54 protein-coding genes and 1 tRNA gene (1 of these 55 running past the window's edge) are annotated in these 57092 nt (G+C 63.4%); 28 read left to right on the top strand and 27 right to left on the bottom strand.

The genetic code is table 11. The features are described 5' to 3' along the window. Positions 1-336, bottom strand: partial view of an N-acetyltransferase gene (locus C7I87_RS08430; protein WP_149903767.1) — the 5' portion only. Its footprint begins 174 nt before the window's first position; the window shows 336 of its 510 coding nt (coding positions 1-336); it begins with the start codon at positions 334-336; its stop codon lies beyond the left edge, outside the window. A 222-nt stretch (positions 337-558) separates the two neighbouring features. On the opposite strand from C7I87_RS08430, the gene C7I87_RS08425 reads away from it, so the two are divergent. The 4 genes from C7I87_RS08425 (at position 559) to C7I87_RS08410 (ending at position 5056) form a co-directional block, all read left to right on the top strand. Continuing rightward, a complete protein-coding gene (locus C7I87_RS08425; RefSeq protein ID WP_149903766.1) occupies positions 559-1605 on the top strand; it encodes a hypothetical protein in 1047 nt (348 codons plus the stop codon). A gap of 122 nt (positions 1606-1727) precedes the next feature. After that, the gene (locus tag C7I87_RS08420) at positions 1728-2279 is read left to right on the top strand and encodes a sigma-70 family RNA polymerase sigma factor (protein ID WP_149903765.1); all 552 of its coding nucleotides are present in this window, start codon (positions 1728-1730) and stop codon (positions 2277-2279) included. Position 2280: 1 nt separating this feature from the next. Next, positions 2281-2919 carry an NrsF family protein gene (locus C7I87_RS08415; RefSeq protein ID WP_149903764.1) on the top strand — a complete coding sequence of 213 codons (639 nt, stop codon included), beginning with the start codon at positions 2281-2283 and terminating at the stop codon, positions 2917-2919. Positions 2920-3136: 217 nt separating this feature from the next. After that, positions 3137-5056, top strand: a complete 1920-nt coding sequence (locus tag C7I87_RS08410; protein WP_246696229.1) for a PAS domain S-box protein — start codon at positions 3137-3139, stop codon at positions 5054-5056. 9 nt (positions 5057-5065) lie between these two features. Here C7I87_RS08410 and C7I87_RS08405 read toward each other — a convergent pair whose 3' ends face one another. From C7I87_RS08405 to C7I87_RS08375, 7 genes are all read right to left on the bottom strand, one after another. After that, complete coding sequence (locus C7I87_RS08405; protein ID WP_149903762.1) at positions 5066-5944, bottom strand: 3-hydroxybutyryl-CoA dehydrogenase; 879 nt, start codon at positions 5942-5944, stop codon at positions 5066-5068. Positions 5945-6154: 210 nt separating this feature from the next. Next, positions 6155-7084 (bottom strand): electron transfer flavoprotein subunit alpha/FixB family protein, encoded by a 930-nt coding sequence (locus C7I87_RS08400; RefSeq protein WP_149903761.1) that lies wholly within the window; start codon positions 7082-7084, stop codon positions 6155-6157. Positions 7085-7108: 24 nt separating this feature from the next. Next, entirely contained in the window at positions 7109-7858 is a 750-nt protein-coding gene (locus C7I87_RS08395) for an electron transfer flavoprotein subunit beta/FixA family protein (protein ID WP_149903760.1), read from the bottom strand. A gap of 234 nt (positions 7859-8092) precedes the next feature. Further along, on the bottom strand, positions 8093-8893 hold the full coding sequence (locus tag C7I87_RS08390; RefSeq protein WP_149903759.1) for a rhomboid family intramembrane serine protease: 801 nt from the start codon (positions 8891-8893) through the stop codon (positions 8093-8095). A 31-nt stretch (positions 8894-8924) separates the two neighbouring features. After that, a complete protein-coding gene (locus tag C7I87_RS08385) occupies positions 8925-9506 on the bottom strand; it encodes a cob(I)yrinic acid a,c-diamide adenosyltransferase (RefSeq protein WP_149903758.1) in 582 nt (193 codons plus the stop codon). Between the two features lie 19 nt (positions 9507-9525). Next, positions 9526-9717 carry a twin transmembrane helix small protein gene (locus C7I87_RS08380; protein ID WP_015315567.1) on the bottom strand — a complete coding sequence of 64 codons (192 nt, stop codon included), beginning with the start codon at positions 9715-9717 and terminating at the stop codon, positions 9526-9528. A 26-nt stretch (positions 9718-9743) separates the two neighbouring features. Next, positions 9744-10610: an SDR family oxidoreductase gene (locus tag C7I87_RS08375; RefSeq protein ID WP_149903757.1), complete on the bottom strand. Its 867-nt coding sequence runs from the start codon at positions 10608-10610 to the stop codon at positions 9744-9746. A 58-nt stretch (positions 10611-10668) separates the two neighbouring features. Here C7I87_RS08375 and C7I87_RS08370 point away from each other — a divergent pair, with 58 nt between their 5' ends. Then, a complete protein-coding gene (locus C7I87_RS08370; protein WP_149903756.1) occupies positions 10669-11520 on the top strand; it encodes a YihY/virulence factor BrkB family protein in 852 nt (283 codons plus the stop codon). On the opposite strand, the gene C7I87_RS08365 is transcribed toward C7I87_RS08370, so the two are convergent. Together C7I87_RS08365 and gluQRS are read right to left on the bottom strand one after the other, a co-directional pair. After that, positions 11490-12392, bottom strand: a complete 903-nt coding sequence (locus tag C7I87_RS08365; protein WP_149903755.1) for a DMT family transporter — start codon at positions 12390-12392, stop codon at positions 11490-11492. The two genes, C7I87_RS08370 and C7I87_RS08365, sit on opposite strands and share 31 nt — an antisense overlap. Positions 12393-12541: 149 nt before the next feature. Then, the gene (gluQRS, locus tag C7I87_RS08360; RefSeq protein ID WP_149903754.1) at positions 12542-13417 is read right to left on the bottom strand and encodes a tRNA glutamyl-Q(34) synthetase GluQRS; all 876 of its coding nucleotides are present in this window, start codon (positions 13415-13417) and stop codon (positions 12542-12544) included. Positions 13418-13492: 75 nt separating this feature from the next. Between gluQRS and C7I87_RS08355 the strand changes: the two genes are divergently transcribed. Further along, positions 13493-14134, top strand: coding sequence for a DNA-3-methyladenine glycosylase family protein (locus C7I87_RS08355; protein ID WP_149903753.1), 642 nt, complete (start codon positions 13493-13495; stop codon positions 14132-14134). A gap of 188 nt (positions 14135-14322) precedes the next feature. Then, a complete protein-coding gene (locus C7I87_RS08350; RefSeq protein WP_027143453.1) occupies positions 14323-14880 on the top strand; it encodes an HNH endonuclease in 558 nt (185 codons plus the stop codon). A gap of 151 nt (positions 14881-15031) precedes the next feature. Here C7I87_RS08350 and C7I87_RS08345 read toward each other — a convergent pair whose 3' ends face one another. Next, positions 15032-15547: a disulfide bond formation protein B gene (locus tag C7I87_RS08345; RefSeq protein ID WP_149903752.1), complete on the bottom strand. Its 516-nt coding sequence runs from the start codon at positions 15545-15547 to the stop codon at positions 15032-15034. A 78-nt stretch (positions 15548-15625) separates the two neighbouring features. Then, entirely contained in the window at positions 15626-16219 is a 594-nt protein-coding gene (locus tag C7I87_RS08340) for a YqaA family protein (protein WP_149903751.1), read from the bottom strand. A 229-nt stretch (positions 16220-16448) separates the two neighbouring features. Between C7I87_RS08340 and C7I87_RS08335 the strand changes: the two genes are divergently transcribed. Continuing rightward, positions 16449-16533, top strand: a tRNA-Leu gene (locus C7I87_RS08335). Positions 16534-16802: 269 nt separating this feature from the next. On the opposite strand, the gene C7I87_RS08330 is transcribed toward C7I87_RS08335, so the two are convergent. The 8 genes from C7I87_RS08330 to secA form a co-directional block, all read right to left on the bottom strand. After that, complete coding sequence (locus C7I87_RS08330) at positions 16803-17168, bottom strand: GtrA family protein (protein ID WP_149903750.1); 366 nt, start codon at positions 17166-17168, stop codon at positions 16803-16805. A 4-nt stretch (positions 17169-17172) separates the two neighbouring features. Further along, positions 17173-18123, bottom strand: a complete 951-nt coding sequence (locus tag C7I87_RS08325) for a WxcM-like domain-containing protein (RefSeq protein ID WP_210250624.1) — start codon at positions 18121-18123, stop codon at positions 17173-17175. Continuing rightward, a complete protein-coding gene (locus tag C7I87_RS08320) occupies positions 18120-19058 on the bottom strand; it encodes a glycosyltransferase family 2 protein (RefSeq protein WP_210250623.1) in 939 nt (312 codons plus the stop codon). Before C7I87_RS08320 ends, C7I87_RS08325 begins: the two co-directional genes overlap by 4 nt. Further along, positions 19055-20161, bottom strand: coding sequence for a DegT/DnrJ/EryC1/StrS family aminotransferase (locus C7I87_RS08315; protein ID WP_188393778.1), 1107 nt, complete (start codon positions 20159-20161; stop codon positions 19055-19057). The genes C7I87_RS08320 and C7I87_RS08315 overlap by 4 nt, the downstream gene beginning before the upstream one ends. A gap of 197 nt (positions 20162-20358) precedes the next feature. After that, positions 20359-21639 (bottom strand): GNAT family N-acetyltransferase, encoded by a 1281-nt coding sequence (locus C7I87_RS08310; protein WP_149903747.1) that lies wholly within the window; start codon positions 21637-21639, stop codon positions 20359-20361. Further along, positions 21639-23039, bottom strand: coding sequence for an oligosaccharide flippase family protein (locus C7I87_RS08305; protein WP_149903746.1), 1401 nt, complete (start codon positions 23037-23039; stop codon positions 21639-21641). Before C7I87_RS08305 ends, C7I87_RS08310 begins: the two co-directional genes overlap by 1 nt. A 316-nt stretch (positions 23040-23355) precedes the next feature. Then, positions 23356-24546, bottom strand: a complete 1191-nt coding sequence (locus tag C7I87_RS08300; protein WP_149903745.1) for an integrase core domain-containing protein — start codon at positions 24544-24546, stop codon at positions 23356-23358. Between the two features lie 126 nt (positions 24547-24672). Continuing rightward, the gene (gene secA / locus C7I87_RS08295) at positions 24673-27405 is read right to left on the bottom strand and encodes a preprotein translocase subunit SecA (protein WP_149903744.1); all 2733 of its coding nucleotides are present in this window, start codon (positions 27403-27405) and stop codon (positions 24673-24675) included. A 261-nt stretch (positions 27406-27666) separates the two neighbouring features. Here secA and C7I87_RS08290 point away from each other — a divergent pair, with 261 nt between their 5' ends. Then, entirely contained in the window at positions 27667-28593 is a 927-nt protein-coding gene (locus tag C7I87_RS08290; RefSeq protein WP_149903743.1) for a peptidylprolyl isomerase, read from the top strand. A 75-nt stretch (positions 28594-28668) separates the two neighbouring features. On the opposite strand, the gene C7I87_RS08285 is transcribed toward C7I87_RS08290, so the two are convergent. Next, complete coding sequence (locus C7I87_RS08285; protein WP_149903742.1) at positions 28669-29268, bottom strand: TetR/AcrR family transcriptional regulator; 600 nt, start codon at positions 29266-29268, stop codon at positions 28669-28671. A 309-nt stretch (positions 29269-29577) separates the two neighbouring features. Here C7I87_RS08285 and argJ point away from each other — a divergent pair, with 309 nt between their 5' ends. From argJ to C7I87_RS08260, 5 genes are all read left to right on the top strand, one after another. Continuing rightward, a complete protein-coding gene (gene argJ, locus C7I87_RS08280; RefSeq protein WP_149903741.1) occupies positions 29578-30819 on the top strand; it encodes a bifunctional glutamate N-acetyltransferase/amino-acid acetyltransferase ArgJ in 1242 nt (413 codons plus the stop codon). A 29-nt stretch (positions 30820-30848) separates the two neighbouring features. Continuing rightward, positions 30849-31601 (top strand): GNAT family N-acetyltransferase, encoded by a 753-nt coding sequence (locus tag C7I87_RS08275; RefSeq protein WP_149903804.1) that lies wholly within the window; start codon positions 30849-30851, stop codon positions 31599-31601. Beyond that, positions 31594-32016 carry a (deoxy)nucleoside triphosphate pyrophosphohydrolase gene (locus C7I87_RS08270; protein ID WP_149903740.1) on the top strand — a complete coding sequence of 141 codons (423 nt, stop codon included), beginning with the start codon at positions 31594-31596 and terminating at the stop codon, positions 32014-32016. The genes C7I87_RS08275 and C7I87_RS08270 overlap by 8 nt, the downstream gene beginning before the upstream one ends. Before the next feature lie 117 nt (positions 32017-32133). Beyond that, positions 32134-32448 (top strand): hypothetical protein, encoded by a 315-nt coding sequence (locus C7I87_RS08265; RefSeq protein ID WP_149903739.1) that lies wholly within the window; start codon positions 32134-32136, stop codon positions 32446-32448. 111 nt (positions 32449-32559) lie between these two features. Beyond that, positions 32560-32739 carry a Flp family type IVb pilin gene (locus tag C7I87_RS08260; RefSeq protein ID WP_140754212.1) on the top strand — a complete coding sequence of 60 codons (180 nt, stop codon included), beginning with the start codon at positions 32560-32562 and terminating at the stop codon, positions 32737-32739. Positions 32740-32759: 20 nt separating this feature from the next. Here C7I87_RS08260 and C7I87_RS08255 read toward each other — a convergent pair whose 3' ends face one another. Beyond that, on the bottom strand, positions 32760-33632 hold the full coding sequence (locus C7I87_RS08255; RefSeq protein WP_149903738.1) for a methyltransferase domain-containing protein: 873 nt from the start codon (positions 33630-33632) through the stop codon (positions 32760-32762). 64 nt (positions 33633-33696) lie between these two features. On the opposite strand from C7I87_RS08255, the gene C7I87_RS08250 reads away from it, so the two are divergent. Genes C7I87_RS08250 through C7I87_RS08235 form a run of 4 tightly spaced genes read left to right on the top strand, consistent with a single transcriptional unit; the run spans position 33697 to position 36097 of the window. Then, complete coding sequence (locus tag C7I87_RS08250) at positions 33697-34509, top strand: ComF family protein (RefSeq protein ID WP_149903737.1); 813 nt, start codon at positions 33697-33699, stop codon at positions 34507-34509. A 25-nt stretch (positions 34510-34534) separates the two neighbouring features. Further along, positions 34535-34804, top strand: a complete 270-nt coding sequence (grxC, locus tag C7I87_RS08245; protein ID WP_149903736.1) for a glutaredoxin 3 — start codon at positions 34535-34537, stop codon at positions 34802-34804. Between the two features lie 10 nt (positions 34805-34814). Next, complete coding sequence (locus tag C7I87_RS08240; RefSeq protein WP_149903735.1) at positions 34815-35675, top strand: carbon-nitrogen hydrolase family protein; 861 nt, start codon at positions 34815-34817, stop codon at positions 35673-35675. Beyond that, the gene (locus tag C7I87_RS08235; RefSeq protein WP_149903734.1) at positions 35672-36097 is read left to right on the top strand and encodes a DUF1178 family protein; all 426 of its coding nucleotides are present in this window, start codon (positions 35672-35674) and stop codon (positions 36095-36097) included. Before C7I87_RS08240 ends, C7I87_RS08235 begins: the two co-directional genes overlap by 4 nt. Positions 36098-36101: 4 nt before the next feature. Here the strand turns inward: C7I87_RS08235 and C7I87_RS08230 are convergent, their stop codons facing one another. Then, the gene (locus C7I87_RS08230) at positions 36102-36587 is read right to left on the bottom strand and encodes a MarR family winged helix-turn-helix transcriptional regulator (protein WP_149903733.1); all 486 of its coding nucleotides are present in this window, start codon (positions 36585-36587) and stop codon (positions 36102-36104) included. 101 nt (positions 36588-36688) lie between these two features. Between C7I87_RS08230 and C7I87_RS08225 the strand changes: the two genes are divergently transcribed. After that, a complete protein-coding gene (locus C7I87_RS08225; protein WP_149903732.1) occupies positions 36689-37579 on the top strand; it encodes a DMT family transporter in 891 nt (296 codons plus the stop codon). 45 nt (positions 37580-37624) lie between these two features. On the opposite strand, the gene ubiG is transcribed toward C7I87_RS08225, so the two are convergent. Together ubiG and C7I87_RS08215 are read right to left on the bottom strand one after the other, a co-directional pair. Continuing rightward, complete coding sequence (gene ubiG / locus C7I87_RS08220) at positions 37625-38374, bottom strand: bifunctional 2-polyprenyl-6-hydroxyphenol methylase/3-demethylubiquinol 3-O-methyltransferase UbiG (protein WP_149903731.1); 750 nt, start codon at positions 38372-38374, stop codon at positions 37625-37627. Between the two features lie 102 nt (positions 38375-38476). Further along, on the bottom strand, positions 38477-40318 hold the full coding sequence (locus C7I87_RS08215) for a CHASE3 domain-containing protein (protein ID WP_149903803.1): 1842 nt from the start codon (positions 40316-40318) through the stop codon (positions 38477-38479). Between the two features lie 242 nt (positions 40319-40560). On the opposite strand from C7I87_RS08215, the gene C7I87_RS08210 reads away from it, so the two are divergent. The 8 genes from C7I87_RS08210 (at position 40561) to C7I87_RS08175 (ending at position 52394) form a co-directional block, all read left to right on the top strand. Beyond that, entirely contained in the window at positions 40561-41814 is a 1254-nt protein-coding gene (locus C7I87_RS08210; protein WP_015315600.1) for an aspartate kinase, read from the top strand. An 81-nt stretch (positions 41815-41895) separates the two neighbouring features. Continuing rightward, positions 41896-44166, top strand: coding sequence for a phosphoenolpyruvate--protein phosphotransferase (ptsP, locus tag C7I87_RS08205; RefSeq protein ID WP_149903730.1), 2271 nt, complete (start codon positions 41896-41898; stop codon positions 44164-44166). 9 nt (positions 44167-44175) lie between these two features. Beyond that, positions 44176-45255 carry a peptide chain release factor 1 gene (gene prfA, locus C7I87_RS08200; RefSeq protein WP_149903729.1) on the top strand — a complete coding sequence of 360 codons (1080 nt, stop codon included), beginning with the start codon at positions 44176-44178 and terminating at the stop codon, positions 45253-45255. Then, positions 45248-46126: a peptide chain release factor N(5)-glutamine methyltransferase gene (gene prmC / locus C7I87_RS08195; RefSeq protein ID WP_149903728.1), complete on the top strand. Its 879-nt coding sequence runs from the start codon at positions 45248-45250 to the stop codon at positions 46124-46126. The genes prfA and prmC overlap by 8 nt, the downstream gene beginning before the upstream one ends. 300 nt (positions 46127-46426) lie before the next feature. Continuing rightward, positions 46427-47401, top strand: a complete 975-nt coding sequence (locus C7I87_RS08190) for a DUF4167 domain-containing protein (protein WP_149903727.1) — start codon at positions 46427-46429, stop codon at positions 47399-47401. A 220-nt stretch (positions 47402-47621) separates the two neighbouring features. Then, positions 47622-50228: an ATP-dependent chaperone ClpB gene (gene clpB / locus C7I87_RS08185; protein WP_149903726.1), complete on the top strand. Its 2607-nt coding sequence runs from the start codon at positions 47622-47624 to the stop codon at positions 50226-50228. Positions 50229-50362: 134 nt separating this feature from the next. After that, complete coding sequence (locus tag C7I87_RS08180; RefSeq protein ID WP_149903725.1) at positions 50363-50728, top strand: MmcQ/YjbR family DNA-binding protein; 366 nt, start codon at positions 50363-50365, stop codon at positions 50726-50728. 151 nt (positions 50729-50879) lie between these two features. Continuing rightward, positions 50880-52394, top strand: coding sequence for a L,D-transpeptidase family protein (locus C7I87_RS08175; RefSeq protein WP_149903724.1), 1515 nt, complete (start codon positions 50880-50882; stop codon positions 52392-52394). Here C7I87_RS08175 and C7I87_RS08170 read toward each other — a convergent pair. Beyond that, a complete protein-coding gene (locus tag C7I87_RS08170; RefSeq protein ID WP_149903723.1) occupies positions 52368-53000 on the bottom strand; it encodes a TMEM175 family protein in 633 nt (210 codons plus the stop codon). The genes C7I87_RS08175 and C7I87_RS08170 overlap by 27 nt on opposite strands. Before the next feature lie 152 nt (positions 53001-53152). Between C7I87_RS08170 and C7I87_RS08165 the strand changes: the two genes are divergently transcribed. Continuing rightward, positions 53153-54718 (top strand): MFS transporter, encoded by a 1566-nt coding sequence (locus C7I87_RS08165; protein WP_149903722.1) that lies wholly within the window; start codon positions 53153-53155, stop codon positions 54716-54718. Positions 54719-54721: 3 nt separating this feature from the next. Here the strand turns inward: C7I87_RS08165 and C7I87_RS08160 are convergent, their stop codons facing one another. After that, positions 54722-56692 carry a M23 family metallopeptidase gene (locus C7I87_RS08160; protein WP_188393777.1) on the bottom strand — a complete coding sequence of 657 codons (1971 nt, stop codon included), beginning with the start codon at positions 56690-56692 and terminating at the stop codon, positions 54722-54724. Positions 56693-57092 lie beyond the last annotated feature (400 nt).

Raw genomic sequence — 57092 nt, 5'->3', positions numbered from 1 at the left:
GTCGTCGATGGTCTGGCGAAACGCCAGATCCGGCCGAACCTTGTTGGGAAAATCGTCTTGGGATCCGGCGTAGGACGGGCAGCGTCCATCGCCGACCAGCCAGCGGGCGCCAACCCGATGGCCGTAGCCTATCAGTTGCGACAAGAGACGGCGTGCCATGTCGGTGCCGCGAAAATCGGGCCGCAAACCGAGGTTGTAAACGTAGAGCGACCGCGCCGGTCCGGTGCGGGCAAGCGAAGAATAGGCCGAGAAGGTCTTCGGGAACTTCTCCGTATCGTGAGGATCCTGGCTGGTCTCCACGAAGCAGATAGCACCGGCAACAAGGTTCCCAACCATGGCCAGGATCATTGTATGTCCAACTGAAAGCCGACGCCGGATCGTTTCTTCGCTGGCGCCAAGGCTCCCCCAAGTTGCGGTCTCCATCGCAACCATGTCTGGAATGTTGTGTTCGACGGGTTGACGAAATGCGACCGTTGTCATCGTGGAGTGCTGCTCACCAGTCTGCCATGAACTGAATTTTTACATTATCTGTTAGTGAGCACATAGGGGGCGTGTCTCGTGATTTTTTACATTTGCCATCGTTCACATGCCAATACCCTGGCAAGCCTGCTCCTCTATTTCCGGGCTGACCTGCAGGACTTTGTCCGCTTTGTCCCCTATGAAAATAGGGTCCATCTGCTCGCAATACCGAACGGCACAGCCATCTGGACCGATTTGGATCGCCTGAGTAAATTCGAGATAGAATCGAGCGCCGGTCTCAGCGAGCAAATGAAATTGCGGCAACCCGGTCTGCTCCAACTCAATCACCCGGGAGAGACACTGCAGCGGTTCGATCTGCTGCGTACGCTGTACGCCGACGGCACCAATGATTTCAACGTGTACCGACCCGAGGGCCTACCGGGGGAGATACGTTTTCCTGTCTTCCTGCGCGATGAGGCTGGCGCTACCTACAAGACTCCGCGGCTGTTGCGCTCGCCTGCCGAACTCCGCAACGAACTTTCCAATTTAAGCGCCTTGAGCTTTGTCCGTCCCATGGTGGTGGAATTTGGATCAAAGCCGTATCGCGACGGTTGTTACCGCAAATACGCGGCATATCGCATAGGTGACCACGGCTATGCACAGCACTGTTTTGCCAGTCACGATTGGTTCATAAAGGATCCAGGCAGGGCGATGACGGGAGAGCATCTGTCCGAGCACGCAGCCTACGTTCGCGACAACCCGCACGCGGCCGAGCTGGTGCCGATTTTCGAGAAGGCCAGGATTTCATACGGCCGAATTGATTACACCGTTGTCGACGGTCGCATCCAGGTGTTCGAGATCAACACCAACCCTACCGTGTTGAATTATCCGCCCACAGTTTTCGACACTTACGATTCGGTGCCCTACGCCAACATGCATGCAGATGCCTTGGCGCGGCTACCATATGCGCATGATCCCGTTTCTGATCCGGACATCGACAGGGCACATCTGGATATTCTGGGCCGCCTGCGAATCAAATATCGCCGAAGACGCGTGAAGCTGACGGTTCGCAAGGGCTTGAGCTTTTTCAAGGATGTCGTGCTGGCCGCAAAGGCATCGACCGATGTGGGAAAACGCAGGAGCTAAAGCGCTGGCGGCAGGCAACCGCCGCAAACTTTCGTGATTTGCCGGTACTTTGCCTTGGACATTATTTCGCCGGCCACGTAACAAATCAGTGCCGAGGCGCGAAGATCGGGGAGTGAACTCTTGTGAGCGGCAAGGACGAGGCCGAGCTTTCCCGGCTGATGCGGGCCGCGATCGCGGGAGATGAAAAGGCCTATGCCGACTTTCTTCACCGGATTGCCGCGCTGATCCGCGGCTTTGTCAGGCGCAAGATCGTGCACGGCGGGGTCGATCCCGAGGATGTCGTGCAGGAAACCTTGCTGGCCATTCATGTGAAACGACACACTTGGCGTCAGGACGCGCCGGTGTTGCCCTGGGTCTACGCGATTGCCCGTTTCAAGTTGATCGACGCGTTCCGGCGGCGTGGGCGGCGCATCGAGATCGATGTCGACGACATCGCCGAGACTTTTGCCGAGCCGGAGACCGACACGGTCAGCGAACGCGACATCAACCGGGCGCTCGACGGACTGCCGCCGGCGCAGCGTTCCGTGGTTTCGGCCGTGTCCGTGGAAGGACGCTCGATCGGCGAGACGGCGGCGAAGTTCGGCATCAGCGAGACGGCGGTGCGTGTGTCGCTGCACCGGGGGCTTACCGCTATAGCCAAGCGATTCGGACAAGGGCGGTTCGGACGGGAATGACATGAAGACCGACGATCTCATCAAGGCGCTCGACGCCGATGCCCGCAGCAAGGCGATGCCATTGCGCTCCGCCTGGTGGCTGGCGGCCGGTGTAGCCGTCGTCGTCGCGGCGGTTGTTTTCATGATGACTATCGGGCCACGCCCCGACTTCATGGCGGCCGCACACACGATACGCTTCCTGTCCAAGTTCGTTTTCACCATCGTGCTCGCCATCAGCGCCTTTGCCCTGATCAGAGCCCTGTCGACGCCGGGTGCGACGACAGGCCGGGCAATGGTGGCGATGATCATCGCGCCGCTGCTGGTCGCGGTTGCCGTGGTGCTGGAACTCTTCATGGTGCCGCAGGCGCTGTGGAGCACGCGCATGATCGGCTCGAACATGATGATCTGCATGAGCTTCATCCCGCTGATCGGCATCGGCCCGCTGGCCATCTTCCTGTGGATGCTACGCTATGGCGCGCCGACACGGCCGGTTCTTGCCGGCGCGGTCGCCGGGCTGCTTGCTGGCGGGCTGGCGGCGACCTTTTATGCCGCGCACTGCTTCGACGACTCGCCGCTTTTCGTTGCAACCTGGTACACGATCGCCATCGCCGCTCTTGCCTTGCTCGGTGCGCTCGGCGGGCGGTTTTTCGTGCGTTGGTAGCAGGATACCTGCGCCACACCCCGTGAATACCGATCCTTAATCATGCCGGCAATTGTTTGCCGGTTTCCCATGTCGCCGATGCTCCGGGCGCAACCTTTCCTTAAAATCGATCCTTCAAGGTTTTAACGGGGAAAAGCGATTGCCCACGGGGGTGGCATAAATCGTGAGATTACGAGGACTCATCAGGCCTCACGGACACGCGGCGCTGGCCTTGACTGTGGCCGGCCTTGCTGCGGCGGCGGCCTCTATCGTGCTGCCGAGGCTGGACCTTGGCGCCGAGGCGCTCGGGCTCTGCCTTCGGGTGTCGTTCGCATTGGCCGCCGGCGCGCTCCTGCTCGCCGCCCTGTTCATTACGCGCATCTCTGACGACCGGCGGCAGATCGCGGAAAGCGAGCAGCGGTTCCGCCGAGCCATGGAGGACTCGGCCATCGGCATCGCCATCGTCAGCCTCGACGGGCGTATTCTCCAGGCCAACCCAGCCTTCGCCGCCATGCTTGGCTACAGCCGCGAGGAAATCGAGGCGCTGACCTTCTTCCAGCTGACGCATCCCGACGATCTGCAGATCGGCCGGGAAACCATGGAAAGCATGAGAGCCGGCACCGTCAACGCCTTCCAATTCGAGAAGCGTTACCTGAAGAAGGATGGCACACCGATTTGGGCCCACCTCGCCGGATCGGTCATCCGGGACGAGAAAAGCGACCGGCCGCTCTATCTCGTCTCGCAAATCGAGGACATCGACGCGCGCAAGCAGGCCGAAGCGCGCATCGCCGAGGCGGAAACGCGCTGGAATTTCGCGCTCGCAGGCGCCGGGCAAGGTGTCTGGGATTTCGACATGCGCAAGGGCGGCACCACCTATTCCTCCACCTGGGTGAAGATGCTGGGCTACGGGGATGGCGAGCTCGATGGCGACCCCGATCGCTGGCTGACGATGATCCATCCGGACGACCGCGCCGCGGTCGCGGAGGCCGATCGCGCCCATCTCGACGGCAAGACGGAATTCTTCGAGGCCGAGTTCAGGATGCGCCACAAGGATGGCCGCTGGATCTGGATCCTGGACCGCGGCAAGGCCATCGAGCGCGATGCGGACGGACAGTTGATCAGGGCGATCGGCAGCTTGACCGATATCACCCGGCGCAAGCAGGCTGAAGAACGGCTCATCGTCTCGGCGGCGATGCTGGCCGACGAGAAGGAGCGGCTGAGGGTGACGCTGCAATCGATCGGCGATGCGGTCATCTGCACCGATGCCGCGAACCGCGTCACCTTCATGAACCCGGTGGCCGAAAAGCTGACCAGCGTTTCCAGCGACGAGGCGCTGGGCAAGACGCTGAGCCACGTCTACTGGGCGGTCGACGAGGAGACGGGCCACAGGATCGGCATGACGCGCCTCGTGACAGGCGAGGAGGCGCGCTCCGACCAGAACAGCCGCGCGGTCCTCATCCGGCACGACGACACACGCTGCAGCATCCGCCAGATCGTGTCGCCGATCATCAACGAGCGCAACGAATTCGGCGGACTGGTGATCGTCTTCCAGGATTTCACCGATGCGCGCGCGCTGCAGCGCCAGCTTGCCCATGCGGCGGCGCATGATGCGCTAACCGGCCTTGCCAACCGCTCGAGCTTCATCCGCGCCATGGAGGGATTGGTCGATCAGGCGCGCAAGGACGACGCGGCCGTTGGAGGCCGCCATCAGTTCATGTACATCGACCTTGACCATTTCAAGCTGGTCAACGACACGGGCGGTCACGCTGCCGGAGACGCCCTACTGAAGCGGGTTGCTGAGGCCGTGCGCGGCGTTCTTGGTCCTAAAGACATCGTCGCGCGCCTGGGTGGCGACGAATTCGCTGTTATCCTGAAGTCGGGTTCCACATCAGGCGCGAGGATCGCGGCGCGCTCCATCATCGATGCGATAGCGGGACTGAACTTCAGCTGGGATGGGCGGTCGCACGCGATCGGCGCCAGCATCGGGCTGACGGCGATCTGTGCCAATTGCGGCGAAGTCGACGAGATTATCGCAAGGGCAGACGCCGCCTGCTATGCGGCCAAGGCGGCCGGCCGCGGATGCGTTTCGGTGGCGCCGGACGGCAAGATCAGCGACGACAGGTCAGAACCAGCCGAGCCGCTCGCCGCGGCATCGTGAGCGGACGCGTCAGCGCGTCGGAACGGGATGCTCGCCGCGATAGTCGTAGAAGCCGCGTCCAGTCTTGCGGCCGAGCCAGCCGGCCTCGACATATTTGACCAGCAGCGGGCAGGGGCGGTATTTCGAGTCCGACAGGCCGTCATGCAGGACCTGCATGATCGACAGGCAGGTGTCGAGGCCGATGAAATCGGCAAGCTGCAGCGGTCCCATCGGATGGTTGGCGCCGAGCCGCATGGCGGTGTCGATGGCGTCGACCGAGCCGACGCCCTCATAGAGGGTGTAGATCGCCTCGTTGATCATCGGCAAAAGGATGCGGTTGACGATGAAGGCCGGGAAATCCTCCGACACCGTGATCGTCTTGTCGAGTTGCTTCACATAGGTCTTCGCCGCCTCGAAGGTCTGATCCTCGGTGGCAATGCCACGCACCAGCTCGACTAGCTTCATCAGCGGAACCGGGTTCATGAAGTGTATGCCGATGAACCGTTCCGGCCGGTCGGTCTGCGCGGCTAGCCGTGTGATCGAAATCGACGAGGTGTTGGTCGCCAGGATCGCTTCTGGGTTGAGCTGCGGGCAGAGCTGCGCATAAATCTTGCGCTTGACGGTTTCGTCCTCCGTCGCCGCCTCGATCACCAGATCGGCGCCGGCAAGATCGGCCATCGCCGGTGCCGACGCGATGCGCCCCATGGCCTGGTTACGGAGTTTCTCGTCGAGCTTGCCGGACCCCACCTGACGGGCCATGTTGCCGCTGATGGTGGCGATGCCCTTCTCGATACGATCGGGCGATATATCATAGATCAGCACCTTGTAGCCCGAAAGCGCGGAGACGTGGGCGATGCCGCCGCCCATCTGGCCCGCACCAATGATGCCGATCGTCTCGATCTTGCTCATTACCCAATCCCGTCCGGAGCGTTTTTCGCCAGAATCGCGAACCGCCCCAACTCTTTGTTTTCCAGCAATTCCCGGCGCAAAAACCCCTGCGCACTGCCGCTGGAATTGCTCTAAGCCTTTGTGGCCGCTTGTTGTGCGGTGCAAACTAAAAGGGCGGGGCGACTTCGTCTACCCCACCCCTAGCAATTTAATACGGTTTGCGCGGAAGCGTCAAAGCACCTTCTGCAACTCCGGCAGGATGACGAAGAGGTCGCCGACGAGGCCATAGTCGGCAACCTGGAAGATCGGTGCCTCCTCGTCCTTGTTGATGGCAACGATGACCTTGCTATCCTTCATGCCGGCAAGGTGCTGGATGGCGCCGGAGATGCCGACCGCGATGTAGAGGTCGGGGGCGACGACCTTGCCGGTCTGGCCAACCTGCCAGTCGTTCGGAGCGTAGCCGGCATCGACGGCGGCGCGGGATGCGCCGACGGCGGCGCCGAGCTTGTCGGCGACCGGCAGAATGACTTCCTGGAATTTTTCCGAGGAACCGAGCGCGCGGCCGCCCGAGATGATGATCTTGGCCGAGGTCAGCTCCGGACGATCGGTCTCCGACAGCTTGTTCTCGACGAAGGTGGAGAGGCCGGGATTGGCCGCCGCGTGAACCGTCTCGACCGAAGCCGAACCACCCTCCGGTGCCGCCTGGAAGGAAGCGGTGCGCACGGTGATCACCTTCTTGGCGTCGGTCGACTGGACCGTCTGGATGGCGTTGCCGGCATAGATCGGCCGCTTGAAGGTATCCGGCGAGACCACTTCGATGATCTCGGAGACCTGCGCCACATCGAGCAGGGCCGCGACGCGCGGCGCGATGTTCTTGCCCGCGGACGTCGCCGGCGCGATGATCGTGTCGTAACCGCCAGCCAGCGAGACGACCAGTGCCGCCGTCGGCTCGGCCAGGCGCTCGGCGAGTTCGTCGGCTTCGGCGAGCAGCACCTTGCCGACGCCCTTCAGTTTCGCGGCCGCATCGGCAGCAGCCTTGGCGCCCTTGCCGGCCACCAGCACATGAACGTCCGAACCGATCTGCAGGGCGGCCGAAAGCGCCTTGGCGGTCTGGTCGGAAAGGGTGGCGTTGTCGTGTTCGGCGATGAGGAGAATTGCCATTTTATCTGTTCCTTTCCCGATCGCTTACAAAACGCCGGCTTCGTTCTTGAGCTTGTCGACCAGTTCGGTGACGCTCTTGACCTTGACGCCCGCCTTGCGGCCGCTCGGCTCCTCGGTCTTGATGACTTTCAGACGCGGCTTGACGTCGGCGCCGTAGTCGGCCGGGCTCTTCTCGTCCAGCGGCTTCTTCTTGGCCTTCATGATGTTGGGCAACGAAGCATAGCGCGGCTGGTTGAGGCGAAGGTCGGCGGTGACGATCACCGGCATCTTCAGATCCACCGTCTGCAAGCCGCCGTCGACTTCGCGCGTTACCTTGGCATGGTCGCCCTCGAGCACGACCTTGGACGCGAAGGTGCCCTGCGCCCAGCCAAGCAGGGCCGCCAGCATCTGGCCGGTCTGGTTGGAATCGTCGTCGATCGCCTGCTTGCCGAGGATGACAAGGCCCGGCTTCTCCGCCTCGACCACGCCCTTCAACACCTTGGCGACACCGAGCGGCTCGGTCTGTTCGTCGGTCTTGACCAGGATGGCGCGGTCGGCGCCCATGGCGAGCGCGGTGCGCAGTGTTTCCTGCGCCTGCTGCGGGCCGATCGACACGACGATGATTTCTTCGGCCTTGCCGGCTTCCTTGATCCGGATCGCTTCCTCGACCGCGATCTCGTCGAACGGGTTCATCGCCATCTTGACGTTGGCGAGTTCCACCGCCGAACCATCGGTCTTCACGCGAACCTTCACATTCGCGTCCACAACCCGCTTCACGGGCACAAGGATCTTCATTTGCCTGTCACCTCTTCACGCTAGTTGGGCGCGCTATAGCAGCCTGCGCCCTTTATGAGTTGTCGAAAGCCGACATTCCTGACTGAATTCCGGCCAGACGGAATTCTGGCCGGATGGAAATTCTGGTCTTTGCCCGCCTTGGGCTGTTCCTTAACCGCCTTGGGCTGCGACGGAGACGTTTCCGTAATTGTGGCAACCCTTGACGTCAATACGCTGAAAGCGGCTCAAATCGGTTCAGTTTGGGCCAGAAGTATTTCCGCGGCCCCAGCGTGCCGTGGTGGCCGGCGCTTCGGGCGCCGCTGGTTCAGCGGCGGCAGGCGGCTGGTCGGGAGTGGGAACCACGGTATCCTCGTCAGCGGCGGCAAACAGCGGCACGCCGCGACTGCGCAAAACAAGCACCAGCACGGCGCCGGCAATGATGCCGCCGATATGGCAGGCCCAGGAGATCTGATCTTCACCGCCGGCCGCGAACATCACCACCTGAAACGCCACCCACAGAATGAGCGGGATGAAGGCTGGAATACGCAAAGGGATGCGGGCAAAGGCAAGTACCCAGACCTTCACCCTGGGATAGAGGATCAGGTAGGCGACGACCACGCCGGCAATGGCCCCCGAGGCGCCGATCAGCGGCACCTGCGAGTCCCAGGCGACGAGCCCCTGGAAGGCGGCTCCGGCGACGGCGCACAGGAGATAGAAGATCAGGTAGCGGATGTGGCCGAGCGCGTCCTCGACATTGTCGCCGAACACCCAAAGGAACAGCATGTTGCCGCCGAGATGAAAAATGTCGGCATGCAGGAAGGAGTAGGTGAGGTAGCTCAGGCTCTCGGGGATGATGACAAAGCGAGGGTCGAGCTCGGCCGTGTCGTGAACGACGGAGGGGATGAAGCCGAGGCCAAGCACGGCGGCATTGGTGAAGTTTTCGCCGCCGAGTGCGGTGGCGCAATAGACCACGGCGTTGGCAACGATCAGCCCGATCGTCACATATTGCAGCCTGATATGGCGCAGCCTGTTGGTGTCGTAAAGCGGGATGAACATCGGTCGTCGGCCCTCCCGCCTTTCGGTCCGTTCAGCGGTTCTTGCCGGGAACCCATAGCACGTCGGCATTTCCATTGTCATTGACCGCTCGGGCGGCGACAAACAGCAAATCCGAGACGCGGTTGATGTATTTCAGCCCGTCGCGGCTAACGTGTTCGGCTGGATCCTGCGCCAGGGCGACCATTAGCCGCTCGGCTCGCCTAGCCACTGTGCGGGCGACATGGAGGGCGGCCGCCGCCGGCGTGCCGCCGTTCAGCACGAAGGATTTGAGCGGCTGGAGGTCCTTGTTGAGGAGGTCGATGTCGTGCTCGACACGGTCTGTCTGGGCGGCAACGATGCGCAGCGGCTCGTAGCCAAGCGGCTTGCCATCATCAGGCACGGCGAGATCGGCGCCGAGGTCGAAAAGATCGTTCTGGATGCGGGCGAGCATGGCGTCGATCGCCGGATGGCTCTGTGCGGTGTGCACGCGAGCCACGCCGATACAGGCATTGGCTTCGTCGACCGTGCCATAGGCGTCCACCCTGAGATCGGATTTCAGTCGCCGCTCACCAGTGCCGAGCCCGGTGGTGCCGTCATCGCCGGTGCGGGTGTAAATCTTGTTGAGCTTGACCACATCGCCTCCCGAAAGGCCCTCACTTGCGGGTGAAATACACGGCCAGCAGGATCAGCGCCAGCGCCACGGCCTGCAGCAGAACGCGGGCTTGCATCAGCTTGTTGGAGGTCACACCGGAGCCGCCGCGCATCATGTTGATGAGGCCCCTGATCAGCACGACCACTACTGCGGCCATGACCAGAATGGCAAGGATATTGAAGGCAGTGGCCATTTTTTCGTTTCCAGTTCTTTGCTTGTTCAGGCGCGCTTGGCGAGCAGGCGGTGGAGCATCGATGCCGGCAGGATGCGTTTGAGCGTGGCACCGATCTTAGCCGAGATTGTTACCACATAGTGCGGGCGCGGGCGCCGCGACAGAAGTGCATGGCGAAGCGCCTTGTGGACCACTTCCGGCCCGGGCTTCAGCGCCGATTGGCTGCCGCCGGCGCGCATGCGCTCCAGCTGCGCGGCATAGTCGGCGCGATGCACGGAATTCTCATGGTTGATATTCTTGAGGAACCAGGGCAGGCCATTGCTGGCGATCTTCGATTTTACCGGCCCCGGCTCGATCAGCGAGACATGGATATCGCTGCCGGCCAGTTCCTGGCGCTGGCAGAGCATCAAGGCCTCCAAGGCATGCTTGGAGGCCGAATAGGCGCCGCGGAAGCGCACAGGTACGAGACCCAGGATCGATGAGCAATGGATGAGGCGGCCGTGGCCCTGGCGGCGCATCACCGAAACCAGACGGCGGGTCAGGTCGTGCCAGCCGAAGAAATTGGCCTCGAACTGCTCTTTGAGCGCCGCAACGGGCAGATCCTCGACGGCGCCGGCCTGCGCGTAGGCGCCGTTGTTGAACAGAGCGTCGAGCCTGCCGCCGGTGCGGTCGAGCACCGCCGTCACTAGGGCGGCAATCGATGCCGGTTCGGTGTAATCGAGATAGAAAGCCTCGATTCCGTCCGCTTCGAGTGCGGCGATGTCATCCGGTTTGCGCGCCGTCGCGAACACTCGCCAGCCCTCGGCCTTCAAGGCACGGGCGCAATAGGCGCCTATGCCGGAAGACGCACCGGTGACGATGATGGTGCGCAACTCTGCCGCTGGAGAATTCGGGGTTTGACGAAGGGTTGCCATTTGCCGCATTCACTTCCCATATTCGCGGCGTCGAGACAATCGAAGGGAGCGCGCGTTCTTGCTGCGGAATATTGTCGCCCTGCGCCGCGTGCTTTACGACGCTCTCGGTCATTTCAACACCGATGACGGCTGGGCGATGGCCAGCCATCTGGCGATCACCTCATTGATGGCGCTGTTTCCGTTCCTGATCTTCGCCACGACGCTGGGCAGCTTCCTCGGCGCCCAGGCCTTTGCCGACACAGCCGTGCATCTGGTCTTCGACACTTGGCCCGACCAGATCGCCAAGCCGATCGCGCGTGAGGTGCTGAACGTGCTGACCGTCAGGCGCAGCGACCTGTTGACTTATGGCGTGCTGCTTGCCGCCTATTTTGCGTCGAACGGCATCGAGGCGTTGCGCACGTCGCTCAACCGCGCCTACCGGGTCACGGAAACGCGCGGCATCATCTATCGCCGCGTGCAGAGCATCTTCTTCGTGCTGATCGCGACCGCCGGGTTCCTGGCGATCAGCGTGCTGCTTGTGTTCGCGCCGTTGCTAGCGCGGCTGGCGGAAGCCCATTTCGAGTGGATCAAACCCTATACGGGCACGATCACGTTGTGGCGTTACGTCATTGCCTCAACGGTCATCATCGGCGGACTTTTTGCCGTCCACTACTGGCTGCCGGCCGGCAAGCGCCGTTTCGTCTCGCTGGTGCCGGGCATCATCTTCACACTGGTCGCATGGCTCATCGGTTCGACGATGTTCGCCACCTATCTCGACCATTTCTCGTCTTATGTGACGACCTATGCGGGTCTCGCCTCGATCATGATCGCGGTGGTTTTCCTTTACATCGTCTCGGCGATCTTCATCCTCGGCGGCGAGCTCAACGCCGCGATCAGTCGTTATCTGGAGGCGCGTGCCCGCGTCGGTTGAAGTTTGCCCGATCGGGCGGTCGCCAGCCCGACACCGAACGTGGTGATCGCCATGCCGACGATCTGAAGTGCGTTGAGCTGTTCGTTGAACAGAGCCCAGGCGATGATGGCCGTCACCGCCGGCACCAGGTAGAACAACGACGCCACTTTCGACATCTCGCCGTCGCGGATCATCACCATCAGAAGGAAGATGGCGCCGAGCGACAGCACCAGCAGCAGCCAGGCCATGGCGAAGATCAATTCGCCATTGATGACGACGGCTTGCGTTTCGAAGGCAAGCGAAGCCAGGATCATCAACGAAGCGCCGCCGACATATTGCCACATGGTTGCCGCCACGAGGTCGCCGCCGGACGCAAAACGCTTCTGCCAGATGGTGCCGGCACTCATGCCGAGCACCGAGACAAACGACGCGGTCAGCGTCGCCGCCGTGACGCCGCCGCCGAGCGCCCCGAGTTTTGGCCACAGCACGATGACGATGCCGATCAGGCCGATGCCGAGGCCAAGCCAGTGGCGCGGCAGGATGGCCTCGCCCAGAAACTTCCCGGCAAGCACCGCGGTGATCAGCGGCTGCAGCCCGACGATCAGGGCCGAAAAACCGGCCGGCATGCCCCTATGGATGGCCCAGAAGACGGCGCCGAGATAGACGCCATGCATCAGCACGCCGGCGCCGGTGGCATGCAGCGCCTCGGTGCGGGTGGCTGGTTTCGAGCCCAGCACAAGCATCAGGACGGCCAGCAGCACCGCGGCCAGCACGAAACGCGCGGCGAGGAAGGTGAATGGCTCCGCCCACGGCATGGCGTAGCGCGCGCCGATGAAGCCGGTCGCCCAAAGGACGACGAAGGTGGCGGGAATGAACCGCTTGATGCTGTGCATGTTCCGGGGACCGCCACGTTGGTAGGGATTGATCGTCGCGATGCTCTAATCCTGTTCAACCCCGCACGCAAAACGAAACGATTGATCCATGCGTCATGGGAATTCAACGGGTGACGCGTCCAGAGAGCGTTCTCCTGACATAGTACTGGTCAAAGCCCGACCACCCTTCTGACATCGTCCGGCGAAGCGCCTGCGTCGCGCAAGGCGGCAAGGCCGGTATCCCTGAGGCTCTTCGACAGTTTTCGCCCGTCCGGCCCGAGGACCAGTCGGTGATGGAAATAAGCGGGCCGCGGCAACCCCAGAATTTCCTGGAGCAGGCGCTGCACCCCGGTCGCGGAAAACAGGTCCTGTCCGCGTACGACATGGCTGACGCCTTGCAGCGCATCGTCCACGACGACGGCGAGGTGGTAGCTTGTCGGGATGTCGCGGCGCGCCACGACCACGTCGCCCCAGTCCTGCGGACGGGCCTCGACCGACCGCGTCGCGGACAGCGTCTCATCGGTGAATTCGGCCCATGAGAGGTTCTTGCCGGCACGCGCCATGGCGGCGCCGACGTCCAGCCGCCAGGCGAAGGGCGCATTCTCGGCGATGCGCCGTTTGCGTTCCTTGATCGGCAATGCCTTGTCGGACGGGGGATAGAGCGGTATCCCGTCGGGATCGCGCGGCCAGGCGCGCCCGCGCCTTTCGGTGTCGGTGATGAAGGCCCTAATCTCGCCACGGCTCATGAAGGCGGGATAGACCAGTTCCTCGCGGATCAGCCGTTCCAGCGCCGCCTCGTATTCGGCAAAATGCTCGGACTGGCGGCGCACCGGCTCTTCCCAGCCCACGCCTAGCCATTTCAGGTCGGCAAGCATGCCCTCCTCGAACTCCGGCGTGCAGCGCGTGGTGTCGATGTCTTCGACACGCAGCAGCAGGCGGCCACCACTGGTATTTGCGAGCCTCTGGTTGAGCAGCGCCGAATAGGCATGGCCCAGATGCAGTTCGCCGTTGGGGCTGGGCGCGAAGCGGAATGTCAGGAGCGTCATGTCTCAGGCGGCAATCGGGTTGTGCTGCGGTTTTGGCCGTTGCTACTTTGCTGCACATTCGTGGACAAGGATACCATGCAGCGCATCGCGACACTGGACGACGTTGAGCGGGGGCTCGATGCGCTTTGCGCGCTCGACCCGCGCCTGGAAAAAGTGCGCGGCATGGCCGGCGAGGTGCCGCTCAGGCTTTCGGAGCCCGGCTTCAGGAGCCTGGCCTCGATCATTGTCTCGCAGCAGGTGTCGCGGGCCAGCGCCGATGCAATCTTCGGCCGGCTGACAAAACTGGTCGATCCGCTGACGCCGCAGGCGATCCTTGCCGCCGGCGAGGACATGTTTCGCGAGGCCGGCCTGTCGCGGCCCAAGCAGCGCGGCCTGATCGCGGTTGCACAGGCGGTGGCCAACGGGCTCGACCTCCATCACCTTTGTTCGCTCGACGCCGGAGAGGCAATCACCAGGATGACGGCCGTGCCCGGTATCGGTCCCTGGACGGCGGAAGTGTATCTGTTGTTTGCCGCCGGGCACCCCGATATTTTCCCGGCGCGCGACGTTGCTTTGCAGAGCGCTGTCGGCCACGCGCTCGGCATCGACCCACGTCCGCCGGAGAAAACACTGATCGCACTGGCCGAATCATGGAGCCCGTGGCGAGGTGTCGCATCGCGGCTTTTCTGGTCCTACTATCGCGAAACCCGGGGCCGGGACGCCGCGCCGCCGGCCTGAATCCGCAAAAAAGCATAAAAAACATGCGTTTTTGGCACGTCGCGCAAGCGACAATCCGCTTCACATCCCTGTCATGTCAGGCTTACAGTATCCGCGCCGAACGGTCGGGCTTTTGAAGCAGCGCGTGATCCTTTCCGAAAGTCGAATTCGATTTTCGGGACCATGTGCGAACCAAGGAGGTCAACAAGGTGACGGTTGCCGTATCTCCGGATGGGCTTCCAGCGCTGGTGCTGAATGCGGATTACCGTCCGCTCAGCTATTACCCCTTGTCGCTCTGGTCCTGGCAGGATGCCATCAAGGCGGTGTTCCTCGATCGCGTGAACATTGTCGCCGAATACGAACACGCAGTGTCCTCGCCGACCTTCTCGATGAAGCTGCCGAGCGTGGTCAGCCTGAAGGCCTATGTGAAGCCGTCGAGGCATCCCGCCTTTACCCGCTTCAACGTCTTCCTGCGCGATCGTTTCCAGTGCCAGTATTGCAGCACGCCCGACGACCTGACCTTCGACCATGTCATTCCTCGCCATCGTGGCGGTGCCACGACATGGGAGAACGTCGTCGCCGCCTGTTCGCCTTGTAATCTCAGGAAGGGCGGCATGATGCCGTCGCAAGCCAAGATGTGGCCGCTGCAAAAGCCGTATCAGCCGACTGTGCATGATTTGCACAACAACGGCCGGCTGTTCCCGCCCAACCATCTGCATGAAAGCTGGATGGACTATCTCTACTGGGATGTCGAACTGGAGCCATAGAGTTCGGCAGAAATCCGCCATGCCGGCCGCCTGACGCAGCTTTCTGCGCTTCCGGTGCTCACGTACTTAAGTACGCTCCGCTCCGGTTCTCGAAACCCGCGCCATCCGACTCAGCCTGCCGAATTTCTGGACGAACTCTGCGTCGCGCTGGTTAATCGCGCGAAAATGCGCCGCGGAAGGCTACGGCGGCCAGGATCAGGCTGGCGATGGCGTTCCAGCCGGCCAGTGACAGGCCGAGGATGCGCAAAGCGGCCTTGTCGCAGGAGGGCGGCACGAATTTGTCGAGCGCGTCGAGCACGCCCTTGCCGCCGGTGTCGACTGGGCCGGCGCCCGCCGTGCAATCGGCCGGACCCTGCCACCAGCCCCATTCGACGCCGGAGTGGTAGACGCCGAGATAGAGGCCGTAGAGCATCAAGAGGCCGCCAATGACCAGCAGGCCGCGCGTCAGCCATGCGGGTGCACTCAGCGTCGATGCGATCGCCGCCAGCACCATCAACGGCACGCCGATGTAATACGGCGTGCGCTGTTCCAGACAGAGATGGCAGGGGATGTAGCCGCCAATGTGCTGGAAGCCGAGCGCCGAGCCAACGGTCGCGGCCATCGCGACCGCGAGAAACAAGGCGGTGCGTGTTCGCTGGCGTCCGTCGGCATTCATGGTCGCTGTCATGGGTCTCTCGTTCATTGTGTTCGCCCTCCGCCAAGCCAGCTTGGCCTCTCAAAACCGTCACCCGGTTCTGGGAGAGCCTCAGAGGGCGTATTTGATCAGGATATAGAGCAAAATCAGGGCAACCGCGGCGGCGCCGGCGAGTAAGCCCAGGCGCTTTTCGATGAACTCGCGGATTGGCTCGCCATAACGGCGCAAAAGCCACGCCAGGAGCAGGAAGCGACCGCCGCGCGCGATGATGGCCAGCACGATGAACAGCGCCAGGTTGACGCCCAGGGCGCCGGACAGGATCGTCACCACCTTGATGGGTGGCAGATGCGCCGCACCCGAGGTGACCAGCATCAGGGCGATGAACTCGATGCTCATGCCCGCCGAGGAGCGCAACTGCTCGAACTCGTCATACTTGCCGTAGAATTCGAGGATGGGCCGCGCCACCGCGTCATAGGCGTAGTGACCGATGAACCAGCCGGCAATGCCGCCCAGCACCGATGCGACGGTGGCAATGAAGGCATAGCGATAGGCCCGGTCCGGCCGCGACAATGCCATCGGCAGATAGAGCACGTCGGCCGGCACAAGGAATACCGAGCTCTCGACGAAGGCGATGAAGGCCAGCCACCATTCGGCGGATTTGCGGGCCGCCAGCGACAGGGTCCAGTCGTACAGTCCGCGAAGCATCGGCTCTCCTAGTGCATGTGGCCCAAACTGCGTCGCACCCATGTCTCCGGACACGCCGCGCTTTGATGCGCCGCTTGTCTAGAAAGATTTTCCGCGCTGCACAATGGCAGCAGCGCCATGAAATCGAAAGGTGAAGATTGGTCGCATCCTGTGCGATACCGAGAATTGGCCAGTTGACGAACAGGCCTCCGACCGTATAGTCCGCGCCCATCCAGGCCGCCCGGCCTGAGCCCCTATGGCGGAATTGGTAGACGCGCTCGACTCAAAATCGAGTTCCGCAAGGAGTGCTGGTTCGATCCCGGCTAGGGGCACCATTTTTCTGGTCTCGCGGAGTGCACAGGCTGGCGCTGCCGTCCCGGCCTGTTCCCTCGCCAGTGCGGTCAGAGCGAATGCTTGTAGCCGATCGCGATGCTCCATTTTGTTGCCGGTAAGCTCGTCGTAAGGTGCCTCACGGCGCTCCCGGTTTCGCCGGGCAGCGATCCCGTAACGAAGTGCGGCGGGCGAGGCGGTTGGCATCCGGCGTCAGCCCGATCGCCAGCCTGCCGGTCGGCTTGCGCTCGAGATGCTGTAGCGACAACTTCGATCAGAGTCCCCTGCGAAGTATCCATCGAGAGGCCAGGAAATTGAGAGTGGTCGTGACGGCGAGGGTGGCGACGAATGCGGCAGGCGTGTTTTTCAGGATGTCTCGCAGAAAATGAAGGCTTGCCAACCCGATCAGGAACACGACGACCACCGAGCCCCCCATCGCCAGTCGGTCCGCAAGAGCGGTGCGGCCGCCTGGGAAAACGCGGCCGGGATAGAATACCATGACGAATAGGAGGCCGGCCAGCCAGGCAATGGTATAGGAAAGACCTGAAGGCAGGACAGCGAGGCCGGCAAAATAGATGAGGCTGGTCAAAGCTGTGTTGAGACCACCGGCGACGAGGAAGCGGACAGCGTCTTCGCGCATTCGGTCAGCGGCCGTCCTGTCTGACTACGCTGAGGAAATCCGTATAATCCCTGATGTAGTCACTCGCATCATAGTGATGCGAAGCCATGACCAGCAGGACTGTGTCCGGCTGGAATTTGTACTGGATTCCCCAGATGCCTGGCGGCATGTAGAGCCCGATCGACGGTTCGGCCAGTGAAACCTCTTTTCTGTCATGGCCGTTGTCGAGGACAACCGAAAGCCGGCCGTGGGCCGCGATAAGGAATTGATGGCACTCGCGATGCGCGTGCTCGCCCCTGACCTTATCGGAAGGCACACCGTAGACCAGAAACGAGCGTGCCGGTTTGAAGGGCAGGTTCGAACCGAACTCCAGCGGTGCGATCTCGCCGCGCAGGTCGCCAAAATGCGGCAGCCTCCAGAGTTCGCTGCCGCCGATCCCAAGCGGCATTCTTTCGCCGGGCGTATCGGGAAATGTCTGCGTCACTGTCGGCTGGATTTGCGGACCGGTCTGGTAGCCGATGATGATGGCTGGATTTCCGACCACCACGGCATTGGGGGGGACATTTTTGGTCACCACCGCGCCAGCGCCGATCATCGCCTGACGTCCGATGACTATGCCCGGCAGGATGGTCGCATTGGCGCCTATTGATGCGCCGTCCTCCACCGTCGTCAGAAGAAACGCCTCGGGATACTCTTTCGAGCGCGGGAAACGATCGTTGGTGAATGTCGCGTTTGGACCGACGAACACGCGGTTCCCAAGGCGGAGGCCGTCCCACAGTTGAACGCCACTTTTTATGGTCACGTCATCACCGATCACCACGTCGTTCTCGATGAAAACATGATCACAAATGTTGCAGTCCGCACCGATCACGGCGCCCGGCAGAACGTGGGCAAACGCCCAGACGCGTGTTCCCCGGCCGATATGCGGACTCTCACAGATGCCGTGCTCATGAACGAAAAATGCCATGTCGGTCATTTCGAAGTCCCCTCGACGACGCGGCTGATCACTCGGAGGGGCCGTGACTTCGTGTTTTCAACCGCCCGCCAGAGATAGCAGCCCAGAATGCCCTGGACCATCAGACTGGCCGACCCGAAGCCCACGATCAGCAGCACCAGCGTTGTGTAACCGGCCGCGTCAATGTCGCCGAGCAACCGCGCCGCGACGGTAACGGCTGCAAACAGCAGGCTGAGCAGGCAGCCCGCAAAGCCCACCCAAAGAGTGAGAATGATCGGAAAATCGGAGAACGAAAAGATGCTGTCCATCATGTATCTGAACCGACGGGCCATGCTCCAGGCACTCGTCCCGTGCTCTCGCTCGCGGCGGCGATAGGGCACGAATTCCCGCCTGAAGCCGACCCAGAACAATTGCACGACAAGCGAGGAGTTGGGTTCCTCGATGGACAGGATCGCTTCCAGCACCTGGCGGTTGCAAGCAAAAATATCGACCCCGCCGCTCGGCATGCTGGGCAGGACGAGCCTGCGGTAGGCCGCCCAGAATGCTTTCGACAAAAACCGCGTTATCGGCGGATCATTGCGGCCCGTCCTGCGCCCAAATACGACGTCGGCGCCATCCTTCTCCAGGATCGAGAAGAACTCCACGATCAGTTCCGGCGGCTCCTGCAGGTCGGCGGCCATGGCGGCGATATGATCGCCGGAAGCATGTTCGAGACCGGTTCGAATGGCGGTGAAAGAGCCGAAATTCCGGCTGTGAAAGATGATCTTGTAGTCGTAACCAGAGGTCTTCAGCGCATTGAGAAGCAAGGGCCCCGATTCATCCGGCGACCCATCGATGACAAAGACGAACTCGATATCGCCCTCATATCCGGCGTGAAAATTGGCGACCGCCTGCATCAGGGACGGGATATTCGCCTGGTTGCGGTAGATCGGAAAAACGATCGAGCGTGTCGTCACATTGCCTCCCATTGGGCGAGCGCCAGACAGACTTGGCCGACCTCGTCATCCGTCATGTCGGGATAGCATGGCACGGTGCAGAGACGGTTGACGCTGGCCCGTGAGACCGCCAGATTTTCGGTTCCTTTCATGGGCAGTCCCGCCCAGCCGACCTGATCGCAGTCAAGGACGGGGTAGTGGATCTCGGTATCGACGCCACGTTCCTTCATGAAAACCCTGAACGCATCGCGCTCGTCGCACAGGGCGACGGCAAGGTGCGCGACCGCGCCGTCGCCTCCTTCCACGAATTGCAGCCGCCGCCTGGCGACCGACTTGTAGCGGCCCAGAACAGCACGGCGCCGCTCGTTTCTATCGCCCAGATCGCGCAGAAAGACATCAAGAACGGCTGCCTGGATCTCATCCATGCGGGAGTTCCGGCCGTAGGGCACGCCGACATGATATTTTGAGATCCAGCCATATTGCTGCAGCCGCCGCACATGTTCGGCGATCCCCGGGTCCGACGTCAGAATGGCGCCTCCGTCACCCGCCGCGCCAAGATTCTTGGTAGGGTAGAAGCTGAAAGTAGACACGTCCGCGAGCGAACCCGCCACGCGTCCGCCGATACGTGCGCCATGGGCCTGCGCACAATCCTCCACGATCGGAATATGTGAGAGACCGGCCTCGGCAAGTGCGCTTTTGAGGGCGCCGACATCGACGCCGCCGCCATAAAGATGCGTGACGACGATGGCAGCGGTATCGGTGCTGGCCGCGGCCAGCACCGATGGAACGCTGATCAACTGGCTGGCTGGCTCGACGTCGACATAGTGGGGGACAAGGTCGTTGTGCCAGCAGGCGCAACTTGCGTAGCCGCCGGCATTCGCAGCCGTGATGACTTCATGTCCACGAGCGCCATTGCGCCCGACAGCCGCAGCCAAGGCCAGTTCGAGAGCGTCCGTTCCGTTGGCCACGAGAACGCAATCCGAGACGCCGATGAAGCCTGCAAAGTTGGCGGCAAATTTCTTGCCCATCGCGCCGTTGAGCCACCATCCGGAGCGCAATGTGCTTGTTACTTCACGTTCAATTTCGACCTGGTATCGTTGATACAGCCGCTTGAGGTCGTTCATCGGGACGGAATCTTGTTTCGTCATCGGCGACTCAATGGCTGAATCTGTTTTTCACTTCGAGAGTGGTCGCTGGACACAACTCTTGGCAAGCTGAATTAATGCCGCTGCCGAGAAACCGCGACCGCCATTGCAGAACGCGATACGCCGGCTGCGCGACAGGCTGATTGACCGCGGGCAGGCTCGTCTCGGAGGCCTCCTCACCGTCGCCGCAGCAAACTCTTCATCCGGTTGCGCAGCAGGCGCGCCATGTTGCGGGTCTCGCGGTAGAGATGCAACTGGGAGGCAGCCTGGCGGGCGAGACGGTCGGCGTCGCGAGTCAACCCGATTACAAGCGTGCCGACAGGCTTGCGCTCGCTCCATAGCCGGCTCATCACCGGGTGGTCGGGCACGGCGCAGGAATCGGTCATCATGATGTTGGGGTCGTCGAGATGCTGCCTGGTGACTTCGATCATCAACAGCGTGCCTGGCGAATAAACGGCCAACGTCTCGTCATAGGCCGTCTTCCAGGTATAGGCGACGCCGGCCTCGACGAAGACGATCAGGCAAGCGATGGTGCGCCCGTCCAGCCTCAGCGAATGGATGCGGCACATGTCCTGCTCGGCCAGCCGGTGCACCGCCTCGCGGGCAAAGGCGGCGCGGAAGCGGTCGATCGCCATGGCTGTGCGCTCGCGGCCTTTCCAGCCGGACGCCTCCAGCGTCAGGAAGTGTTCGATGGCGTGGCGGATCTCCTCCGGGCCGCGTGCTACGACATGCTCGAGCTTGCCGAGATCGCCAAGGCGCCGCTTCAGGCGGCGGAACTCGCGATAATGATGCGCGCGCAACGAAGCCTTCAGATAATCGTCGCCGTCGAGTTCGCTCTCCAGCACGGGGCGTGAGGTCTGGCCCGTGGTGACCAGCATCAGGCCGCGCGTCTCGGCCACGGTGCCGATCAGGCTCGTCACCGGACCGTCAAGCCTGATGTCGGGCAGGACCAGGACTTTCGGCAGCTTGAGATGCGGGCGCGACAGCATCGAGAAGAAATCCTCGACCACGCCAACCGGATCGTCGCGGTCGATCAGCGGCGTGCCGAGCGGGCCGAACGGGCTCGACCATGTGCGCATGACCGGCACGCCCAGCGGCACCATCGGCCGTTCCACCGAGATGGGCACCAGCAGGCGCAACCGGTTGCGGTATTCATCGCCGTCGCGGATCACGGCAAGACGCACCTCGCGGTCTTCCAGCCGAGGCATGGCCGGGGCCAGGAAGCGCGGGTTGAAGAAGACGTTCGGCTCGATTGTGCGGGCGCAGAGGTAATCCAGTTCCTCGACCAGGTCGAAGCCGGCCGATGCCGGGTAGATGGCGAGTTTGCGTTCGGGCCGGTTGTTGGCGAGGATCTCGATATGGGCGGGATCGGCGTCGCGCGCCAGCCCCGCAAGGCCGGACACCATGGCGCCGGCGGGGCCGCCGCTGGTTTCCTCGAGCAAGGGGATGGCGGCCATCAGGCGGTTCCTTTGGCTGACACGAAGATCGCCATGACGATGCCGAGCTTGCGCCAGACCGTGAAGGACAGAGCGCCGGCCTCGAAGATCATGGCAAAGGCAGTGGCCATCGCCGCGCCCCAAAGGCCGAAAAGCGGGATCAGGACGACGTTGAGCCCGATGTTGAAGGCCAATGTCATGGCATAGACGGCCGCGCAGACATTCTGGTTGCCGCTCATAGTGAGCAGGCTTTCGCAGGGACCGACGGCGGCGCGCGCCACGACGCCGAAGACGAGCAGGAACAGAAGCGGATAGCCAGACGTGAATTCCGGGCCGAACAGCACCAGCATCGGTTCGCCCAGCGCCAGAACCAGGAACGCCATCAGCAGCGAGGGCCAGAAGGTCCACGACACCGTCTCGCGGGCGAAGGCGGCAAGCTTTTCCGGCTCGCCATGGGTGAACTGCGCGTAGCGCTGGGCGACGCCGGCCTTGACCGCGAAATAGACGAAATGGACCAGCGCCAGCGTCTTGACCGTGGCGAAATAGACGGCGACGTCGTTGGGATCCATATAGGCGCCGACCATCAGCACATCGGCGTTGGTGAGCAGGAAGAAGAAGCTTTCGACCAGGAAGATCGGAAGCGAGACGATGAACCATTGCGCGAAATGCACTTTCATCGGGCCGGCCGGGATCTGCCTTTCCATGCGCTGGGTGACGCCAATGAGCTGGGTCAGCGTGGTGACGTAGGTGGCGGCGATCGAGGCGAAGATCGCCGTCCGCGCGTCGGGGGCGTATCCCGCCCAAAGCATCAGCGCCATGAACAGCAGGATCAGCACCGGCCGTATCAGGTAGGTCGGCGACAGCGCGAACAATGCCCATGAATTGGCGCGCGCCAGCCCTTGCAGCAAATCCGACAGCGCGATCATCGGCAGGCAGATGACGCCGAGGATGAACGGTATCACGTAGTAGTTTTCGATCCAGGGTGCGGCCAGCCAGACGCCGAGGGCGCCAAGGCCGGCGATCAGTGTCGAGGCGATCAATACGAACAGTCGGCTGGCCACGACGATACCGCGCAATTCGTCCATCAGGCCGCGCTCGCGGTATTCGGGAATGAAGCGGATGACCGATGTGTGGAAGCCGAGGCAGGCAAGGTTGCCGACGATGACCATCGTCACCCAGACCAGCACGAAGATGCCGTATTCGAAGGAGCCCATCCAGCGCGCCATCAACACCTGGCTGACAAAGGCGATGACGGCGCTGACGATGCGGATGGAGAAGGCGATGACCGACATGCGGCCGGCCTCGCCGCGCTCGTCGGCGGTGAACAGCACGGCGTCGATGCGGTCAAGCAGCGGCCCCACGCGCAGCGCCAAACGCTGCGGCAAGAACCGCCCGGCAGTCGTGGCCGCGGAAAAGCGCACCCCGATTTCTCTCCGTTTTCCGCCTCTTTTTCAGGCTTTGGTGTAGCGAAGACACCTTAAGAAAGCGTGGGCGGGGGCTTCCTTCTACCCGTCACTATACGAGGAGAACGTGCCGGTGGGCGGATGAGGGGCGGCGCAGGGTTTCGGAGATTTGCGTCGGGGAGATTGGAGGAGTCCGCCTACAGGGCAAGCGGCGCTTGCGAAGTCATCTCCCAGGTGGAGAAGAGTCGGCGCCGCCCCTCATCCGGCCCTTCGGGCTGTCCAGCCGATAGATGGGTAACAGAATGGACCGGATACATAGGTAACAGTTCTCCCCCTATGCGTCAGCCGCAGCGGCAAGCGGTTTGGTTTGCGCGGCGCTGCGGCGGACAAGCTTCATATGTCTGGTATCGATGATGCCGAGCGAATAGTCATGGAAGGTAAGTGCCCATTGGCCATCCTCGGCTTCGGTGGCCGCGACGGCTTCGCCGGCCAGTGATTGCGAGACATAGACGAAGCCGCCATTCCACCTGATCTCGCCATTGTGGCGCACACGGCGCACCGCGGCCTCGGCCGGATAATCGGGCTCGGGTGGCATTCCTGGCATGGCTCGTTGTGACGGGCGGTAATGCTGTGCTGGAGTGTCCATGGCGAGCGCCTCATGCGGACGCTCCTCATTGTAGCTGCGCCGGAAGGCCTCGAAGGCCTGGCCCTGAGCCGTTTTGTCGGCTTCCGGTTCCTTGGCCAGTGGCAGCATGGTCAGATGGAAGCGCTCGTGGCGACCGTTCTGCTGCGGCTTGCCGGGCGTGATCCGCTCCAGCGTGATGCCGAGCTTGATGAAGCGTACCGCAAGCGGCGTCAGCCCGGTGACGCCGGCCGACGCGAAGGGCGAGCCATTGTCGCTTCTGAACCGATCCGGCAAGCCATGCTCCTCAAACAGCCGCTCGAACACTGGCCAGGCCTCGGCATCGGCCGTCGAGCCCACGGCTTCGAGCGCCAGAAGGTAGCGGCTCGAGGCATCCATCACCGTCAACGGTTCGCAGCGCCATCCATCAGCAGTCCGGAACCAGCCCTTGTGATCGCCGGTCCACACCGCGTTCGGCGCTTGCGGCTCCGGCCATGGTCCATTGCCGCAGGCCCGCAGACGTGGCCGCTTGCGGGCGCCAACAAGCCCATGCCGCGCAAGGATGGCGCCGACCGTCGAGGCTGATGGCCAGACCAGTTCGGGAGCCGTGCGCTTGAGCCGCGCCACGATTTTCTTTGGCCCCCACAGCGGATGCGCCTCCTTGGCGGCAACGATCCGCTCCACCAGATCCAGCGCCGTCGCCCGGCCATGAGTGAGCGGCGCGCGAGGCAGATCGTGCAAACCTTCCGGGCCGAACGCGCGATAGCGCCCAAGCCATTTGTAGCCGGTCTTGCGCGAGATGCCGTAAGCCGCACAGAGCTCGATCATCGGCTCTTCATCCGAAAGGCAATCCACAACAAACCGTAGCCGCTCGTCCATGATGCCAGTTTCTCGCCAAACCATCGCCGGTCCTCCGGCGGACAAGAAAACTGTCACCCATGCTATCGGTCCATTCTGTTACCTATCTATCCGGTTCGGACAGGGCCACCTTCTCCCCGTATAGTGACGGGGAGAAGGGAAGCGGTGCCTTTACGCGAACGCGCCGTGGCAGTGCTTGTATTTCTTGCCGGAGCCGCAGGGGCAGGCCTCGTTGCGGCCGACCTTGCCCCAGGTGGCGGGGTTGTTCGGGTCGCGATCTTCGGGGGCGACGATGGCGGTTGTCTCGGGGCGGACCAGCAGGGCCATCTCGCCGCCGTCAAAATCATTCTCGCCGGTGGTGCCGTCGATATGGGTGCCGAACATGTCGGGCGCTTCCGGTGGCGGGGCTTCGGCGGCCTGGCGGACCAGTTCGACGCGCATCAACTGCGCGGTGACGGCCTGGCGCAGATTGCCGAGCATCGCCTGGAACAGCTCGAACGCCTCGCTCTTGTATTCCTGCAGCGGATCGCGCTGGGCGTAGCCGCGGAAGCCGACGACCGAGCGCAGATGATCGAGATTGACGATATGCTCTCGCCACAGATGGTCGAGCGTCTGCAGCACCACGGAGCGCTCGACATAGGTCATCACCTCGGGGCCGAAACGGTCGGCGCGTTCCTTGGCGGCGGCGTCGGCGGCGGCAGAGATGCGTTCGCGGATGTCGTCCTCGGCGATGCCTTCTTCCTTCACCCAGTCCTCGACGGGCAGGTCGAGATTGAGGAATTCGGCGACCTCGGCCTTCAGGCCCGCGACATCCCACTGCTCGGCATAGGCGTTTTCGGGAATGGCCTTGGCGACGATCTCGTCGATGACGCCTTCGCGCATCTCGCCGATGGTTTCCGACAGGCCTTCGCCGTCCATCAGCTCGATGCGCTGCTCGAACACCACCTTGCGCTGGTCGTTGGAAACGTCGTCATATTTCAACAGGTTCTTGCGGATGTCGAAGTTGCGCGCCTCGACCTTCTTCTGCGCCTTTTCCAGCGCCTTGTTGATCCAGGGATGGATGATGGCCTCGTCTTCCTTGAGGCCGAGCTTCTGCAGCATGCCGTCCATGCGCTCGGAGCCGAAGATGCGCATCAGGTCGTCCTGCAGCGACAGGAAGAATTTCGAGCGGCCGGGGTCGCCCTGGCGGCCGGAACGACCTCTGAGCTGATTGTCGATGCGGCGCGATTCATGGCGCTCGGTGGCGAGCACGTAGAGGCCGCCGGCGGCCAGCGCCTTTTCCTTCAGGCGCTCGACGTCCGCATTGATTTCCCTTTCGCGCGCCTCGCGCTCGGGCCCTTCGGGCATGTCGCCCAGTTCCTCGGCAATGCGCATCTCGGCATTGCCGCCGAGCTTGATGTCGGTGCCGCGTCCGGCCATGTTGGTGGCGATGGTGATGGCGCCGGGCTTGCCGGCCTGGGCAACGATCGCCGCCTCGCGCTCGTGGTGGCGGGCGTTCAGCACTTCGAAATCGGTGAAGCCTTCCTTGCGCAGGCGCTCGGCCAGCTGCTCGGACTTCTCGATCGAGGTCGTGCCGACCAGTGTCGGCTGACCCTTGGCGCTGGCTTCGCGGATCTCCCTGACGATCGCCTTGTACTTCTCCTCGACCGTCCGGTAGACCTCGTCGTCCTCGTCCTTGCGGATAACGGGCAGGTTGGTCGGGATCTCGGTGACTTCGAGACCGTAGATGTTGCCGAATTCCTCGGCTTCGGTCAGCGCCGTGCCGGTCATGCCGGAAAGCTTCTTGTAGAGACGGAAATAGTTCTGGAAGGTGACGGAGGCGAGCGTCTGGTTCTCCGGCTGGATCGCCACGTGCTCCTTGGCTTCGAGCGCCTGGTGCAGGCCTTCCGAATAGCGGCGGCCGGGCATCATGCGGCCGGTGAACTCGTCGATGATGACGATCTCGCCGTTGCGCACGATATAGTCCTTGTCGCGCTGGAACAGCCGGTGCGCCTTCAGCGCGTTGTTGACGTGATGGACGATGGCGACGTTCTCGACGTCGTAAAGCGACTCGCCCTTGAGCAGGTCGGCATCGCGCAGCATGTTCTCCAGCTTCTCGGTGCCTTCCTCGGTGAAGATCGAGGTCTTCTGCTTCTCATCGATCTCATAATCCTGCGGCTGCAGCTGGATGATGAAGGTGTCGATGGTGTTGTACATTTCCGAACGATCCTCGAGCGGACCGGAAATGATGAGCGGCGTGCGCGCCTCGTCGACCAGGATGGAATCGACCTCGTCGACGATCGCGTAATTGTGACCGCGCTGCACCATCTGGGCGCGCTCGTACTTCATGTTGTCGCGCAGATAGTCGAAGCCGAGCTCGTTGTTGGTGGCGTAGGTGACGTCGGAAGCGTAGGCGACGCGACGCTCCTCGTCCGATAGGCCATGGACGATGACGCCGACCGACAGGCCGAGGAACTTGTAGACGCGGCCCATCCACTCGGAGTCACGGGTGGCGAGGTAATCGTTGACGGTCACGACATGGACGCCGTTGCCGGCAAGCGCGTTGAGATAGACCGGCAGCGTCGCGACCAGGGTCTTGCCCTCGCCGGTGCGCATCTCGGCGATGCCGCCATTGTGCAGCACCATGCCGCCAATCAGCTGGACGTCGAAGGGGCGCATGCCAAGCACGCGGCGCGCCGCCTCGCGGGCGGTCGCGAAGGCGGGGATCAGCAGGTCGTCAAGGCTGGCGCCATTGGCGATGTCCTGGCGGAATTTTTCCGTGCGGCCGGCAAGCTCGGCGTCGGAGAGCGCCCGCATCTCGTTTTCCATGGCGTTGATCGCCTCGACGCGGGGACGGGTCGATTTGACCCGACGGTCGTTGGAGGAACCGAAAACCTTACGGGCGAGACCGCCGAGACTGACCATCCAATGGTCCTTTCGATAGAATTCTCAATCTTGAGACAGGCGCCGGCCGGCCCCATCACATCCACGTGAACGCACCGCCTGAATACGGGCAAACACAAAAAGCGCCCGGAAAACGGTTCTGGACGCCAAGTCGATGGACAGATAAGAGGGGGCTCAACTGATGTCAACGCCGCGCTGGCCCTGCCGGTCGCGCCAAATTCCGCCACAATCTGGCTGATCTGGAAGCCGCCCTCCTTACAATCCCTCACCGGAGTCATCCTTATGTCCTTGTTGTTCAGCCGCGCGTCGCTTGCCAGCCTTGGCCTGGCTCTCGGCCTGTCGGCTCTTTGCCTGTCGCCATCGATGGCGCAGGAGACCGCTCCAGCACCGGCCGCCCCCGCGGATGCGGCGGCACCTGCCGCGGCGCCGGTCGACCCGAATACCGTGATCGCCACCGTCAACGACCAGCCCTTGACCGAAGCCGATCTGGTGCTCGCCGAGGGCGAGCTGTCGCAGCAGTTCGCGCAGTTGCCGCCCGAACAGCGCCGCGCCGCTGCGCTTTCGGCGGCCATCGAAATCCGGGTCATGGCCGCCAAAGCCGTTACCGACGGTCTTGACAAGGATCCCGACTTCCAGCGCCGGATGGCCTTCCTGCAGCAGCGCGCGCTGCATGGCGAGATGGTCGAGAAGGGTGTCGTCGACAAGGTCACCGATGCCGAGGTTCGCGCCCGCTACGACCAGGAAATCGCCAACACCCCGCCGGTCAACGAGGTGCATGCCCGTCACATCCTCGTGAAGACGAAGGAAGAGGCCGAGGCGATCATCAAGCAGCTCGACGGCGGCGCCGACTTCCAGAAGCTCGCCAACGAACACACCAGCGATCCCTCAGGCAAGTCCAATGGCGGCGACCTCGGCTGGTTCGGACCTGGCCAGATGGTGCCTGAGTTCGACAAGGCGGCCTTCGCGCTCGATGTCGGCAAGTACACCGAGCAGCCGGTCCAGTCGCAGTTCGGCTGGCATGTCATCAAGCTCGAGGACAAGCGCGCCAAGCAGCCGCCGGCGTTCGACGACGTCAAGGACCAGGCCAAGCAGGCCGTCATCCGCGACAAGTATTTCGCCCTGGTCAAGTCGCTGCGCGCCGACGCCAAGGTCGAGATCCCCGACGCCAACCTGAAGAAGGCCGTCGACACGCTGGAAAGCGCCAAGTAAGCCCGAACAGCTTCGGAAAAGGGCGCGGCAGCCGGAAGGCGCCGCGCCCTTTCTGTTGGCACGAGCCGGCGATGCCTACCTGCCGGGTGCCGCTATGCCTTGCAGGAGATAATGGACCACCTTGCGGATCGTCGCTTCGGGCTCGTCGAGCCGGTTGGTCAGGAGATGCCGCCAGGCGTAGGACGCCAGGAGGTCGGCGACCACGGCCGGATCGATATCGCTCGCGATCTCGCCCCTAGCCTTGGCGCGTTCGACGATCTGGCCGGTGTGGGAGCGTCGCCCGCCGGCATAGCCGGCAAGGGCGGCGGCCGCGGTTTGATCCGACTGCGCCTCGGCGATTAGCGACCTGAACACGCTGCCCGACGACGTCTCGCGCCAGTGGAAGAACAGGTTCATCAGGAAGCCGACGAGATCTTCTTCCAGTTTTCCCGTATCGGGAACGTCGACGCGCTTCTGGCGCTGGTAGACCTCCAGCAGCAGTGCCGCCTTGCTCGGCCACCAGCGATAGATCGTCGGTTTGCCGGCGCGGGCGCGGCGCGCCACCGCTTCGATCGAGAAGCCGGCATAACCGGCCTCGACGAGTACGGCCTCGGCGGCCTCCAGAATGGCATCCGCACTGTCGGGATTGCGCCGCGCACCGATCGATTTGCGCGCCGTATCCGCCTCGTCGGCCATGCCTGTCGCCCTCGTTTCAATTCGCTTGCAATGATAAGTGATCCGGCGATGAAACGAAACGCTCCGTTTCTTGACGCAGGAGCGCCGCCATCATCAGGCGAGGGTCGTCGCATCGCCTGCGACGTCTCGGACACGATGCGCCATCCATGCGGAGGATCATAACGCCGCCGGCGACGCCAACAGATTTGAAATGCAAGCCTAATCCTGAACGGGTTTGCCCCCTGGCGGGAGCGACGAAAACGCGCTTGCGCCGGCGCGCCGTATCGGGCAAACCGGCCTTCCCTTGCGATTTTCCCGCCCGAGGTCCCTATGTCCACGACGATTTCGCCGCTCGCGCCGAAGAAATACCCCAAGATGCCTGAAATCGAGGGGGTGCGCATTGCCACCGCAGAAGCGGGAATAAAGTACAAGAACCGCACGGACCTGCTCGCCATGGTGTTCGATGCCGGTACCGCGGTCGCCGGCGTGTTCACCAAGTCGAAATGCCCCTCGGCGCCGGTCGATTTCTGCCGGCAGAACCTCGGCGCCGGCAAGGCGCGGGTGCTGGTCGTCAATTCCGGCAACGCCAACGCCTTCACCGGCAAGAAGGGCCGCGAGTCGACCGCGCTGACGGGCGAGGCGGCGGCAAAGGCCGCGGGCTGCACGGCAAACGAAGTTTTTCTGGCCTCGACCGGCGTCATCGGCGAGCCGCTCGACGCAACCAAGTTCAGCCACCTGCTTTCCGGTCTGGTCAGCGACGGCAAGCCGGACCTGTGGACCGAGGCTGCAAAGGCCATCATGACCACCGATACCTATCCGAAAGTGGCGACGCAGACGGTCAGGCTCGGCGACACCGATGTCACCATCAACGGCATTTCCAAGGGTGCCGGCATGATCGCGCCCGACATGGCGACGATGCTGTCCTTCATCGCCACCGACGCGCCGATCGCGGCACCGGTCCTTCAGGACCTGCTGTCGCGGGGCACGGCCAAGACGTTCAATGCGGTGACCGTCGACAGCGACACCTCGACCAGCGACACGCTGTTGTTGTTCGCCACCGGCAAGGCGGCAAAGCGTGGCGCGCCTGAAATCACCGATCCCAGAGATGCCCGCCTCGGTCAGTTCCGCCGGGCGCTCGGCAAGGTGCTGAAGTCGCTGGCGCTGCAGGTGGTGCGCGACGGCGAGGGCGCCCGCAAGCAGGTCGAAGTCACCGTCACCGGGGCCAAGTCGGCCCGCTCGGCCAAGCGCATCGCGCTGTCGATCGCCAATTCGCCGCTGGTCAAGACGGCGGTCGCCGGCGAGGACGCCAATTGGGGCCGCGTCGTCATGGCCGTCGGCAAGGCCGGCGAACCCGCCGACCGCGACCTTCTGTCGATCTGGTTTGGAGACAACAGGCTGGCGCATGAGGGCGAGCGCGATCCCGCCTATTCGGAGGCCGCGACCTCGGCCTACATGAAGCGCGACGACATCCGCATCCGCGCCGATATCGGCATCGGCCGCGGCAAGGCGACGGTGTGGACCTGCGATCTCACCAAGGAATATGTCGCCATCAATGGCGATTACCGGAGCTGATCGCCTTGGTTTCGCGCCATCCGGCAAGCATGCTCGCGACCGTGCGCCGCTACGAGGCGGCCGGCTTTCGCGCCTGGCCCGCGGCCGCCGTCCACTATGACGGCACCTGGGTGGTGCGACTGACCGCCGGCCATCCGGCCAAGCGGCTGAACTCGGTCAACCCGCTCGATCCCGGCGACGTCCAGCATATCGCCGACCGCATTGGTCGCGCGAGCCGCCGCTTCGACGCCTATGGCCGGCCATTGACGTTCCGCATGTCGCCACTGTCAGGCCCCGATCTTGCCAGCCATCTCGACAAGGAGGGCTGGAGCCGCTTCGACGAATCGCTCGTCATGCGGCTGCCGTTGGCCGACGCGCAGCTCGACGCCGCCATGGACCAGATTCCACTCAAAGACATCAGCCGCTTCATCGGCGCATTGCTCAAGGTCAGCGGCTCCAACGTATCGTTGCGGCCCGGCCTGTCGGAGATCATTGGCGCCATCCAGCCCGAAGCCGGGCTGTTCGCGCTCGAGGATGGCGCGGAGCCGCTGGCGACGCTGATCTGCGTGCATGACGGCGATCTCGCCGGCCTGTTCGAGGTCGCCACCGACAAGGCGGCGCGCAACAAGGGGCACGGCCGCAACCTGATCCTGTCGGCACTGAAATGGGCGAGACTGCGCGGCGCGCGGGAAGCCTGGCTGCAGGTGGAGGCGGGAAACGCGCCGGCGCTGGCGCTCTACCGCGCGCTCGGCTTCGAGGAAGTCTATCGCTATCACTACCGCCGGCCGCCCGGACATGAATGATCTGACATCCAGCGGCAAGCGCCTGCTCCTGGTCGCCGCTTGCGCGCTGGTCGATGCCGACGGTCGCGTGCTGCTGGCACAGCGGCCGCAAGGCAAGCAACTTGCCGGCCTGTGGGAGTTTCCCGGCGGCAAGGTCGAAGCCGGCGAGACGCCGGAACAATGCCTCGTCCGTGAACTGCATGAGGAGATCGGCATCGAAACCGAGATCCCATGCCTGGCGCCGCTGACCTTCGCCAGCCATTCCTATGACGACTTCCATCTGCTGATGCCGCTGTTTGTCTGCCGCCGTTTCCGCGGCATCGCCCAGCCGAGGGAAGGGCAGGCGCTGAAATGGGTGCGGCCGAAACAGATGCGCGACTATCCGATGCCGCCTGCCGATGCGCCGTTGATCCCGTTCCTGATCGATCTTCTCTGAGGATATGACTGGACCACGGTCCTATCAGCCAGCGTTAATGGAAGATTTATCTCATCATGAAAAATTGATGCATGGCCGTTTTCGTGCGGCCGTCGCCATTCACCGGGGAGCGATAGAATGAGCCTGGACAGGGATTGGGATTCGATCCGGCCCGACCGCGGTTTTCGTGCCGCCGATGCCGGCATGGGCGTCCTGCGGGTCACGCTACTGTTCGGATCGGCCGCGGTGGCGCTGGCGCTGATCGCGACACCCTTCCTCGACAGCCAGACGCGTTCGCAAATGGCTCGCGATGATTTCCCCGGCCTCGACATGACGGCCACCGCTTCGATCGGTCATCGCAGCACCTATACGGTGCGCCGCAGCGTGCTGCAGGCCGAGCCAGGCGGGGTCTGCATTATCCGCTCCGATGGCAAAAGCAGTGGCGATTGCTGACAAAAGTTAAGACATTTCCGAATGGCGGCGACTTCATCGGCTGTTAAGCCTTTGCCGTTAACCTTTCTTAACAGATCGGCGGTAGGGTCGCGGCAAGGGGGAAATGAGGTGATGAAAACAGTGCTGCTGCGCTTTCTGAAGGACGAAAACGGCGCCACGGCCGTCGAATACGGCCTGATTGTCTGCGTGCTGTCGCTGACGATCATCGGCGGTATCAGCCAGGTCTTCAATTCGATTACCTGGTTGTTCAGCGACGATTCCAGCAGGCTTGCCAACGCCTTCGCCCCCTAGCACTAGTGCCCGCGAACGGATCAATGTCCTTCAGGACCCTCCAATATAGTCTTTAGCGAAACCTTGGCCGAACCGGGCTTCAGCGGCTTTTGCTGCGACGCGTCGGGCGCCCAGCCGGACATCCAGACAATCGAGAAACTTGCCCTGATGCGACCATCGGGATCGGAAAAGCGCTCGGCGTAGATTTCCGCGGCGCGGGCAAACAACTTGCGTGAGCCCGGCCGCCGGCTGCGGTCGGCAAGCGCGCTGGTTTCGCCCATGGCACGCAGATCGGCCATCAGGGCAAACAGGTTGGCATAGCGCACCGTCACCGTCTCGACGTCGGCGACCGGCAGCGCGAAACCGGCGCGCTGCAGCAGTGCCCCGGCGTCACGCACATCGGTGAACGGGATGACGCGCGGGCTGGCGCCACCGTAGAGCTCGGTCTCGGCGGCAAGCAGGCTTTCGCGCAGTTCCGAAAGCGTGCCGGCGCCCGCGAAGGCGCCGAGGAAAAGCCCGTCCGGCCGCAGCGCGCGGCGGATCTGGATCAGCATGCCCGGGATGTCGTTCATCGTCTGCAGCGACAAAAGCGACACCACCAGATCGAGACCCTGTGGCTCGAACGGCACGGTCTCCAGCGGCGCGATCAGGCCGGCGGCACCATGCAGGAAGGCCGCGTCCGTCTCCACACGCGCGATATCGGCTACCTTGCCGCTCCGCGCAAGGACATCGGCCGCGGCCGGGGTCTGGCAAAACAGCGCCGCCGCCTTGGCGAACCTGCGCTCGACGGCACCCAGCCGGTCGGCAAGGTCCTCGGCGGCGCGGTGCATCAGGAAGTCGGCACCGTCGACCGGATGGATGAGCGCGCGCCGCTTATGTGCCAGCCACAGAGAGGTATCCATTATAGGCTGCAAGGGATGGGTCCTTGTATGTCCGCGCCCTGATATGTTGGTATGGTGGCGCCGAGGAACCTACCACGTGGCCGATCCGATGCCAGAGATCAAGTCCGACGAGATCAGGAAGCTGGCCGGGTCGGCAGCCCGCTCGGTTCTGGGCTGGCCAGCGCGCATCCTGTTTCCGCCGGTCTGCGCCGGCTGCCGCCGGCAGGTCTCGCAGCCCGGCGTGCTGTGCGGCGCCTGCTGGCCGAAGCTGCGGCTGCTGGAGCGGCCGTGGTGCCCGGTAATGGGCACGCCGTTCACCCATCATATGGGCGAGGGTTTTCTGTCGGCGGAGGCGATCGCCGATCCGCCGCCCTTCGAACGGGCGCGGGCCGCGGTCGCCTATTCCGGCGTTGCCCGCCAGATGGTGCAAGGGCTGAAATACCAGGACCGCACCGATCTCGCTCCCTGGATGGCGCGCTGGATGGTCCGCGTGGGCGCCGACCTGATCGCCGACGCGGATGTGGTGGTGCCCGTGCCGCTGCATTGGCGCCGTTTCTTCAGGCGGCGGTTCAACCAATCGGCGGAACTGGCGCGCGCGGTTTGCGAGCTCAGCGGGCTCTCTTTCGCGCCTTCCGCTATGCATCGCGTGAAACTCACGCGCCAGCAGGTCGGGCTGGAGCGGCAGGAGCGTGAGGAGAACGTGCGCGCCGCGTTTCGCGTACCCGCCGAGACCGAGATCGAAATTGCCGGCCGCAGGGTGCTTCTGATCGACGATGTCTACACCACCGGTGCCACCGTACGTGCCGCCACCAAGGCGCTGAAAAAGGGAGGCGCTGCCGCCGTCGACGTGCTGACCTTTGCCCGCGTGTTGCCGGGGGACTTCCGGGCGGACGAGTCCGCGACTATATAAGTCGGCAACGGAAGCGGAATTCGTCATGGTCGATGTCACGATCTATACGCGCATGATGTGCGGCTATTGCACGGCGGCCAAGCGGCTGCTGGAGCGCAAGGGCGTCGCCTATACCGAACACGACGCTTCCTTCTCACCGGAACTGCGCCAGGAGATGATGTCGCGAGCCCACGGGCGCATGACGTTTCCGCAGATTTTCATCGGCGACACGCATGTCGGCGGCTGCGACGACCTCCATGATCTGGAGGCAGAAGGCCGGCTGGACAAACTGCTCGCCAACGGCTCGTCGATTTGAGGGTATGACAATGGGTGTTTTCAAGGCCGCTGCGATCCAGATGCGTTCAGGAGAGAGCCCCGAGCGCAATGCGGTCGACCTCGAACGGATGGTGCGTGAAGCAGCCGGGCAGGGCGCGACGTACATCCAGACGCCTGAAATGACCGGTGCGCTGATACGCGACAAGGAAGCGCGTGCCGCGTCCTTCACCTCCGAGGACAAGGACATCGTCGTCTCGACCGCGCGCAGGCTGGCGCGCGAACTCGGCGTGTTCCTGCATATCGGCTCGACCGCTATCTTGCGCGCCGACGGCAAGCTCGCCAACCGCGCGCTCCTGTTCGGGCCGGACGGTGCGACGCTCGCCACATACGACAAGATCCACATGTTCGACGTCGATCTCGACAATGGCGAGAGCTGGCGTGAATCGGCCGCCTACGAGCCCGGCACAGAGGCCGTCGTCACCGGGATCGGGGACGCGACGCTCGGCTTTGCCGTTTGCTACGATCTGCGTTTTCCGCAACTGTTCCGCACCGAGGCGATGGCCGGGGCCGACCTGCTTTCCGTGCCCGCGGCCTTCACCCGCCAGACCGGCGAGGCGCATTGGCACGTATTGCTCAGGGCACGCGCCATCGAGAACGGGGCCTTTGTCGTCGCCGCCGCGCAGGGCGGCCTGCATGAGGACGGCCGCGAGACCTATGGGCATTCGCTGATCGTAGATCCGTGGGGCCGCATCATTGCGGAAGCCGCCCATGACGAGCCTGGTGTGATTGTCGCCGAGATCGACCCGGCGCAGTCGCTTGCGGCGCGCAAGAAGATCCCTAATTTGAAGAACGCGCGGGATTTCACCATCAATGCCGGCGAGGCGCCGCGTCTCAGGGGTGCGGCGTCTTGATCCGCTTTTCCCTGATCTGCGAAAACGAGCACGAGTTCGAGGGCTGGTTTCGCAGCAATGACGATTTCGACACGCAGAAGAAGCGCGGCTTTGTCGATTGCCCCAGCTGTGGTTCGCACCAAGTGCAGAAGGCCCTGATGGCGCCGGCCGTGTCCACGGCACGCAAGCAGGAAACCATAGCGCTTGCCATGGGCGAGGCGCAGAAGCAGGCCATGGCGCAACTGAAGGCGATGGCCGAGAAGGTGCGCGAGAATGCCGACTATGTCGGCGACAAGTTCGCTGAAGAGGCGCGCAAAATCCATTTCGGCGAAACCGATGCGCGCGGCATCTATGGCGAGGCGACGCTGGAAGAGGCCAAGGGCCTAGCCGAGGACGGCGTCGATTTCATGCCGATCCCGGTGTTTCCGGACGACCGGCACTGAGCGATCAGCTCACGCTGCCAATCAGTTTTTCAAGCAGACGCGAAAGTGTTTCTCGTTCGGTCTGCGTCAGGCCGGAAAGGATCTGGTGCTCATTCGCCACATGGGCGGCAACAGCCTCGTCGATCAAGGCGAGGCCCTTGTCGCTCAGCCGCACGACGATGCCACGCCGATCGTTGGGATGCGGCGCGCGCTGGATCAATCCGGATGCTTCGAGCCGGTCCAGCCTGTTGGTCATGGCGCCGGAGGTCACCATCGTCGCCTCGTAAAGCCCTGTCGGCGTCAGCGCGTAAGGCGAGCCTGAGCGGCGCAGCGTCGCCAGCACATCGAACTCTCCCGCCTGCAGTCCGAAACGGGCAAAGAGGGGCGCGAGACGGTCGCGCGCGATCAGCGAGGACGCTTCATTCAGGCGGCCGATCACTCCCATCGGCGTGACGTCAAGGTCCGGCCGCTCCTTCCGCCATTGCTCTATCGCTCTCGCCGCACGGTCCATATGCCTCACCGAAAAGTATCTTGACGTTAAGAATCTTTACGCTATCTTACTTTAAGTTTGAGTGATCGCCAAGCGCGACCTCGCAGCGACAGGATCATTCGATGAAACTTCTCTGGGATTCGGCGCTCGGCCTGCTGGTCGTCACCGGCGGCCTGCTCGGCCTGACGCTGCCTTTCGGCAAGCTCGCCACGGCGGCCGGCGTGCCAGCCATGGTCTGGGCCTTCGTCATCTCGCTCGGCGCCGGCGGCGTGCTTCTTATCGTATTGCTGCTGCGCGGCCAGCGCATCCGGCTCACCGCGCACAAACTGCGCTATTTCTTCGTCACCGCCGCGGTGTCCTATGCCGTCCCCAATCTCTTGATGTTTTCGGCCATTCCACATCTGGGCGCCGGCTACACCGGCATCATGTTCACGCTCTCGCCTGTCATCACGCTGGTGTTTTCGATCCTGCTCGGTGTCAGGCGCCCCAACATGCTGGGCATTGCCGGCATCGCCGTGGGCTTCGTCGGCGCGGTCATGGTGGCGGTGACACGCGGCGAGGCCGGCCAGCCGGCCGACGTGTTCTGGGTGGTGATGGGGCTGCTGATCCCGGTCAGCCTTGCCACCGGAAACATCTACCGTACGGTCGACTGGCCGGAAGGCACCGGCCCGATCGAGCTAGCCGTCGGCAGCCATCTGGCGTCCGGGACGATGCTGCTCGTCGGCATCCTGACCTTGCTTGGAGGCAAGGCCTTCGTCCAGCTCGGCACCGTGCCGTTCACCGTGGTGGCGCAGATGGCCTCGGCATCGGCGATGTTTGCTTTCTTCTTCAGGCTGCAGTCGGTGGGCGGTCCGGTCTATCTCAGCCAGATCGGCTATGTCGCGGCGGCCGTCGGGCTGTTTGCCGGTACGATCTTCCTTGGCGAACACTATCAGCTGCTGACTTGGGTCGGCGCCGTCATCATCACCGCCGGCGTGTTCATCACCACCAAGGCGCAGAGCCAGACCGCCTGACCGGTTCGGGCTTACTTCTGTCGCCGACGGCTGAAGATTGGCCGTTCAGACCGATCTCTTTTCCGCCAGCACCATGTAGTTGACGTCCATGTCCTTCGACCGCGCCCAGCGGTCGGCAAGCGGATTGTAGGTGACGCCGGTGCGGTCGATGATGGTCAGGCCGGCTGCGCCAAGCGCCTTTTCCAGCTCTTCCGGGCGCACCAGCTTGCCGAACTGATGGGTGCCGCGCGGCAGCCAGCGCAACACATATTCGGCGCCGATGATGGCCAGGCCGAGCGCCTTCAGCGTGCGGTTGATGGTGGCCACGAACATGATGCCGCCGGGCTTGACCATCTCGCCGCATTTGGCGACGAACAAGTCTATGTCGGCGACATGTTCGACCACTTCCATGTTGAGGACGACATCGAATTTTTCGCCGGCCTCGGCGAGATCTTCCGCCGTCGTGGCGCGATAGTCGATGCTCACATTGCCTTCGGCGGCATGCAGTTTCGCCACTTCTATGTTTGTTTCGGAGGCGTCCGCTCCGACCACCTCGGCGCCGAGCCGCGCCATCGGCTCGCACAAAAGGCCACCGCCGCAGCCGATGTCGAGGATACGCAGGCCCTCGAACGGCCGCGCCGCGCGCGGGTCGCGGCCGAAGCGCGCCGCGATCTGGTCGCGGATATAGGAAAGCCGGATCGGATTGAATTTGTGCAGTGGACGAAACTTGCCGTTCGGGTTCCACCATTCGGCGGCAAGGGCGGAAAAGCGTTCCACTTCTCCGGCATCGATCGTCGATCGTCGGGGCTCGGGCATCGGTTGGTCTCCTCGGACGCTAGGAAGTCGGGCGTGAGGCATCGAATGTCAAGCCAACAATTTTCAATGCTGACAAAGCGACTGGGCCGACCAAAGGCCAGCCTATTTCGAGTCCAGAACATCGCGCAGCTTCGCTGCCAGCTGCTCGATGGTGAACGGCTTGGCCAGGAAGTGCACGTCATGGTCGAGCACGCCGTTGTGGACCACGGCGTTCCTGGTGAAGCCGGTGGTGAAGACCACTTTCAGCCCGGGCTGGCGCGCGAGCGCTTCTTCGGCGAGCTTGCGGCCATTCATCACCGGCATGACGATGTCGGTGAAAAGCAGGGCGATGCCCGGTGTCGCGGCGAGCTTCTCGAGGGCTTCCTGGCCGCTTCCGGCCTGAATGACGGTGTAGCCGAGTTCGCGCATGACGTCCGTCGTGGAGGCCCGCACGCGGGGGTCGTCCTCGACGACGAGGATCGTCTCGGTGGCCTTGGCGGCGCTCTTGCCGCGCTCGGCGAGCGCGGCCGGCTCCTCCGGTCCAAAAAACCGGGGCAGATAGATCTTGATCGTCGTGCCTTCGCCGGGTTCGGAGTAGATCTTGACGTGGCCGCCCGACTGTTTGACGAAGCCGAACACCTGGCTCAGCCCAAGTCCCGTGCCCTTGTTGACCGGTTTGGTGGTGAAGAAGGGCTCGAATGCCCTGGCGATGATTTCGGGCGACATGCCCGCACCGGTGTCGGTTACCGCGATCATCACGTATTGGCCAGGCGTGACTTCGGCGTGCGTCGATGCATAGGCCTCGTCGAGGTGGCTGTTGACGGTCTCGATGGTCAGCTTGCCCTCGTTCTCCATGGCATCGCGGGCATTGACAGCCAGATTGAGGATCGCGTTCTCGATCTGGCTGGGATCGGCGTGGGTTTTCCACAGCCCGCCCGCCAACACCGTTTCGATGCGGATGCCTTCACCCAGGGCACGGCGCAGAAGATCGGACATGCCGGTCAACAGCCGGTTAGTGTCGACAACCTGCGGCGCCAGAGGTTGCAGGCGGGAGAAGGCAAGCAGGCGGGAGGTCAGATCGGCGGCACGGCTGGCTGCGTCTGTCGCGGCCTCGACGAGCTTTTCAATGTCATGTTCGCCCCGCTTCAGCTTGCGCCGGGCAAGGTTCATGGCGCTGAGGATGACCGCCAGCATGTTGTTGAAATCGTGGGCGATGCCGCCGGTCAATTGCCCGACGGCTTCCATCTTCTGCATCTGGCGTATCTGGGATTCGGCCTTTTCACGCGTCTGGATCTCGTTACCGAGCTCGATGTTCTTGCGCATCAGCTCTTCCTGGGCGACGACCACCTCGCGGAAGCGGCGGCGCGATTGACGGACGGTGTAGGCGCCAAGCAGGAAAATCGCCAGCAACGCAGCCAGCGAGCCGATGCGCAACCAGGCCTCGACCCGGTCGGTATGCTCGTCGCGCGCGGCCACGGCGGCTGCGCCGACACGCCGGATCGTGTCCATGCTGGCTCGGATTTCGTCCATGGCGGCCTTGCCCTGGCCGCTGCGGACCAGTTGCAGGGCCTTTGCCGCATCGCCATGATCGTAGAGAGCTATGGTCTCGGCCAGTTCGGCCTGCTGTTTTGAAAGCGCGTCCTTGATGTGTCCGATCTGCTGGGCGATCTGATCGTCGGGAGCCGTCGTCGCGCTGTCGATCCGCGCCAGTTGTCCCGGAATTGCCTCGACAGCCTTCCGGTAGGGCTCCAGATAGGATTGTTCACCGGTCAGCAGGTAGCCGCGCTGACCACTCTGGGTGTCTTGCACCAATGAAAGCAGCCCGGAAAGCTGTTCCTGGTACTCGATTGTCTCGCGCGCGGCGGCACGATTGGCCCTTTGGCCCTCGACGAGCAGGGCACGGGTGCCGACGATAAGCGCGAGCACCGCGAAGCCCACGACAAGCGGGAGCGATTGCAATCGCATGGCGCGCCGAAGACGAGCAATCATCTGTTGTGCCGAACCAAAAGGAATTCCCCGCGGGCAGCATTTGGTAAGCGGCGCCGGCCCGGAAGGCAATATGTCGTGTTGTTACGCAATCCGCCGTCAGCCTTGCGAAACCTTCCCCATTTGGCTAAGGAGGCCGCGCATTCAGCGGCCGGCGCCAGCCGGGCGCTTTTCTTCCGTTTTCGGCCCGGGCCGGCTCCAGTCAAAGGCGTTTCGCTTCCATGGCGCGTATCGTGATGAAATTCGGCGGGACATCCGTCGCCGACATCGCCCGCATCCGCAATGTGGCGCGTCACGTCAAACGCGAGGTCGACGCCGGCCACGAGGTGGCGGTGGTGGTCTCGGCGATGGCCGGCAAGACCAATGAACTGGTCGGTTGGACGCGCGAGGCCTCGCCGATGCACGACGCACGCGAATATGACGCAGTCGTCGCTTCCGGCGAACAGGTCACGGCTGGCCTTCTCGCCATCACCTTGCAGAACATGGGCGTGCATGCGCGCTCCTGGCAGGGCTGGCAGATCCCGATCAAGACCGACAATGCGCATGGCGCGGCGCGCATCCTCGACATCGACGGCGCCTTCCTGGTCAAGCGCTTCGGCGAAGGCCAGGTAGCGGTCATCGCCGGTTTCCAGGGCATCGGGCCGGACAACCGCATCGCAACGCTCGGTCGCGGCGGTTCCGACACCAGCGCCGTGGCGATCGCCGCCGCGGTCAAGGCCGACCGCTGCGACATCTACACCGACGTCGACGGGGTCTACACCACCGATCCGCGCATCGAGCCCAAGGCGCGGCGGCTGGCCAAGATATCGTTCGAGGAAATGCTTGAAATGGCCTCGCTCGGCGCCAAGGTTCTGCAGGTGCGTTCGGTCGAGCTTGCCATGGTGCACAGGGTGCGTACCTTCGTGCGGTCGTCCTTCGACGATCCCGATGCGCCCGGAATGGGGGATTTGCTCAATCCTCCGGGAACGCTCATTTGCGACGAGGAAGAGATCGTGGAACAGCAGGTCGTCACCGGAATTGCCTACGCCAAGGACGAGGCGCAGATTTCGCTGCGCCGTGTCGGCGACCGGCCAGGCGTCGCCGCCGGAATCTTCGGCCCGCTAGCCGAGGCCAACATCAATGTCGACATGATCGTCCAGAACATCTCCGAGGACGGCAAGCTAACCGACATGACCTTCACCGTGCCGTCTGGCGATGTCGACAAGGCGCTGGCCGTGCTCGATCGGCTGAAAGCCGAGATCGGCTACGATGTCGTGCAGTCGGAAGCCGGCATGTCGAAGGTTTCGGTCATCGGCATCGGCATGAGGAGCCATGCGGGTGTTGCTGCCACCGCCTTCAAGGCGCTGGCCGACAAGGCGATCAACATCCGCGCCATCACCACCTCCGAGATCAAGATTTCGATACTGATCGACGGTCCGTATACGGAACTTGCGGTTCGCACTTTGCATTCCGTCTACGGTCTGGATAAGCAGTAGCAGGACTGAATCAGCTGTTGCGCACTTGCCGGGCGCGGCGGAAACTGCGCCGGCAAGACGTTTATTGGAGAAGAAGCCGCGATGCGTGACACGGCCGTTGGCCCGCGCGTTCTGCTGAAACGGCTCCGCGAGCTCATGCAGGAGCCGCTGGAGCCGCAGGAGCGGCTTGACCGGATCGTGCGCGACATCGCCTCCAACATGGTCGCCGAAGTGTGCTCGCTCTATGTCCTGCGCGCCGATTCGGTGCTCGAACTCTACGCCACCGAGGGTCTGAACCCGAACGCCGTCCACCTGGCGCAGCTGCGGCTGGGGCAAGGCCTGGTCGGCACGATCGCGGCGAGTGCCAGGCCGCTCAACCTGTCCAACGCGCAGGAACACCCGGCCTTCGCCTATCTGCCGGAGACCGGGGAGGAGATCTACAATTCCTTCCTCGGCGTCCCGGTGCTGCGGGCAGGGCGCACGCTGGGCGTCCTGGTCGTCCAGAACAAGACCATGCGCCACTACCGCGACGACGAGGTCGAGGCGCTGGAAACCACCGCCATGGTCATCGCCGAGATGATCGCCACCGGCGATCTGGCGCGGCTGACCCGGCCCGGCCTCGAACTCGACCTGCGCCGGCCCGTCAGCTTCACCGGCCTGTCTTTCAACGACGGCGTCGGACTTGGCCATGTCGTGCTGCACGAGCCGCGCATCGTCGTCACCAATTTGTTCAACGAGGATAGCGAGGAAGAGGTCCGGCGGCTCGAAACCTCGCTCGGTTCGCTCAGGCTCTCGATCGACGACATGCTGGAGCGCCGCGATGTCGCTTTCGAGGGCGAGCATCGCCAGGTGCTGGAAGCCTACCGCATGTTCGCCAACGATCGCGGCTGGGTACGGCGCCTGGAAGAAGCGATCCGCAACGGTCTGACAGCGGAAGCGGCGGTGGAAAAGGTGCAGAGCGACATGCGCGCCCGCATGTTGCACATGACCGATCCCTATCTGCGCGAGCGGATGAGCGATTTCGACGACCTCGCCAACCGGCTGTTGCGCCAGCTGATGGGGCGTGGACCCGAGGATGTCGCGGCCTCGCTGCCGAAGGACGCCATCATCGTCGCCCGCTCGATGGGTGCGGCCGAACTGCTCGACTATCCCCGCGACAAGCTGCGTGGCTTGGTGCTCGAGGATGGCGCGGCGACCAGCCATGTTGTCATCGTCGCCCGGGCCATGGGAATACCCGTCGCCGGCCAGATGAAGGGCGCCGTTTCCATGGCGGAAAACGGCGATGCCATCATCGTCGACGGCGAGGAGGGCGCGATCCATCTGCGGCCGCAGTCCGATCTCGAAGCCGCCTATGCCGAAAAAGTGCGGTTCCGGGCGCGCCGGCAAGAGGTCTACCGCGAGCTGCGCAAGAAGCCGTCGACGACCAGGGACGGTGTCCAGGTCGACCTGCTGATGAATGCCGGGCTTGCCGTCGACCTGCCGCAGTTGGCGGAGGCAGGTGCGGCCGGCATCGGACTGTTCCGCACGGAACTGCAGTTCATGGTCGCCTCGACCTTTCCACGCGCCGAGGCCCAGGAAAAACTCTATCGCGACGTGCTCGAGGCCGCGCGCGGCAAGCCGGTCACCTTCCGCACCATCGACATCGGTGGCGACAAGGTGCTCCCCTATTTCAAGGGCGCGATCCAGGAAGAGAATCCTGCGCTCGGTTGGCGGGCGATCCGCCTGACGCTCGACCGGCCGGGCTTGCTGCGCACACAGATCCGCGCCTTGCTCAAGGCCAGCGGCGGGCGTGAACTCAAGCTGATGCTGCCGATGGTGACCGAGCTCGGCGAAATCGCCCAGGCGCGCGAAATCATCGACCGCGAGGTGCGGCACCTCTCACGCTTCGCCCACCACCTGCCGACCAGTCTCAAGCTGGGCGCCATGCTGGAAGTGCCGTCGCTTCTGTTCCAACTCGACGAGCTGATGAAGGCGGTCGACTTCGTCTCGGTCGGGTCGAACGATCTGTTCCAGTTCGTCATGGCGGTCGACCGAGGCAACACGCAATTGGCCAACCGCTTCGATACGCTGTCGGCGCCGTTCCTGCGCGTGCTCAAGCAGATCGCCGACGCCGGCGCCCGCAATCATACGCCCGTCACCCTGTGCGGTGAGCTCGCCGGCAAGCCTATCTCGGCGATGGCGCTGATCGGCCTCGGTTTCCGCTCGATCTCGATGTCGCCAGCCTCGATCGGTCCGGTCAAGGCGATGCTGACGGAGCTGCCCCTGGAGGAACTGAAGGCTTTCTTCGACGACAATCTTATGGCGCCGGCGCAAGGGCTGCCGATGCGGGCGTTGCTGCAGGCTTTCGCCGACGACCGCTCGATCCCGTTGTAGCACCTCATCATGGTCAATTTGCCTCGCGATCGTATGGATCAAGTCGTCAAGCGTTTCGAGATGCTCGAAGCGCAGATGTCGGCCGGACCGGCGCCGGATGCCTATGTGAAGATGGCATCCGAATATGCCGAGTTGCAGGAGATGGTGGCCAAGGTCAGGGAATTGCGCTCTGCCGAGCATGAGCAGGCCGACCTCGAAGCGATGCTCGCTGACAAGGGCACCGACGCCGAGATGCGGGCGCTCGCCGAAGCCGACCTGCCCGGTGTCGAGGAGCGGATCGAGGCGCTGCAGAAGGACATCCAGATCCTGCTCATGCCCAGGGATGCCGCCGACGACAAGAACGCCATCCTCGAAATCCGCGCCGGCACGGGTGGCGATGAGGCAGCACTTTTCGCCGGCGACCTGTTTCGCATGTATGAGCGCTACGCCGCCGAACGCGGCTGGCGGTTCGAAACGGTATCGGCCAGCGACGGCGATGCCGGCGGCTTCAAGGAAATCATCGCCACGATCTCAGGCAAGGGTGTGTTTGCCCATCTGAAATTCGAGTCCGGGGCGCATCGGGTCCAGCGTGTGCCGGCAACCGAGGCCAGCGGGCGCATCCACACTTCCGCCGCCACCGTCGCCGTGCTGCCGGAAGCGGAAGAGGTCGACATCGACATCAGGGCCGAGGACATCCGCATCGACACGATGCGCGCCTCGGGCTCGGGCGGCCAGCACGTCAACACCACCGATTCCGCGGTCCGCATCACCCATTTGCCGACCGGCATCATGGTGGTGCAGGCGGAGAAGTCGCAGCATCAGAACCGGGCCAAGGCCATGCAGATCCTGCGCGCGCGGCTCTATGACATGGAACGCAGCAAGGCGGACGAGGAGCGTTCCGAATCGCGCAAGTCGCAGGTCGGCTCCGGCGATCGCTCGGAGCGCATCCGCACCTATAATTTTCCGCAAGGCCGGGTCACCGACCATCGCATCAACCTGACGCTCTACAAGCTCGACCGGGTGATGATGGGTGAACTCGACGAAATCGTCGACGCGCTGATCGCCGATCACCAGTCGAAGCTGCTGGCCGATATCGGCCTCGATGGCTGACCATCCGCCCGAGGCGCTGGGGCCGCTGCTGCGGAAAGCGCGAGCCAGGCTTGCCGCGGCCGGTATCGATGATCCCGCGCTCGATGCGCGGCTCATCGTCGAGCATTATTCAGGCACGACGCGCACGCAGGCCATTGCCGACCCCGAGCGCAAGATCGATGGGGACGCCATCGCCGCGATCGACGGCGCCCTGAGACGGCGAGCCGGTGGCGAGCCGGTGCATCGCATCCTCGGCTATCGCGAATTCTACGGTTTGCGCCTGTCGCTGTCGCCGGAGACGCTGGAGCCGCGGCCGGACACCGAAGCGCTGGTCGAGGCGGTGCTGCCCTTCGTCAAGGCAATGGTCGCGCGGGAGGGTGTATGCCGTATCCTCGATCTCGGCACCGGCACGGGCGCCATCGCCCTGGCGCTGCTGAGCGTCGTGCCGGCCGCGACCGCCACCGGTGTCGACATCTCCGCCGGCGCGCTGGCAATGGCGGCCCGCAATGCCGGGCAGTTCGGGCTCGGCGACCGATTCACGACGGCCCAGTCGGACTGGTTCGAAAAAGTTTCCGGCCGATACCATGTAATTGCCGCAAACCCTCCCTATATACCTTCCCGAGACATTGGAAATCTGCAGGACGAAGTCCGCGATTTCGACCCGCGCCTGGCCCTGGATGGCGGCGTGGATGGGCTGAACCCCTACAGGATCATCGCCGCCGAGGCGGCAAGGTTTCTGGAAGCCGAAGGCAGGATTGCGGTCGAGATCGGCCACACGCAAAGCAACGACGTCAATGATATATTTCGCGCAGCCGGTTACGCGGGCGGTGAGGTGTTTGGCGATCTCGGCGGAAACGACAGGGTTCTTGTTTTTCAACGGGGAACGTCTTGACGCAGTGCAAAAAAGCGCTTGGCAATGCCGGGGAATGCAGCTAGGGTCGCCTTACCGGATGAGACGAAGCAGGCAGTGCTCTTAGCGATTCGGTTTCCTTGGATATAGCTGCCTTCTTGCGCAAACGACGCCCAAGCTTCGTGCGGGAATCGTCCGGCAAGTGATGTAACCGGAACAGGATGGCACGTGGCGCCAACGCAATTGATGCGGGCGAACGCCGGTGAAGAAACGAAACGGCTGGCTGCATGAGCGCCTCCGTTCGTAACGAGTTTTCGAAAATTTCAAGATGAAGAGAGTCGAATGAGGCCACAACAGCAGAACAGGCGCATGCGCGGTCGCAACAACAATGGCGGCGGCGGTGGAAACAACAATAACAATAACAACAACCGCAAGGGCCCGAATCCGCTAACGCGTAATTACGAGAGCAACGGCCCGGACGTGAAGATCCGTGGATCGGCTCAGCAGATCGCCGAAAAATACGCCACCCTGGCCCGTGACGCGCAAAGCTCCGGCGACCGGGTGATGGCGGAAAACTATCTCCAGCATGCCGAACACTACAACCGCATCATTGCCGCCGCGCAGGCGCAGATGCCGATCCAGAACGTCCAGCAGTCGCGCGACGAGTTCGACGACGACGGCGACGATGATCGCGACGAGTTCGACAATGCTGGCAACAGTGGGGCTGGCAACAGCGGGGCTGGCAACAGTGGCGCCGGCAACAGCGGCAGCGCCGCTTCCGATCCGCAAATTCCGGTGGTCAACCATGGTGCCGGCCCGCAGCCGGTGATCGAGGGCATGCCGGCGGAGGTTGCGCTGAACCGGGAAAGCGGTCGCGACAACCGTGACAATGGCGGGCGCAACAGCAGCGGCCGCGACAACAATGGCGGGCGCCATCGCGATCGTCGTCCTAACGGCGGCTACGGCCAGAATGGCCAGCGCGACTATGCTTCCGCCGAGCAAGGCGGTCAGCAGCAGCGCAACGAGGCCTCGGCGCAGACGGAAGCTCAGGCAGAGCCCGCTTCGCCGTCCGAGACGGTCGCGGCAGCCGAGCCGGCTCCACGATTCGAGAATTTTTCGCCAGCAGGTCTTGCAGCCCAGGCCGAACTCAATGAGGCGGCCGCCGAAAGCAGTGCCGCCCGGCGCCCGCGCCGTCCCCGCCGTCCGCGCACCAATGCCGACCAGGTCGAGAGCGGCAGCGGCAATGCGGGCGAGACGGCCGCGGCTCCGGTCGACAGCGGCAGCGCCGAACCCGTGATCGTCGACATCGATAATTGATCGAACGGCACTGCAAGACATTGAACGGCGGGGAGAAATCTCCGCCGTTTTCGTTTGGGTAGCGGTGGAATATTATGCGTTTGCCGATATCGGGACGTCTTGAGGGACCGAGGTCCATGCACCATATCTGGGCGGAACAGGATCCGGCTCGAATGGGCGGGTCCGTCACCGCAATCTGATCCGGTGCCGCTAAGCGGGCCGGTGACGGAAGGAGACAGGTATGAACCTTGAGAAATACTCCGAGCGCGTGCGCGGCTTTATACAGTCCGCGCAGACGATGGCGCTCTCCCGCAATCACCAGCAATTCACTCCCGAACACATTTTGAAAGTCCTCGTCGATGATGACGAGGGCTTGGCCGCGTCGCTGATCGAGCGTGCCGGCGGCAATGTCCGCGACGTCAAGCTCGGCGTCGAGACGGCGCTCGAGGCGATGCCCAAGGTGGAGGGTGGCAATGGCCAGCTCTATCTGGCGCAGCCGCTGGCCAAGGTGTTCTCGACCGCCGAGGATCTGGCCAAGAAGGCCGGTGACAGCTTTGTCACCGTCGAGCGGCTGTTGCAGGCGCTGGCGATGGAGAAATCAGCCAAGACCGCCGAAATCCTGGCTAAGGCCGGCGTCACCGCGCAGGCGCTGAACCAGGTCATCAACGACGTCCGCAAGGGCCGCACCGCCGATTCGGCGAGTGCCGAACAGGGCTATGATGCGCTGAAGAAATATGCGCGCGACCTCACTGCAGATGCACGCGCGGGCAAGCTCGATCCGGTCATCGGCCGCGACGACGAGATCCGCCGCACCATCCAGGTGCTGTCGCGCCGCACCAAGAACAACCCGGTGCTGATCGGCGAGCCGGGCGTCGGCAAGACGGCGATCGCCGAAGGGTTGGCGCTGCGCATCGTCAATGGCGATGTGCCGGAATCGCTTAAGGACAAGCAGTTGATGGCGCTCGACATGGGCGCGCTGATCGCCGGCGCCAAATATCGCGGCGAATTCGAGGAGCGGCTGAAGGCCGTGCTTTCGGAAGTCACCTCGGCCAGTGGCAATATCATCCTGTTCATCGACGAGATGCACACGCTTGTCGGCGCCGGCAAGGCCGACGGCGCGATGGACGCATCGAACCTCCTGAAGCCGGCGCTGGCGCGCGGTGAACTGCACTGCGTTGGCGCGACCACGCTCGATGAATACCGCAAGCATGTCGAGAAGGATCCCGCCCTTGCCCGCCGTTTCCAGCCCGTCTTCGTCGACGAGCCGACGGTGGAGGACACGGTCTCGATCCTGCGCGGCCTGAAGGAGAAGTATGAGCAGCACCACAAGGTGCGGATCTCCGATTCGGCGCTGGTGGCGGCGGCGACATTGTCCAACCGCTACATCGCCGACCGTTTCTTGCCGGACAAGGCGATCGACCTCGTCGACGAAGCCGCCTCGCGGCTCAGGATGCAGGTCGATTCCAAGCCCGAGGCACTGGACGAGATCGACCGCCGCATCATGCAGCTCAAGATCGAACGCGAAGCGCTGAAGGTCGAGACGGACGATGCCTCGAAGGACCGGCTTGCCCGCCTGGAAAAGGAGCTCGTCGGACTGGAGGAAGAATCGACCGAGATCACCGCCAAATGGCAGGCCGAGAAGCAGAAGCTCGGACTTGCCGCCGACTTGAAGAAGCAGCTCGACGAGGCACGCAACGACCTCGCCATTGCCCAGCGCAAGGGTGAGTTCCAGCGCGCCGGGGAGCTTGCCTATGGCAAGATCCCGGAACTGGAGAAGAAGCTGAAGGAGGCCGAAGCCCAGGACGGCAAGGCCGGCATGGTCGAGGAAGTGGTCACTCCCGACCATGTCGCCCATATCGTGTCGCGCTGGACCGGCATTCCGGTCGACAAGATGCTGCAGGGCGAGCGCGACAAGCTGCTGCGCATGGAAGACGAGATCGGCAAGCGTGTCGTCGGCCAGGGCGAGGCGGTGCAGGCCGTTTCCAAGGCGGTCCGGCGCGCCCGCGCTGGCTTGCAGGACCCGAACCGGCCGATCGGCTCGTTCATGTTCCTCGGGCCTACCGGCGTCGGCAAGACAGAGCTCACCAAGGCGCTTGCCAACTTCCTGTTCGACGACGAGACGGCGTTGGTGCGCCTCGACATGTCCGAGTACATGGAGAAGCATTCCGTCGCGCGGCTGATCGGCGCGCCTCCTGGCTATGTCGGCTATGAGGAAGGCGGCGCACTGACCGAAGCGGTACGGCGCCGGCCCTATCAGGTCGTGCTGTTCGACGAGATCGAAAAGGCGCATCCGGACGTCTTCAACGTCCTGTTGCAGGTGCTCGATGACGGCCGGCTCACCGACGGACAGGGCCGCACCGTCGATTTCCGCAACACGCTGATCATCATGACGTCGAATCTCGGCGCCGAATATCTGGTCAATCTCGGCGAGGACCAGGATGTCGACGCCGTGCGTGACGAGGTGATGGGTGTGGTCAGGGCATCGTTTCGGCCGGAGTTCCTCAATCGCGTCGACGAGGTGATCCTGTTCCACCGGCTGCGCCGCAAGGACATGGACCGTATCGTCGAGATCCAGCTCAAGCGGCTGGAGAGCCTGCTGACCGATCGCAAGATCACGCTGTCCCTGGATCCCGAGGCGATCGAGTGGCTGGCGGCCAAGGGTTACGACCCCGCTTATGGAGCCCGGCCGCTAAAGCGGGTGATGCAGAAGGAGTTGCAGGATCCGTTGGCGGAAAAGATCCTGCTCGGCGAGATCCTGGACGGCTCGACGGTCAAGGTCACGGCCGGTTCCGACCGGCTGAATTTCCGCTCCAAGCCGACGATCGTCGCGGCCGAAGCCGCGGCCTGATCGATGCATATCGCCCCAAACTGACCTCGGTTTGGGACAACGACATGCATTAAACCAAAGATCTAAAGCGCGCCGCGCTTTAGAGTGCCGCGGGCCCAGTTGGGCGCGCGGCGTTTTCATATCAGGGGGCGCGGATGACGCTGGACGACTACAACGGCTTCTGTGCCTCGCTGCCTGCAACGAACCACGTGGTGCAGTGGGGCGGCGCCCATGTCTGGAAGGTCGGGACCAAGGTGTTTGCGATCGGTGGCTGGGATCATGGGCAGCAGCTGTTCGTGACCTTCAAATGTTCCGACATCGCCTATGATGTGCTCAAGGATCAGCCAGGGTTGCGGCCGGCGCCTTATCTTGCCTCCCGCGGCATGAAGTGGATCCAGCGTCAGACAAGCCAGAGCATGGATGATGATGCGCTGAAGGACTATTTGCGCGAGAGCCATCGCCTGGTCGCCCTGAAGCTGACGAAGCAGGCGCCCAAGGAATTTGGGCTCGGCACAGGCTAGCTAATATTCGTCGAGGCGCCGGAAAACCGCCATCTTCATGCCCGGTTCATGTTGGAACCATATGGTGGGTAACTGGTTTGCTGGCGAAGGGGTTCGCCGAACTGGACAATGCCGGGCGGCGGCACATACGGACCGGGAGAGTTTCGCCACCATGCTGCGCACTATCTTCACCCTTTCGGCGCTTGTTGCGGGACTGGGGTTGTCCAACGCGTTCGCGGCGCCGTCGCATGACGGCGCAGCCGAGCCTGTCCGCGCCGAGAGCGGCGGCATTCTGCTCGCCCAGGACGGCAATCTCGATATCTACTACGATGCCAGGGGCAATCGCGTCATCGTCGATGCGGATACCGGCAAGGTGATCGCCATCCAGCCGCCACAGACACGGCTCGACCGGCGGGCGCTGGGCCGCGAGAGCCGGATGCGTGAACTTGGCCGCGCCCCCGACGATGACCGTTACTATCTCGACGATCCCCAGGACATGGCGCGCTTCCGCCGCAGACAGCTGGAAGAGGAAGGCCGGGTCATTCCGCCGCCAGCCGACGAATACGATCCTGACAGCAACAATTCCGTCGATGCTTATCCGCCGGCACCGCAGGACGAAGGCAACTACGACAACAATTATCCCGATGCGCCGCAGCCGGCAAAGCCGGGCACCATCAAGCGCCAGCCGCTGAACGAGGCGTCGATAGACCCCCTCCAGCCGGCAGCTCCGACGGAACAGGCGGCGCCCTCCGACCAGGCATTGCCGCCAACAGCTGGCGGCAAGACATCAGTCGATCCGTCGCTTTCGCTGGGCGCACGCCAGGATGTGGCAGCGCTCCAGGTGCTGCTCGACCGAGGTGGTGCTTCGCCTGGTGTTATCGACGGGCGCTTCGGTTCGAACGTCGACAAGGCGCTGGCAGCCTACAACCAGATTAACGGCAGCAGCCTCAAATCGACCGATGCGGTCGGCATCCAGACTGCACTCTCGCAATCCGGCGGCGACGCGTTCGCCAATTACACCATCACGGCGGAGGACGTAGCCGGGCCCTACGTCGCGTCGATCCCGGAAGACTACAGCCAGAAGGCGCAGCTCAACTGCATGTGCTACACCTCTGTCACCGAGGCGCTGGCGGAGCGCTTCCACATGGACGAGAACTATCTGAAGTCGATCAACAAGGGCCTCGACTTCAACCGCCCCGGCACGATCATCAAGGTCGCCAATTTCGGCAAGCTGGTGTCGACGCCGGTCGTGCGCATCGTCGCCGACAAGACCAAGAAAGAGGTGTACGCCTACGATGCGGGCGGCAAGCTGGTAGCGGCCTATCCCGCCACCATCGGCTCGGCGGACACGCCGTCGCCCACCGGCATCCACGCCGTGTCGCGCATCGCGCTCGACCCGAACTACACCTACAATCCGAACATCAATTTCAAGCAGGGCGAGAACGACAAGATTCTTACCGTTCCACCAGGCCCCAACGGACCTGTCGGGTCGGTCTGGATCGCCTTGGACAAACCGACCTACGGCATCCACGGAACGCCCGAGCCGTCGAAGATCGGCAAGACCGAAAGCCATGGCTGCGTGCGCCTGACGAACTGGGACGCGCGCGAGCTCGCCAAGCTGGTGTCGCCAGGCGTTACCGTGGAATTCGTTGGCGGACCTTCAGCCGATGACGTTGCGCAGCAATGAGCTGCGTAGCGCCGCGGCATAGATCAACTGCACGACCAGAATGAAGCCGACGCTGAGCAACGGGTTGATCAGGCAGAGTGCGGCGCCGACCGCCCACAGGATCTGCGCCTTGACGATGCGCAGATAGACCGTGCGCCTCGTTTGCGCGTCGACATCTTCCGCGACAAAGCCGTTCTTATCCGCGTAGCGCCAGCTGGCGAACAGCGTGACGCCGAGCATCAGCAGGTTCAGCCAGTAAACCAGCACCGCGGTCCTGAACTCGAGGAAGTCGGCCAGAAGGTCGGTCGAGAACGGCAAGAGCGCGATGAAGGCGAGAAAGCACAGGTTCAGCGTGGCCAGCCGTCTGTCGGATCTGGCGATCAAACCATGCTGCGCCTGCTGGCCGAACCAGAAGATGGTCAGGGTCAGGAAGCTCAGGGCATAGGTGAGGAAGCGGGGCGCCAGTGCCGCGACTGCGACAAGCAGATCGTGTTCGGAATGGATCGCCTCATGGACCGGCACCCTGATCTCGAGCACGATCAGGGTGAGTGCGATGGCGAACACGCCATCGGTAATACCGACAATACGGCCGCGCCCCTCAACCGATGCTTCGAGTGGATGCTTCATCGATTTCCCCCCGCCCGCGGCTCTTGGGAAATCTAGCATGACTGCCGCGGTTTGCATCGGGGCAGATACGGTCCCTGGCAATATGGCTGGGTTCAAGGACAACAAGCCTCTGGCTGGTTGTTGCCGGCACGCCGGCGGCCTAATTAGGTGGCATGCATTCACCCAATGAAGCCGCCGCCATTCCGCTGACCGCTCCGCTCACGAACGGCACGTTCTGCCCGCAAGCGCAGCGGCGTTATGTGTTGATCGCGGCGATCCTGGCCTCGGCGCTCGGCTTCATCGACGGATCGATCCTGGCGATTGCCATGCCGGCGATCCGCGTCGACCTCGGCGCCAGCCTTGCCGAGGCTCAGTGGATTTCCAATGCCTACGCGCTGACGCTGTCGGCGCTGATCCTCGCCGGCGGTGCCGCAGGCGACCGGTTCGGGCTGCGCCGTGCGTTCGTGGCCGGCATTGCTCTGTTCGTCGTCACCTCGCTTGCCTGTGCGCTGGCGCCGAATGCTGTCGTGCTGATCGCGTTTCGCGCACTCCAGGGCATCGGGGCCGCGATCATGGTGCCAGGCAGTCTTGCCATCATCGCCAAAGCCTATCCGAAAAAAGAGCGCGGCCGCGCGATCGGCATCTGGGCGGCGGCCTCGGCGCTGACCACTGCTCTCGGCCCCGTGCTCGGCGGCCTGGTGCTGTCGGCTTTCGGCGATGGCATCTGGCGGGCGATCTTTGCCGTCAACCTGCCGCTCGGCCTGATCTCGATCTATCTGCTGCTCGCCAAGATTCCGGCCGATGCGCCGACGGAGAAACGCAGCCTCGACCTTGCCGGTGGGGCGCTTGCGACGCTTGCATTCGGCGCGCTCGCCTATGGGCTGACTTCGATGAGCGCCAGCGGCGAGAGCCACATGGCCGGTCCAAGCATTGTCGCCGGCGCCGTGCTGCTTGTCTTCTTCATCTTGTTCGAGCAGCGGCAGCGCGAGCCGATGATCGACCTCAGCCTGTTTCGCATCGGCGCTTTCGCAGGCGCCAATGTCGCGACTTTCTTCCTCTATTTCGCGCTGTCGGCCAACCTTTTTTACCTGCCGATGCTACTGATCGCCGGCTGGGGGCTGAGCACAGCCGAGGTCGGCTTCATCTTCCTGCCGGTGTCTGCAGCGATCGCGCTTTTGTCAGGACCCGTCGGCAAGCTGTCGGACCGTATCGGGCCACGTTTTCCCATTGCCTGCGGCAGCTTGATCGTGGCGATTGCCTTCGCCGGGCTTGCCTTGCTCGCCCATGCCGGCTTTCACCATTTCTGGACTGGCATCTTCCCCCTGATGGCGCTGATGGGGTTCGGCATGGCGTTGGTCGTGTCGCCATTGTCGACCGCAATCATGACGGCGGTGGAAGACAAGGATACCGGGGCGGCTTCCGGCATCAACAACGCCGTCTCACGCATCGGCGGCCTGATCGCGGTGGCGGCGATGGGGTCGCTTGCCGCCTGGATCTACGCCAATGGCCTGGAGGGAAAGGCCGCGCCCGGCGTGCCTGGGTTCGGTGAACCGGCGCCGGTCGGCCTTGCGCCGGCGCTCGATGCGGCGAGGATCGCCGCCAGCGACGCCGCCTTTTCCGCCGTCGCCTCGGTGACTACGCTGCTATGCCTGCTTTCCGCTGTCATTGCGTGGACGACCATTTCCGGCGAAGCGCTGCCGTGGTCGCGGCGCGCCGAACCTCGGCAGGACGAAGGCTGAGTCTCAGCCTTCGATCTTGGCGCTGGCGACCTTCAGGGAATTGCCGTCTTCTTGCTTCAGCAGATCGTCGATGCGCTCGCGCTCGCGTTTGAAGGCGACGAGATCGTCGCCCTTCAGCACCTTGCCGACCGGCAGGCGCACACGCATCGGATCGACCTTGGTGCCATTGACGATCAGTTCGTAGTGGAGGTGCGGGCCAGTGGCGAGGCCGGTCTGGCCGAGATAACCGATGGTCTGACCCTGGCGGACATGCATGCCCGGCTCCATACCTTTGGCAAAGGCGCTCTGGTGATTGTACGACGTCTCATAGCCGTTGGCGTGGCGGATGATGATCTGCTTGCCGTAACCGCCGGCCCAGCCGACCTTCTCGATGACGCCGTTGCCGGCGGCAATGATCGGCGTACCGATCGGGGCTGCCCAGTCAACGCCAGTGTGCATGCGGACATAGCCAAGGATCGGGTGCTTGCGGGCGCCGAAGCCGGAGCGGAATTTTCCGGCGGGCAACGGATTGCGCAGCAGGAACTGCTTGGCGCTCGACCCGTCCTCATCGAAATAGTCCGTGCTGCCGTCCTGCATCTGGAAGCGGTAGAAGTTGCGCGTCATGCCGCCGAACGTCGCCGAGACATAGAGAAGTTCCGAACTGTCCGAAGTCTGGTCATCGCCATCAGGCTGCGAGAACAGCACTTCAAGGCGGTCGGATGGGTTGAGGCGGGACTGGAAATCGACATCGGATGCCAGGAGCTTGATCAGCCGCTCGGTCATCGCCTTGGACATGCCGTAGGAGTAGGCGGCGCGGTAGATGCCGTCATAGACGTTGGGTAGATTGCCGCGCACCACCACCGGCGCCGACGAATCGTCGAACGCCGTCAGCAATTCGGGATTCGGCTCCGGCTCCTGCGCCGGCACGTACTGGCCACGATCGTCGAGCGCGATGGTGACGATATGCGTGGTCTTGTCGTAGACGCTGGTGCGCACGACCTTGGCGGCGTCGCCATGAACCTCGAGACCAACACGCAGTACCGTTCCTGCCTTGAGCGCCGGCGCGTTGAGCAGCTTGGCGATCGCTTCGGCCATGCCGGTGGCATCTTCGCCCGTGTAGCCCGAATCGGCAAAAGCCTCGGTGAGGTCTGTGTCCTTGGAGAAGGGGATGATTTCCTCGGCGAAAGCCGGCGCCTTGTCGTCTGCGTTGGCTCGTGGCGACACGGAGACGTTTTCCGGCACGATCTTCACGTCGTAGGACCCGGCCATGCTCTCGGCAAAGGCCTCGCCGAATCGCTGCGGATCGACATAGTGGAGCGAAGCCACTTGCACGGCGCCATCGCTGAGGTCGGTGCCGGCTTCGCGCACCACCTTTTCCACCTCGTCGGCGGACAGGTCGCTCTTTTCGTCGAAGGAAGCCGTCTCGATCGGAAAATCGAGGGTCTTCAGGCTCATCTCGCTTTCGACCTTGGCGCCGTAAATCTGGCCGGAGGCGGCCGAGGCCGTCGCCGGCTGCGCGGATGTATCGTCGCTGTCGTCGCCGAAAACCTGCATGGGGTCGAAGGGCGGGTAAGGCCGGCTGGTGGTGTGGCCGGCGGCGAGTGCCATCTTGATCTGCACGAAAGGCATGGTGTGGATGACGTCGCGATCGCCGACCTTGGTGACCATCGACACTTCCATGCGTCGGCGGTCCTTCGCCTTGGCGATCTGACGCGGCGCCACCAGTCTGGTCGTCTTTGCCACTTCGCCGGAATCGCCATTGCTGGCGAGGCCAATCAGTTCCGCGATCTCGGGTGGAGTCGCCAGTTGCTGCCGCCCGTCAAGCGCGGCAAACAACGCGACGCCCATCAGAACGCTCGAGGTCACGCCTGTCAGAAATGTTCCCGACAGCCAGCGCGCAGAAACCTCACGCCGATCGGGCGGGCCGCTGCGGCCATCCGCGATAAGCGGCGGCTCGTTGCCGAGTTCGGCTATGACATCTTCCGTGTCTGGCATCCAGAAAGGCTGCTTCTTCCCCGGGCGGAACGGCTTGTCGCTTTTGTTGTGGCCATGACATTTGCCTGTCACGGCAGGTTAAGTCAACGAAGCCTCAGGCCCCGGTCGAATTCCCCTTGTGCACTTCTCTTATAGAGCGCTGTGAAAAGCGGGCGGGCGTGCCTCCATCTATAAGGCTCTCGCGCGCTCCCTTACGAGGCTCATAAAGAGGGCATTGCACGGCTGTGCTTGCACCCTCTTTGTTGGCCCTGGTGTCGAACGGCAATGCGGCGGCAATAGGGCTCCTTCGTGGCCTCCTCCTGCTGTAATCCGCTGTTCCCCTGGGGCAGCCGGCTATCCACAAGGCCCGCCCGAAATTTCTGTCGCAAAAAGTTCAAAAACATCGGAGAACGGTGTTGAC

It is taken from the genome of Mesorhizobium sp. SARCC-RB16n, from assembly GCF_008520305.1.
Lineage (GTDB): Bacteria > Pseudomonadota > Alphaproteobacteria > Rhizobiales > Rhizobiaceae > Mesorhizobium.
This window is presented reverse-complemented; position numbering and strand designations above follow the sequence as displayed.

Coding starts and splice junctions, on each gene's coding strand:
- C7I87_RS08300 (WP_149903745.1), bottom strand. CDS start 24,546: ATGGTTTGGCGAGAAACTGGCATCATGGACGAGCGGCTACGGTTTGTT.
- C7I87_RS08270 (WP_149903740.1), top strand. CDS start 31,594: ATGAATGATCTGACATCCAGCGGCAAGCGCCTGCTCCTGGTCGCCGCT.
- C7I87_RS08405 (WP_149903762.1), bottom strand. CDS start 5,944: ATGAGCAAGATCGAGACGATCGGCATCATTGGTGCGGGCCAGATGGGC.
- ubiG (WP_149903731.1), bottom strand. CDS start 38,374: ATGCCCGAGCCCCGACGATCGACGATCGATGCCGGAGAAGTGGAACGC.
- secA (WP_149903744.1), bottom strand. CDS start 27,405: ATGGTCAGTCTCGGCGGTCTCGCCCGTAAGGTTTTCGGTTCCTCCAAC.
- C7I87_RS08285 (WP_149903742.1), bottom strand. CDS start 29,268: ATGGCCGACGAGGCGGATACGGCGCGCAAATCGATCGGTGCGCGGCGC.
- argJ (WP_149903741.1), top strand. CDS start 29,578: ATGTCCACGACGATTTCGCCGCTCGCGCCGAAGAAATACCCCAAGATG.
- grxC (WP_149903736.1), top strand. CDS start 34,535: ATGGTCGATGTCACGATCTATACGCGCATGATGTGCGGCTATTGCACG.
- C7I87_RS08190 (WP_149903727.1), top strand. CDS start 46,427: ATGAGGCCACAACAGCAGAACAGGCGCATGCGCGGTCGCAACAACAAT.
- C7I87_RS08375 (WP_149903757.1), bottom strand. CDS start 10,610: ATGGCAACCCTTCGTCAAACCCCGAATTCTCCAGCGGCAGAGTTGCGC.
- C7I87_RS08215 (WP_149903803.1), bottom strand. CDS start 40,318: ATGCGATTGCAATCGCTCCCGCTTGTCGTGGGCTTCGCGGTGCTCGCG.
- C7I87_RS08395 (WP_149903760.1), bottom strand. CDS start 7,858: ATGAAGATCCTTGTGCCCGTGAAGCGGGTTGTGGACGCGAATGTGAAG.
- prfA (WP_149903729.1), top strand. CDS start 44,176: ATGGTCAATTTGCCTCGCGATCGTATGGATCAAGTCGTCAAGCGTTTC.
- C7I87_RS08390 (WP_149903759.1), bottom strand. CDS start 8,893: ATGTTCATCCCGCTTTACGACACCAACAGGCTGCGCCATATCAGGCTG.
- C7I87_RS08175 (WP_149903724.1), top strand. CDS start 50,880: ATGCTGCGCACTATCTTCACCCTTTCGGCGCTTGTTGCGGGACTGGGG.
- C7I87_RS08180 (WP_149903725.1), top strand. CDS start 50,363: ATGACGCTGGACGACTACAACGGCTTCTGTGCCTCGCTGCCTGCAACG.
- C7I87_RS08365 (WP_149903755.1), bottom strand. CDS start 12,392: ATGCACAGCATCAAGCGGTTCATTCCCGCCACCTTCGTCGTCCTTTGG.
- C7I87_RS08165 (WP_149903722.1), top strand. CDS start 53,153: ATGCATTCACCCAATGAAGCCGCCGCCATTCCGCTGACCGCTCCGCTC.
- C7I87_RS08330 (WP_149903750.1), bottom strand. CDS start 17,168: ATGCGCGAAGACGCTGTCCGCTTCCTCGTCGCCGGTGGTCTCAACACA.
- C7I87_RS08160 (WP_188393777.1), bottom strand. CDS start 56,692: ATGCCAGACACGGAAGATGTCATAGCCGAACTCGGCAACGAGCCGCCG.
- clpB (WP_149903726.1), top strand. CDS start 47,622: ATGAACCTTGAGAAATACTCCGAGCGCGTGCGCGGCTTTATACAGTCC.
- C7I87_RS08290 (WP_149903743.1), top strand. CDS start 27,667: ATGTCCTTGTTGTTCAGCCGCGCGTCGCTTGCCAGCCTTGGCCTGGCT.
- C7I87_RS08315 (WP_188393778.1), bottom strand. CDS start 20,161: ATGAACGACCTCAAGCGGCTGTATCAACGATACCAGGTCGAAATTGAA.
- C7I87_RS08340 (WP_149903751.1), bottom strand. CDS start 16,219: ATGCTTCGCGGACTGTACGACTGGACCCTGTCGCTGGCGGCCCGCAAA.
- C7I87_RS08275 (WP_149903804.1), top strand. CDS start 30,849: ATGCTCGCGACCGTGCGCCGCTACGAGGCGGCCGGCTTTCGCGCCTGG.
- ptsP (WP_149903730.1), top strand. CDS start 41,896: ATGCGTGACACGGCCGTTGGCCCGCGCGTTCTGCTGAAACGGCTCCGC.
- prmC (WP_149903728.1), top strand. CDS start 45,248: ATGGCTGACCATCCGCCCGAGGCGCTGGGGCCGCTGCTGCGGAAAGCG.
- C7I87_RS08310 (WP_149903747.1), bottom strand. CDS start 21,639: ATGGCCGCCATCCCCTTGCTCGAGGAAACCAGCGGCGGCCCCGCCGGC.
- C7I87_RS08260 (WP_140754212.1), top strand. CDS start 32,560: ATGAAAACAGTGCTGCTGCGCTTTCTGAAGGACGAAAACGGCGCCACG.
- C7I87_RS08355 (WP_149903753.1), top strand. CDS start 13,493: ATGCAGCGCATCGCGACACTGGACGACGTTGAGCGGGGGCTCGATGCG.
- C7I87_RS08380 (WP_015315567.1), bottom strand. CDS start 9,717: ATGGCCACTGCCTTCAATATCCTTGCCATTCTGGTCATGGCCGCAGTA.
- C7I87_RS08230 (WP_149903733.1), bottom strand. CDS start 36,587: ATGGACCGTGCGGCGAGAGCGATAGAGCAATGGCGGAAGGAGCGGCCG.
- C7I87_RS08210 (WP_015315600.1), top strand. CDS start 40,561: ATGGCGCGTATCGTGATGAAATTCGGCGGGACATCCGTCGCCGACATC.
- C7I87_RS08265 (WP_149903739.1), top strand. CDS start 32,134: ATGAGCCTGGACAGGGATTGGGATTCGATCCGGCCCGACCGCGGTTTT.
- gluQRS (WP_149903754.1), bottom strand. CDS start 13,417: ATGACGCTCCTGACATTCCGCTTCGCGCCCAGCCCCAACGGCGAACTG.
- C7I87_RS08415 (WP_149903764.1), top strand. CDS start 2,281: ATGAAGACCGACGATCTCATCAAGGCGCTCGACGCCGATGCCCGCAGC.
- C7I87_RS08170 (WP_149903723.1), bottom strand. CDS start 53,000: ATGAAGCATCCACTCGAAGCATCGGTTGAGGGGCGCGGCCGTATTGTC.
- C7I87_RS08345 (WP_149903752.1), bottom strand. CDS start 15,547: ATGACAGCGACCATGAATGCCGACGGACGCCAGCGAACACGCACCGCC.
- C7I87_RS08325 (WP_210250624.1), bottom strand. CDS start 18,123: ATGACCGACATGGCATTTTTCGTTCATGAGCACGGCATCTGTGAGAGT.
- C7I87_RS08400 (WP_149903761.1), bottom strand. CDS start 7,084: ATGGCAATTCTCCTCATCGCCGAACACGACAACGCCACCCTTTCCGAC.
- C7I87_RS08240 (WP_149903735.1), top strand. CDS start 34,815: ATGGGTGTTTTCAAGGCCGCTGCGATCCAGATGCGTTCAGGAGAGAGC.
- C7I87_RS08225 (WP_149903732.1), top strand. CDS start 36,689: ATGAAACTTCTCTGGGATTCGGCGCTCGGCCTGCTGGTCGTCACCGGC.